The 47,573-nt window shown below is 57.5% G+C and carries 40 protein-coding genes; 23 read left to right on the top strand and 17 right to left on the bottom strand.

Translation table 11 applies throughout. From position 1 onward, the window contains the following. Positions 1-26 precede the first annotated feature (26 nt). The 3 genes from ABIL25_02440 to ABIL25_02430 all read right to left on the bottom strand — a co-directional run bounded on the left by ABIL25_02440 (position 27) and on the right by ABIL25_02430 (position 1,468). Positions 27-662: a deoxynucleoside kinase gene (locus ABIL25_02440; protein ID MEO0081136.1), complete on the bottom strand. Its 636-nt coding sequence runs from the start codon at positions 660-662 to the stop codon at positions 27-29. Continuing rightward, entirely contained in the window at positions 662-1,138 is a 477-nt protein-coding gene (folK, locus tag ABIL25_02435) for a 2-amino-4-hydroxy-6-hydroxymethyldihydropteridine diphosphokinase (protein ID MEO0081135.1), read from the bottom strand. Before folK ends, ABIL25_02440 begins: the two co-directional genes overlap by 1 nt. Before the next feature lie 99 nt (positions 1,139-1,237). Beyond that, positions 1,238-1,468, bottom strand: a complete 231-nt coding sequence (locus tag ABIL25_02430) for a cold shock domain-containing protein (GenBank protein MEO0081134.1) — start codon at positions 1,466-1,468, stop codon at positions 1,238-1,240. Positions 1,469-1,674: 206 nt separating this feature from the next. On the opposite strand from ABIL25_02430, the gene ABIL25_02425 reads away from it, so the two are divergent. Then, positions 1,675-4,209 carry an ATP-dependent Clp protease ATP-binding subunit gene (locus ABIL25_02425; GenBank protein ID MEO0081133.1) on the top strand — a complete coding sequence of 845 codons (2,535 nt, stop codon included), beginning with the start codon at positions 1,675-1,677 and terminating at the stop codon, positions 4,207-4,209. Then, a complete protein-coding gene (gene bamA / locus ABIL25_02420; protein MEO0081132.1) occupies positions 4,206-6,488 on the top strand; it encodes an outer membrane protein assembly factor BamA in 2,283 nt (760 codons plus the stop codon). Before ABIL25_02425 ends, bamA begins: the two co-directional genes overlap by 4 nt. A gap of 13 nt (positions 6,489-6,501) precedes the next feature. Here the strand turns inward: bamA and ABIL25_02415 are convergent, their stop codons facing one another. The 5 genes from ABIL25_02415 to ABIL25_02395 all read right to left on the bottom strand — a co-directional run bounded on the left by ABIL25_02415 (position 6,502) and on the right by ABIL25_02395 (position 11,735). Next, on the bottom strand, positions 6,502-7,101 hold the full coding sequence (locus ABIL25_02415) for a gamma-glutamyl-gamma-aminobutyrate hydrolase family protein (GenBank protein MEO0081131.1): 600 nt from the start codon (positions 7,099-7,101) through the stop codon (positions 6,502-6,504). A gap of 43 nt (positions 7,102-7,144) precedes the next feature. Beyond that, a complete protein-coding gene (gene folE2, locus ABIL25_02410; protein MEO0081130.1) occupies positions 7,145-7,915 on the bottom strand; it encodes a GTP cyclohydrolase FolE2 in 771 nt (256 codons plus the stop codon). A 40-nt stretch (positions 7,916-7,955) separates the two neighbouring features. After that, positions 7,956-8,888 carry a DMT family transporter gene (locus ABIL25_02405; protein MEO0081129.1) on the bottom strand — a complete coding sequence of 311 codons (933 nt, stop codon included), beginning with the start codon at positions 8,886-8,888 and terminating at the stop codon, positions 7,956-7,958. A gap of 251 nt (positions 8,889-9,139) precedes the next feature. After that, complete coding sequence (locus ABIL25_02400) at positions 9,140-9,343, bottom strand: hypothetical protein (GenBank protein MEO0081128.1); 204 nt, start codon at positions 9,341-9,343, stop codon at positions 9,140-9,142. A 91-nt stretch (positions 9,344-9,434) separates the two neighbouring features. Next, positions 9,435-11,735 carry a ComEC/Rec2 family competence protein gene (locus tag ABIL25_02395; GenBank protein MEO0081127.1) on the bottom strand — a complete coding sequence of 767 codons (2,301 nt, stop codon included), beginning with the start codon at positions 11,733-11,735 and terminating at the stop codon, positions 9,435-9,437. An 85-nt stretch (positions 11,736-11,820) separates the two neighbouring features. On the opposite strand from ABIL25_02395, the gene ABIL25_02390 reads away from it, so the two are divergent. The 9 genes from ABIL25_02390 to ABIL25_02350 all read left to right on the top strand — a co-directional run bounded on the left by ABIL25_02390 (position 11,821) and on the right by ABIL25_02350 (position 21,465). Continuing rightward, positions 11,821-13,479 carry a FlgD immunoglobulin-like domain containing protein gene (locus ABIL25_02390; protein ID MEO0081126.1) on the top strand — a complete coding sequence of 553 codons (1,659 nt, stop codon included), beginning with the start codon at positions 11,821-11,823 and terminating at the stop codon, positions 13,477-13,479. Beyond that, positions 13,473-14,780 carry a FlgD immunoglobulin-like domain containing protein gene (locus ABIL25_02385; protein MEO0081125.1) on the top strand — a complete coding sequence of 436 codons (1,308 nt, stop codon included), beginning with the start codon at positions 13,473-13,475 and terminating at the stop codon, positions 14,778-14,780. Before ABIL25_02390 ends, ABIL25_02385 begins: the two co-directional genes overlap by 7 nt. Before the next feature lie 4 nt (positions 14,781-14,784). After that, on the top strand, positions 14,785-17,283 hold the full coding sequence (locus tag ABIL25_02380; protein MEO0081124.1) for a tetratricopeptide repeat protein: 2,499 nt from the start codon (positions 14,785-14,787) through the stop codon (positions 17,281-17,283). Further along, complete coding sequence (locus ABIL25_02375; GenBank protein MEO0081123.1) at positions 17,280-17,990, top strand: MotA/TolQ/ExbB proton channel family protein; 711 nt, start codon at positions 17,280-17,282, stop codon at positions 17,988-17,990. Before ABIL25_02380 ends, ABIL25_02375 begins: the two co-directional genes overlap by 4 nt. Further along, the gene (locus tag ABIL25_02370) at positions 17,990-18,406 is read left to right on the top strand and encodes a biopolymer transporter ExbD (protein MEO0081122.1); all 417 of its coding nucleotides are present in this window, start codon (positions 17,990-17,992) and stop codon (positions 18,404-18,406) included. Before ABIL25_02375 ends, ABIL25_02370 begins: the two co-directional genes overlap by 1 nt. Continuing rightward, a complete protein-coding gene (locus ABIL25_02365; GenBank protein MEO0081121.1) occupies positions 18,403-18,801 on the top strand; it encodes a biopolymer transporter ExbD in 399 nt (132 codons plus the stop codon). The genes ABIL25_02370 and ABIL25_02365 overlap by 4 nt, the downstream gene beginning before the upstream one ends. Beyond that, entirely contained in the window at positions 18,798-19,709 is a 912-nt protein-coding gene (locus ABIL25_02360) for an energy transducer TonB (GenBank protein MEO0081120.1), read from the top strand. Before ABIL25_02365 ends, ABIL25_02360 begins: the two co-directional genes overlap by 4 nt. A 1-nt stretch (position 19,710) precedes the next feature. Then, positions 19,711-20,598, top strand: coding sequence for a FlgD immunoglobulin-like domain containing protein (locus ABIL25_02355; protein ID MEO0081119.1), 888 nt, complete (start codon positions 19,711-19,713; stop codon positions 20,596-20,598). A gap of 126 nt (positions 20,599-20,724) precedes the next feature. Then, a complete protein-coding gene (locus ABIL25_02350) occupies positions 20,725-21,465 on the top strand; it encodes a hypothetical protein (protein ID MEO0081118.1) in 741 nt (246 codons plus the stop codon). Positions 21,466-21,720: 255 nt separating this feature from the next. Here ABIL25_02350 and ABIL25_02345 read toward each other — a convergent pair whose 3' ends face one another. From ABIL25_02345 to ABIL25_02335, 3 genes are all read right to left on the bottom strand, one after another. Continuing rightward, positions 21,721-21,930 carry a hypothetical protein gene (locus tag ABIL25_02345; GenBank protein ID MEO0081117.1) on the bottom strand — a complete coding sequence of 70 codons (210 nt, stop codon included), beginning with the start codon at positions 21,928-21,930 and terminating at the stop codon, positions 21,721-21,723. Beyond that, a complete protein-coding gene (locus ABIL25_02340) occupies positions 21,923-22,114 on the bottom strand; it encodes a hypothetical protein (protein ID MEO0081116.1) in 192 nt (63 codons plus the stop codon). The genes ABIL25_02345 and ABIL25_02340 overlap by 8 nt, the downstream gene beginning before the upstream one ends. 282 nt (positions 22,115-22,396) lie before the next feature. Beyond that, the gene (locus tag ABIL25_02335) at positions 22,397-25,096 is read right to left on the bottom strand and encodes a sigma 54-interacting transcriptional regulator (GenBank protein ID MEO0081115.1); all 2,700 of its coding nucleotides are present in this window, start codon (positions 25,094-25,096) and stop codon (positions 22,397-22,399) included. Positions 25,097-26,026: 930 nt separating this feature from the next. Between ABIL25_02335 and ABIL25_02330 the strand changes: the two genes are divergently transcribed. Further along, complete coding sequence (locus ABIL25_02330; protein MEO0081114.1) at positions 26,027-26,833, top strand: endonuclease/exonuclease/phosphatase family protein; 807 nt, start codon at positions 26,027-26,029, stop codon at positions 26,831-26,833. A 22-nt stretch (positions 26,834-26,855) separates the two neighbouring features. Here the strand turns inward: ABIL25_02330 and ABIL25_02325 are convergent, their stop codons facing one another. The 3 genes from ABIL25_02325 to ABIL25_02315 all read right to left on the bottom strand — a co-directional run bounded on the left by ABIL25_02325 (position 26,856) and on the right by ABIL25_02315 (position 31,534). Next, positions 26,856-28,139, bottom strand: coding sequence for a pitrilysin family protein (locus tag ABIL25_02325; protein ID MEO0081113.1), 1,284 nt, complete (start codon positions 28,137-28,139; stop codon positions 26,856-26,858). 74 nt (positions 28,140-28,213) lie between these two features. After that, complete coding sequence (locus ABIL25_02320; protein ID MEO0081112.1) at positions 28,214-29,524, bottom strand: pitrilysin family protein; 1,311 nt, start codon at positions 29,522-29,524, stop codon at positions 28,214-28,216. Between the two features lie 3 nt (positions 29,525-29,527). Then, positions 29,528-31,534 carry a M14 family zinc carboxypeptidase gene (locus tag ABIL25_02315; protein ID MEO0081111.1) on the bottom strand — a complete coding sequence of 669 codons (2,007 nt, stop codon included), beginning with the start codon at positions 31,532-31,534 and terminating at the stop codon, positions 29,528-29,530. A 223-nt stretch (positions 31,535-31,757) separates the two neighbouring features. Here ABIL25_02315 and ABIL25_02310 point away from each other — a divergent pair, with 223 nt between their 5' ends. The 9 genes from ABIL25_02310 (at position 31,758) to ABIL25_02270 (ending at position 43,859) form a co-directional block, all read left to right on the top strand. Then, positions 31,758-32,372, top strand: coding sequence for a MotA/TolQ/ExbB proton channel family protein (locus ABIL25_02310; protein MEO0081110.1), 615 nt, complete (start codon positions 31,758-31,760; stop codon positions 32,370-32,372). Between the two features lie 12 nt (positions 32,373-32,384). Further along, on the top strand, positions 32,385-32,807 hold the full coding sequence (locus tag ABIL25_02305; GenBank protein ID MEO0081109.1) for a biopolymer transporter ExbD: 423 nt from the start codon (positions 32,385-32,387) through the stop codon (positions 32,805-32,807). Continuing rightward, the gene (locus tag ABIL25_02300) at positions 32,804-33,226 is read left to right on the top strand and encodes a biopolymer transporter ExbD (protein MEO0081108.1); all 423 of its coding nucleotides are present in this window, start codon (positions 32,804-32,806) and stop codon (positions 33,224-33,226) included. Before ABIL25_02305 ends, ABIL25_02300 begins: the two co-directional genes overlap by 4 nt. A gap of 1 nt (position 33,227) precedes the next feature. Next, positions 33,228-33,854 (top strand): energy transducer TonB, encoded by a 627-nt coding sequence (locus ABIL25_02295; GenBank protein ID MEO0081107.1) that lies wholly within the window; start codon positions 33,228-33,230, stop codon positions 33,852-33,854. Positions 33,855-33,940: 86 nt separating this feature from the next. Beyond that, positions 33,941-35,689, top strand: a complete 1,749-nt coding sequence (locus ABIL25_02290; GenBank protein ID MEO0081106.1) for a FlgD immunoglobulin-like domain containing protein — start codon at positions 33,941-33,943, stop codon at positions 35,687-35,689. Between the two features lie 112 nt (positions 35,690-35,801). Continuing rightward, positions 35,802-36,914 carry a hypothetical protein gene (locus tag ABIL25_02285; protein ID MEO0081105.1) on the top strand — a complete coding sequence of 371 codons (1,113 nt, stop codon included), beginning with the start codon at positions 35,802-35,804 and terminating at the stop codon, positions 36,912-36,914. Positions 36,915-36,926: 12 nt separating this feature from the next. Next, positions 36,927-39,740: a TonB-dependent receptor gene (locus ABIL25_02280; protein MEO0081104.1), complete on the top strand. Its 2,814-nt coding sequence runs from the start codon at positions 36,927-36,929 to the stop codon at positions 39,738-39,740. A gap of 12 nt (positions 39,741-39,752) precedes the next feature. Further along, positions 39,753-42,794 (top strand): hypothetical protein, encoded by a 3,042-nt coding sequence (locus tag ABIL25_02275; protein ID MEO0081103.1) that lies wholly within the window; start codon positions 39,753-39,755, stop codon positions 42,792-42,794. A gap of 9 nt (positions 42,795-42,803) precedes the next feature. Further along, complete coding sequence (locus ABIL25_02270) at positions 42,804-43,859, top strand: PorV/PorQ family protein (GenBank protein ID MEO0081102.1); 1,056 nt, start codon at positions 42,804-42,806, stop codon at positions 43,857-43,859. 156 nt (positions 43,860-44,015) lie between these two features. Here ABIL25_02270 and ABIL25_02265 read toward each other — a convergent pair whose 3' ends face one another. The 3 genes from ABIL25_02265 to plsY are packed head-to-tail and all read right to left on the bottom strand — an operon-like array spanning position 44,016 to position 45,975. Next, complete coding sequence (locus ABIL25_02265; GenBank protein MEO0081101.1) at positions 44,016-44,381, bottom strand: MerR family transcriptional regulator; 366 nt, start codon at positions 44,379-44,381, stop codon at positions 44,016-44,018. Next, positions 44,378-45,376: an NAD(P)H-dependent glycerol-3-phosphate dehydrogenase gene (locus ABIL25_02260; protein ID MEO0081100.1), complete on the bottom strand. Its 999-nt coding sequence runs from the start codon at positions 45,374-45,376 to the stop codon at positions 44,378-44,380. The genes ABIL25_02265 and ABIL25_02260 overlap by 4 nt, the downstream gene beginning before the upstream one ends. After that, positions 45,373-45,975: a glycerol-3-phosphate 1-O-acyltransferase PlsY gene (gene plsY / locus ABIL25_02255; GenBank protein MEO0081099.1), complete on the bottom strand. Its 603-nt coding sequence runs from the start codon at positions 45,973-45,975 to the stop codon at positions 45,373-45,375. The genes ABIL25_02260 and plsY overlap by 4 nt, the downstream gene beginning before the upstream one ends. 172 nt (positions 45,976-46,147) lie before the next feature. Here plsY and ABIL25_02250 point away from each other — a divergent pair, with 172 nt between their 5' ends. Both ABIL25_02250 and ABIL25_02245 read left to right on the top strand, forming a co-directional pair. Next, a complete protein-coding gene (locus ABIL25_02250) occupies positions 46,148-46,930 on the top strand; it encodes a hypothetical protein (GenBank protein MEO0081098.1) in 783 nt (260 codons plus the stop codon). Continuing rightward, positions 46,923-47,573 (top strand): hypothetical protein (locus tag ABIL25_02245; GenBank protein MEO0081097.1); only part of this gene is annotated, 651 nt, incomplete at its 3' end. The genes ABIL25_02250 and ABIL25_02245, both read left to right, overlap by 8 nt.

Here is a 47,573-nt window from a genome sequence, read left to right as displayed (position 1 = left end):
GCATCTGATGACTTCCTTCCGAATTCCTACCGATTTTTTCCGCGGGGAGAATAGAACTTGCGGCCCGATGTTGTTGTTTCAATCGCCCGGAACAGGTCGTCAAAGTCTTCGCGGCTCCGTACGAAGTCAAGCTGTTCGGTATTGACAATGAGGAGCGGTGCAGCGTCATAGTGCAGGAAATGGTGGTTATATGCGTCGGCCACTGCCTCGACATATTCAGGGTCAATGCCGGCTTCGTAAGGCCGGTTGCGCTGCCTTATTCGGCTCAGCAGGACTTCGGTCCGTGCCTGAAGATAGACAAGTACATCGGGTCGCACCGCTTCTTGGGCAAGGAGTTTATAGATACGCTCATAGAGCGCTAGCTCATGCTCGGACAAGGTCACGGTGGCGAATACAAAGTCTTTCTCAAATACGTAGTCGCTGACGAGTGTCCCGGCAAAAAGGTCTGGTTCTCTCAGACTCTGCTGCTGCCGGTGCCGTGATAGAAGGAAGAACATCTGGGTCTGGAACGCGTAGGCGCCCATGTCATCATAGAATCGGTCAAGAAAAGGATTTTCGTCAACTTCCTCCAGTACCAGCTTGGCCGAAAGTCGTTCTGCTAGCTTCTCGGCCAGGGCAGTTTTGCCCACACCAATTGGCCCCTCAACCGCAATGTATCTCACTAGTACTCCTGCTTTCTAACGCCGCTTGTGTCCAGGCCATCCAGCAGTTCGCGCATTGTCCGGCCTAGTCGTGGGTGAACAGCGTCCGGTGCGAGGTCGCACAATGGCACAAGAACAAATGCCCGTTCGTGCATTCTGGGATGCGGTACGCACAGCCCGGGTTTGTCAACAATCTGAGTACCGTATAGAAGAATGTCAATGTCGATAGTCCGAGGTCCACTCCGTTCAGCTTGCTTACGACCAAGTTCTTGCTCGACTGCAAGCAATTGGTCCAACAGCACCGTTGGTGGTGTCGTTGTATCCAGTCTGAGTACACCGTTCAGAAAAGAAGCTGCGTCCGGCATCCCGACCGGCTCGGTTTCGTACCAGAAGGAGCGGCGTACCGGACCCAAGTGAGAGATATGCGCCACAGCGAGCTCGAAGTTTCTGAGACGGTTCCCTACGTTGGCTCCAAGCCCGAGAAAGACCTGTGACATTGTCTAAAACTAGGAACGCCGCAGCCGGTTGTCAATCATCGCTAGGCCGACTTCTGTTCCGCTACCCAGTTGCTGCTACTAGTGGCCATCGGGGTTCATCTATCGTCCTGGCGATTCGGTAGCGGACGACTCCCGGCGCACCCGCAAAGCTCTTCGGCCATGCGGAGTCGAGCCGAGCTCAAACTTCACCATTTCGTCCGGCTCAAGCGGCCTGCCTTGGAGCAGCACGTCGCTTGAATGGACAAAGACGTCATCGCCACCGTCCGGCGCTTCGATGAATCCATACCCTTTCTTGGTGTCGAACCACTTCACTCTTCCTACAAACTCCATCGGCGTGCTCCCTTTGCGATTTCGAGCGGTCCGTACCTCTTATCCTCTTGACTGTCTGCCCGGTTTGCCCGGTTCGGGCTGGTAATGTTCATGAACCTAATGTAGAGAAACCACCAGCCATGTCAAGAATTCCTGCCGGCACCCTCAACGGTTCCGTCTGCGTCTAACTAAAGGAGAGAGTACCAGTCGGCTTGACACTCTGGTAAGTGGTATCTAAACTTTGGGCGATCATGCAAGAACGATTCACCGAAAGAGTTAGAAAGGTTATCTCTCTCGCCCGGGAAGAGGCGGTTAGACTTCATCATGATCACATTGGTACGGAGCACCTGCTGCTTGGCCTAGTTAAGGAAGGTGAGGGAGTAGCCGCGGTCGTGCTGACAAATCTGGGTATAAGCATGGAGGACCTGCGCCGTGCGGTCGAGAACGCGGTGTCGACCGGGTCTGAAACTCTGGTTCTGGGTGAAGTGCCGCTGAACCAGGAGGCTCGGTCGAGCCTTAACTACGCAGTAGACGAGGCGCGCCGGATGAACCATACTTACATCGGTACGGAACACCTTCTCCTCGGCCTGTTGCGCGAAGAACGCGGACTTGCCTGTCAGGTGCTTCAGTCGCTGGGGGTGGACATTGACCTGGTGCGCAGTGAAACCCTGAAGCTGCTCGGCGGTTCAAAGACCGGCCAGCCGCAGCGATCACGGTCCAAGACACCCGCACTCGACTACTTCTCCCGTGACCTGACTCAGCTCGCCAAGGAAGATAAGCTTGACCCAATTATTGGCCGAGAGGTTGAGATTGAACGGATCATCCAGATTCTCGCCCGCCGCAAGAAGAATAACCCGGTTCTTATCGGTGAGGCTGGTGTAGGCAAGACAGCAATCGTCGAGGGGCTGGCCCAGCGCATCGTGACTGGACGAGTACCGAGTGTTTTGAAGAATCGGCGTGTTCTTGCGCTGGATATGGCTGCGGTTGTTGCCGGAACCAAGTATCGAGGTCAGTTCGAAGAGCGACTTAAGTCTATCTTGAATGAACTGCAGCAGCATCGTGATTGTATTATCTTTATCGACGAGCTACATACCATCGTGGGCGCGGGCGCGGCCGAGGGTGCAATTGACGCATCCAACATTCTCAAGCCAGCTCTGGCCCGGGGGGAAATGCAGGCGATCGGCGCCACAACACTCGAGGAGTATCGAAAGTACGTTGAACGCCACTCGGCTCTCGAACGCCGCTTCCAGAAGATTCTCGTTGACCCGCCTAACGTCAGTCAGACAATTGATATCCTGAAAGGCCTGAAGGAAAAGTACGAACTGCACCATAATGTCGCCTACACCGATGAGGCGCTCGAGGCTGCAGCCTATCTGGCTGACCGCTACATTTCGGACCGTTTTCTCCCTGACAAGGCAATTGACGTTATGGACGAGGCCGGCTCGCGCGTCAAGCTCTTGCGGCCGGTCATCAATCCGGAGCTGGATGAGATTGAGCGTCGCATCGAGAAGTTGAGCGCGGCCAAGGAGGATGCGGTTAGACGTCAGGAATTCGAGAAGGCGGCCGAATTGCGGGACGAACAGAAGAAGTTGACAGAGTATCTCAAGCGCAAGCGACGCGAGTGGGAAAGGAAAGGCAGTTTCCCGGTCGTTACCGAGGAAGATATTGCCTATGTAGTTTCGTCCTGGACCCAGGTTCCGCTCGCCAAACTCGAAGAAAAAGAGTCCGCGCGCCTGCTCAGGATGGAAGAGGAGATTGGCAAGCGTGTTGTGGGTCAGGACCATGCTATTGCTGCCATCGCCAAAGCAATCCGGCGCTCACGGGCCGGAGTCAAGGACCCACGGCGGCCCATCGGGTCTTTTATCTTCCTTGGTCCGACCGGGGTGGGTAAGACTGAGCTCGCCCGGGTACTGGCCCTTTTCATGTTTGGCGACGAGGATGCGCTCCTGCGTTTCGACATGTCAGAGTACATGGAGAAGTTCAACGTCTCTCGCCTGGTCGGCGCGCCACCCGGGTACGTCGGATACGAAGAAGGCGGGCAGCTTACCGAGAAGGTGCGGCGCAAGCAGTATTCGGTAGTCCTGTTCGACGAAATCGAGAAGGCGCATCCGGATGTTTTCAACATTCTCCTGCAGATTCTTGATGATGGCCAGGTTACGGACTCTCTTGGTCGCAGAGTAAGTTTCAAGAACACGGTCGTGATAATGACTTCGAACATTGCTTCCACCGAAATCCGGGGCGTTGCGGGTTTCGGGTTCAAGGCCGAAGGAGCCCAGGCTAACTATGAGTCAATTCGGGACAAGGTGATGGCCGAGGTGAAGCGTTTCTTCCGACCCGAATTCCTGAACCGGGTGGATGAGGTCATCGTGTTCCGTCCCTTGGACAAAGACCAGATGGAAGCCATTGTTGATATTCAACTCGGCGAGTTGGCCGGACGGCTGCGGGAAAGGAAACTCCAGCTTGAACTTACTCCGGCGGCTAAGGAACTCCTAGTCCAGGAGGGGTTTGATCCACAGTTCGGTGCCCGACCGATAAAGCGCGCCCTGCGCCGACTCCTTGAGGATCCGCTTGCCGAGGAGCTGCTGCGCAACCGTTTCCGGGACCACTCGGTCATCAAGGTGGACCGGGACGGCGACCGGCTGGTGTTCGAGGAGACCAAGGTTGAGGCTAAGGGTCCAGTCAATAGCACCAAGGCTCCGACCGAGCCGGTTTCTGCTGATAAGGAAGATACCCCTACAGGGTCGGCACCGGCTTCCGAGTGAATCTTTTTCTCAGCTGCCTTTTGCTGGCTGGGGTGACAGCGGCCGGCACCAATGATGCACCGGTTCAACCTGAACCGAGGTCTGATGAGAAGGTTGTGGTGCTTGCTGTGTCGGCTTACACCCGTACCGCGGATTCCATGCTCGTTGTCCGAACTGCCGGTATTACACCTGGTGAAGCGTTCACGAACGCCGGTTTTAGAACCGAATTGGCCGATGCAATTCGTCGGCTGTACGGGCTCGGCATATTCTCTCAGGTCATTGCCGAGACCACTCGCATCGCCGACGGCGTTTCGATCCGGTTCGTAACAAGGGAATTTCCCAAGCTTGCCAGGGTTGAGTTCGAGGGGTATCGCCGGGTGCGGCTCCGCGACCTCGAGTCCAGGCTTAAGGTTCAGCCGGGCGAGATCCTGTCCGACCATAAGATTTTCGACTGGCAGCAGGAAATCCTGAAGCTGTACAAAGAACGCGGGTTCCTGTTGGTAAGGGTCGAACATGAGTTGTCCGAACCGGACTCAGCCAACCGTAGGATTCTCAGCTTCCAGATTGACGAGGGAGAGCCGGTTCGGATTCGCAACATCGAGATCATCGGCAACGAGTGTTTCACCGACCCCCAAATCGAAATCCATCTTGTGAACCGGCAGAAGACTTGGTACCGCAAGGCTCGGCTCAGAGAGGACGAGTTCGTGAAGGACCTTGACCGCATCGTTGACTTCTACAAGGAGCGCGGTTTTCTCGACTGCAAGGTTCTCGACTACCAGATGCGGTTCAACGAGGGTTGGGCCGAGATTTCCATCGTGGTCAAAGAAGGAAGCCGCTACTATTTTGGCTCGGTCGAGTTTGAAGGCGACTCAGTGATACCTGAAGACAGGCTCCGGCCGCTTGTCCGCTATCGTAGCGGCAAGGTTTACAACACTAAGCTCGCCCAGGCTACCCTAGCCGATATCTACGCTGCTTACTCTGAGGAAGGCTACATCTACGCCTCGGTTACTCCGACCGAGAAGATGCGGCATGACACGGTGGACATCACTTATAGCATCGTCGAGAACAAACCAGCCCTCGTCCGGCTTGTGGTGATTGAGGGTAATCAGCAGACACTGGATAAGGTCATCCGTCGTCGGGTTACGACGCTACCGGGTTATCGGTTCAAGCGCTCGGATGTAGTCCGTAGCCAGCGAGAGATATTCAACCTCGGCTTTTTTGAGGACGTCAGTCTTGACCACCGGGTTGCTGATACTCTGGGTTCGATTGACCTTATCTATCGGGTGAAGGAGAAGGGGTTCTTTGGCACGATTGGTGCCGGTATTACCTATTCTGGTCCGGAGGGTATCACTGGATACATTGAACTGCAGCAGCCCAACCTTTTCGGTCGGGGCCAGCAGGCAGCGGTGAAGCTGGAGAAGGGGGGAAAGAAGACCAATGTACAGACAAGTTTCACCGAGCCTTGGTTTCTTGACACACCGACCTCGGCTGGGTTCGATGTTGCCTACCTTACCCGCAACTATGCCTACTACGATAAGCAGGAAATCGGCGGTGGCGTGTCTTTTTCCAGGCCGTTGCCCCTCGATTATGCCCGGGCGTACCTCGGTCTGCGGGTCTCAGACGCGTATGTGCCACCTTCTTCGATTACTGCCGGCTACGACCCAGGTGAGAACAACCCTTATGACATCCGCAAGGATACGGTTCACAAGACTGCGTTCAGTCCAAGCCTGACGCTCCACCGCGACTCGCGCGATTACGTGTTCAATGCCGCGTCCGGCTCATCGGTTTCCTACTCACTGACTACGTCGGTTGGGGACATCAGGTTCCACCGCCACATCCTGGACGCGAGTCAGTACTTCCCGCTATTCTGGAAGTTCTCACTTATGGGGCGGACTAGACTTGGGTACATCACCGGGTTCACAGCTCGTGATACAGTACCGCTGTATGAACGCTTCTATGCAGGCGGCACCGGCCCGGACGGGGTTCGCGGCTATCCGGACCAAGGCATTAGCCCGCGTCAGGCCGGGTATTTGGTTGGTGGCAAGGCCTTGGCTTTGTTCTCACTTGAGTACAAGCTGAGGCTCTCGCCCCAGCTTTCGTTCCTGGCATTTGCCGACGCGGGCAACACCTGGAATTCACTGGAGCAGTTCAGTCTATCGGACCTCAAGCGCGGTGCCGGTGTCGGCGTGCGCCTGGAAATCCCGATGCTTGGACAGCTCGGTTTCGATTTCGGGTACGGGTTTGACCGTGAGGGTGGCGGCCGCTGGGAGCCGCACTTCCAAGTCGGTAGGACGTTCTAAGACTAATCAGGAATCAGGCTCGAAGGGATTCTACGACGAGTCTGACAAAGTTGCTCACTAGTGTCGTGCCCTGTTCGGCCGAGCGCTCCGGGTGGAACTGGACTCCAAACCATGGCCTTGTCCGGTGACGGATTGTTTCGACCGGACAGGAAGATGAAGTTGCCAACACCTCGAATCCAGCTGATTCAACCTCGTTCGGCAGTACGTACTCACAGTGACTCTCAAGCATGGGGAACCTATTTCCGAGCCCGGTAAAGATGGGGTGGGGTTTCGAAACCCGTATCGTCTCGATACGCTCGATGCGCTCGCCGCGGTACACTCTCGCACCTGCCAGTCTTGCCAGCAGCTGATGCCCGTAACAGATGCCGAGCACCGGGCGATCAAGACTGAGGACGAACGCGGTCAGTCTTTCAGGCGGGTCAGTTTCGGATAGCATCATCGGCGAGCCGGAGACGACTACGGCCTGGACTGGCGGCAGTCGATAGCCAGCCCGCACTGACCGATAGTCTACTGTCACGGCCACACGACCGGACGCATTGATCGCCCTTATGTAGTGTGGAACCCGATCCTTGTAGTTGTCCGGATAGCAGTCAACGAGCAGAACTTCGATCACGCTAAGCGCGCGTCGGTGGTCACTTCGACGAGCTGGAAACGACTCACTTTCTGTCGCTCCGTACAAAGGCGTACGCATCGTGGTGGTGGATTGACTCGAAACTCTCGACCGCGACTTCGAATCCGGCTATCTCTGGGCATGCGCCGAGCTTCAGCGCCACGTTCCGAACAACGTCCTCGACAAACGCCGGGTTTTCCAGCGCCCGGCTCGTTACGTGCCGTTCATCCTCCTGCTTCAGCAAGGAATACACCTCGCTTGAGCCGCAGTCCTCGACCAGTTCAATCAGGTCCTCAAGCCATAGGAATCCGCGGAGCTCGGCGATGACGGTGATTTCAGCCCGCTGGTTGTGTCCGCTCGTGCCGACCATTTCTTTGGAACACGGACACAGGGTTGCAACCGGAACTGCCGCGCCGATACGCAATCTGAACCGGTCAGCAAGGTCGGCCCGTAAGGTACAGCGGTAGTCCATCAATGCCTGGGCTCCTGACACCGGTGCCTTCTTCTCAATGAAGTAAGGAAACTCCATCTCAAGATGCGCGGACTCGGCACCAAGCCGCTGCTTGACCTCGCGCAGGATTGAGCCGAGCTTGTGGATGTCAATCTCGTCATGGTACTGGTTCAAGATTTCGACGAATCGGCCCATGTGTGTGCCGCGCGAGCTCTGAGGCAGCGAGACGTACATGTTGATTACCGCCACGGTATGCTGCTTACGTCGAGCTTTGTCTAGGAGCACAACCGGATAGCGCAGCCCCTTCACACCGACTCGGTCAATCGGGACCTGCCGGTGGTCCTCCTGGGCACGTACGTCATCCATACTCAAGGCTAGTTCCGTGCGTCTTCGTGTCAAGTTGAAATCACCCATTTGGCACCTTGACCTGTAGTCTGTGCCGGCTGACGATGGCTAGGTAGACGGCAGCGAGGATGATTGCACCGCCGGTGAGTTCGAACCAGGCCGGTGTTTCGCGGAGCAACAGCCACGCGAGTATCGTAGCGCCGACCGGTTCACCGAGAATGGCCATTCCAACCGCCGGAGCGTTCAGGTACCGGAGTGCCCAGTTGAAGGTGGTGTGCCCGATGAGCTGGGGCCCCAACCCCAGAAGCACGATCCACAAGTAGACAGTACCTGGGTAACCGGTGAACCGCTGCCTGGCTGCCAGAGTTCCTGCAAGCAGAAGAACCCCGGCCACGCTGTATAAAATATAGATGTAGGGAAGCAGGTCCATTTCCGGCCGGACCCTGCGACCGACCAAAAGATATCCGGCCGCGCACGCCGCGCCTCCCAGGGCGAGAAGATTCCCCCTTGTCACCAGGCCAGACCAAAGGCCGGGACCGGCGATTACCATCATACCCACCACGCCCAGGCCGACCGCAGTCGCAAGCCGGCCAGACACTCGTTCGTGCAGAATCAGTGGCGATGCGACTGCCACAAATATCGGGTCAGTTGCCACAAGTACGACCGAACTTGCAACTGTGGTGTGTCGGAGCGACTCCACCCAAAGGGCGAAGTGAGCAGCCAGCAGGAGTCCGGCCAGGACTACAAGGGACCACTTTTCCCGGCCAAGTTGGGACCGTAGCTTGGGAAACCGGATCCAAAAAAACGGAGCAAGCACGAGTGAAGCTACGAGCAACCGTCCGGCCGCGATTACAAGGCTCGGAGCCTCGGCTTTCTTGATGAGTATGGAGGCGGACGACAGAACGGCTACCCCAAATCCGAGTGCAAGACCGACTCGAAGCCGCCCGGGCGTACCCGCACTAGCCGGCACCAGAACTGCTACCCCTTCCTGCACCACCGCCTCCGCCTGAGAACCTGCCACCGTGTGATGACGAGGTTGAGAACGAACTCATCATGCTCGTGACGTTGGCAGCGGATGACTGGAATCCGGTAACTGCGCCGGCGAGCGATGCTAAATCGGCGTAGTGCTGTTTCTGGATGAAAAGAGGTCTCATCGGCGTCGACTCGCTTGCTGATGAATCCACCAAGAGCTGACGGAATGCTGTGCGCCACCTGCTAGCCTGCTGGTGTCCACTCTGCCTTGTGTCAAGGGCCGTTGTCCTTTGAGCCCTGCTTTGCCTGCTCCACCAATGTCCATCTAAGCGAGTTGTAGAAGCAGGAAGTCTTGTTCTGGACAATGCGCATGTCGCCGTTTGGTTTGAGTGCCAAGCCCGCGTTTCGATGTTTGGACACCGACAGTACTTCTGAGCAATAGCGTCGCACTAGCACCACAGGTGTCCGGTATTTCATACCGGAATACTAGGCCGGTCCGCCTACCGGTCAAGCACGCCTGGCGCAAATTCGGCTTCAATTGCATCATAGACCGATGGGAAACAGAGGGCTAGTTGCCAGTCGCATGCACAAGGTAATGGGTGGAAGGTCTGCCATCTCTGAACACGAGTTCCCACGCACCGCGCTGCCTTGTGTTCACATACCGCTCGCCCAACCAAGCAAGTCTTGTTTCAAGCTCGGCCGGCGTGGGATACCTGCCCATGACAACGACGTAGTCCGGTCGCACTTTGTCGTACAGCGACGGCGGATTCCCTTTGATGCTTCCGTGATGTGGAGACTTCAGTAGTGCAGCATGAATATCCTGGTCAGCAATCAGGTCTGGTTTCTCAAAGTCTCCGGTCAGCAGCATGCGGAATCCAGCGTGTTCATACCTGCACACAAGCGATACGTCGTTGCTCGGCAAGAGGTTGTCCCGGTAGAGGGTCTGAGCCTGCGGCTCGGGCCATATGAATTCCAAGTTGAAGCCCAGCCCGCGGACCTTCGTGCCTTTGCCGGCAACCACTAGCTCGGTACCGCGGGCCGCAAACCGTGCCAGCAGACGTTGATATTCCTCGCCGCCGGACAATGTGGGTACCACGAGACGGTGTATCCGACATCGGTCGTCAATATCCAATAGCCCGCCGTAGTGGTCATTGTCCGGATGCGTGACTACCGCGAGGTCAATTCGATGGATGCCGCGGTACCGTAGGTAATCACGTAGCACCCCTGTCTTGCTCACACCAGCATCAATGAGCACGAGCCGGCCGAGCGTGTCTTCGAGCATTAAACAGTCGCCTCTCACCGGCTCAAGGAATGTCGCCCTAGTCTGGGGATTGACGAAAGCCCCGCGCCACATAAGCAGGTTCAGACCTAATGCTATTCCGACTCGCAGCCCGGTTCTTGCCCAGTTCTGGCGCCAGTTCACTGCCAGGAGCATGAGGCCATATACCAAAGAGACAGCAAGCCAAGGGACCGGCCCTGGTTCGAGAATCGTCCATTGCTGGGTGCCAAAGAAGGAAACGAGCTTCAGAACCGCACTTAGCACCAAGTGAAGGGTCTCGGCGAAAAAACCGGCCAGCACATTGCTCAACGGGAAGAGCGTCAGCACAAGCATTCCGAGCGGGATGGCAACAGATACGGGGAGGATAATGACCGGACTGAACAGCGCGGACAGTAGTTGCACCCGGTGGAAATGCAAGAGCAAGAGCGGGCCGGTGCCCAGCGATGCAGCAAGACTTACGACAAACGGCCAGAATACCAGGTTGCGAATAAGTCCGGACTGGATTCGACTCGCCACTGGGTCAAACGCTGAGTGCGTAAGGACGATGCTTGCTGCGGCCGCAAAGGAAAGCTGGAATCCGATGTCGGACAGGCTCGAAGGGGCAAGAAGCAAGATGATAATGCCCGCCACCGCGAGACTTGAGAGCGGGTCAATCTTCCGCTGGGTCGGGAAGGACAGCAGCACCGCAAGGCTCATTATCCCGGCCCGCATTGCCGAGGCACGTGCGCCGGTCAGGAGTACGTACGCCGCGATAAGTACTGCGGTTAGACCGAACCTCCACCATCCGCGGATTCGTGCTACCGAGAGTAACAGCCAGATTGCATAGACCACGATCCCGACGTGAAGACCAGATACGGCCAGAACATGCATCGTACCAGAATCGGCAAACGCTGACCGGGTTGGCAGCGGTATTCCCTGGCGTTCGCCCAAGAGCAGTCCAACAAGCAGGCCAGCTTCCTGGTTGGGCAAGAGATGGCGTGCCGCGGTGAGGACATACCTGCGCATTGGCTCCACAAGACACCGTACCACCGGGCAACCCCGGCCGTGACTGAGTATGGTCACATTCCTGGCCTCAGCGGACAGCTCACCGACAATGCCTTTTGACCGCATGTAGCTGTCGAGGTCGAACACACCCGGATTGCGCGGATGGTCAAACTTCCGGGCCTGTCCGCGGACGAGGACAAGGTCGCCGTACCTTATCGGAGAGTGACCGTTGAGCCAGAGTACGACCTTGCAGGACACAGGATGTTCAATCTGTATTACTGCTCGGCTAACTGAATCATCGGGCGGTTCCTGGATAACCACCCCTCGGAAACTGTGACACTCGTACACTTTTGTGTCAGGCACGGGATTGCCACGAGAGGAGGAATAGGCAAACGTCGCACCGGCAAGGCAAGCATACAAAGACCATCCCCTTGTTGGCCAGGCTGCGGCCAGACCCAGTGCGACCAAAATTAGACCCCCCCACCATGGTACAAGTCCGAAACTTGATACTGCGATACCTGTGGCCGCCGAGACGAAAGCCCGCAGCGCGGCAAAGCGCATGCCCCAGACCCTGACTGCGCCAGTGGAGAAGGTCGGCGGTGGCACGAAGTGAGACTATGTGGACCGCCCCGCCCGGTCAAGTCCTCCTCATTGTGTTTTTTTTGTTGACATCGTGTGGAAGGGGTATAGAATGTCGCACATTTCGATGAGCACAGCTTTGGCCCTGTTGCTCGTGGCCCAGCTGAACTCGTTCGAGTTCAGTACCATTGATACGACCGTGCTCGCCGGCGATTCTATCGAGATAACGGTAGTCGCCAAGGACCCGTACGGCGGCATCTACCCGCTAAACGCAACGGCCATACTTTCGACCACCAAGGACGGTTTGTACACTTACGTGTATCCCAATTACGCTGAGTTCACGCAAGGCATCTGTCGCAAGAAGGTAATGGTGACGCTTGCCGACAGCCTTGCGCTCCGTTGCACAAAGATTGATTCTCTTGGTACGATAGTGGGGCAGAGCAACAAGTTCGAGGTGCTTACCGGCCCACCGGACAAGTTCCTGGTTGTCTTGGCCGGAGAGCAGTGGGCACCTGGCACACCGACCGGCCGGATGCCAACGCCGCCGAACTCTCAGGATGCTGGGGTGGCCTTCGACTTTGACGTTTACCTGACCGACCGCTGGCACAATGTTGTCCGGTTCCGAAGCGACAGCGTCTATTTCGATGCTACAGACAGTTTTGCCCAACTGCCGGCTGGTGGGAAGCTAATTGACGGCCGAGGGACTTTTCAGGCTACTCTGCGCCAGGCGGGTCAACACCGGATAACCGCCCTGCCTGGCGGCGGCTCGCCTGGCAAACCGGGCGCTTCGACCGAGTTTATCGTACGCCCAGGGGTATTCAGCCAATTGCTACTGCTCCTTCCGGGTGAAACACCCCTGCCTGGAGACCCGACGACAAACCCATGGGATACGCCAGGTAAGGCTGGCCAGCCCCTGACCCAGTACGCACGGACCGATTTCAAGACAACGGTCTATGCCTGCGACGCGTGCTGGAACCGAGTGAGTGCACCTGGTGATTCGGTTGAGCTTGGCTCCAGCTTTGCCTTTCAATACAGTCCAGAAAAGGCTGAGTTGGGGGATGGCGTGGAGTTCTCGACCCAGTTCATCATTGCGAAACCGAACCAGAACATCTGGGCCAGAACGATTGACGGTCGGTACACAACGTATCCGAGTTGGCTCGACATCCGGGCGCGTGTTGCGAGCATCGAAATTGTGGCGCCGGATACGGTACGCGCTGGCGACACCACTGACATACACGTGACGCTGAAGGACGCTAACCTCCTGCCGGTTACTTCCGCTCCGTGTCGCTTCGCAGTGGTAAGGGGCAGTGGTATGATGCTTGATACCGCGCTGCTTTCAGATACCCTGGGCAGGGTCAGAGCCCGGTTCCTCTGCACTGCGGACCACGGCGCTGAGCACGATACAATTAAGGTCAGCGCGGACATTGACGCATATAAAGGTATTTACGTTGACCGGCCTGATGCTTCTGAAATCGGCGCATTCCCCAACCCCTTCGGCTTCAACCTCGAATCGGCCACCATCTTTTACTTCCTACGAACTGCAGCCGAGACTTGGGTCACAATCTATGACCCCTTTGGCAATGAAGTCAGGTCATGGCATTTCCCAGGCGGCCAGCGGGGCGCCATGAGTGGCATCAACCGGCTCCAGTGGGACGGCAGGAATGCCCAGGGTCGCCGGGTGGCAAATGGCATCTATGTTGTCCAAGTTCTGAGCGAGGAGCACACCGGGACCACGTACCGGCGTGCACATCGCCTCGGAGTAGTATGGTAGCACGGTTCCTTCTTCTTGTGTCGCTTGCCAGTCTGGTGTTGTGGCTTTCTACGGCGAACGCTGAGGGTGGTCTTCCGGGTGCGATGCTGAACTACGCGCCGGCACCAAGGGCGCTGGCGCTTGGCAAAGCATTTACTGGTGTATCTGATGATGCTCAGGCAGTCTATTTCAACCCCGGCGGACTCTTCCAGCTCAACTCCCACGAAGTCATGCTGGCCCATTCTCAATTGTACGGCGCTCGCCTGGAGTACATTGCCTACGCGCTACCGACCAAGGAATGGGGCACTTTCGGTCTGAATCTCTTGAACTACGGGGCTGAAGGTCTTGAGTCGCGTACTCCGGACAATCAGCATTGGGACAACTACGTGTTCTTTGAGAACGCCTACATGATGTCGTACTGCTACAGCCCGGTCCGTTTCCTGGGCTTCGGCGCGACACTGAAGGTGGTGACGAAGAACATCGCTCAGTATTCAGATATCGGCATCGGCGCTGACCTCGGTGTATTGGTGACCCGGCCCGAACCATTGAGCTTCGGACTGTTTGCACAGAACCTCATCGCGCCGACCCTGCAGCTGCGCAACATGACGGAGAAGTTTCCGCGCAGTCTGAGGGCAGGTGCTGCGGTGCGGCTGCTCGACGGTCGGGCCACGGTTACAGCCGACGTTTCGACTCCGCTGCTTCTGGGCCGAGACTCTATCGGTAACCCGACTACACGTTTCACTCTAGGCCTGATACCGCGCGGCGGTGCTGAGTTTGCGCTGGTACCTGGTATCTTCTACCAACGGGTCGGAATGGACCCGAACGAGATCAGCCTCGGACTGGGCGTGCATAAGGCCTGGGGCAAGATGGCGATTGGTATTGACTACGCTTTCCTGCTCCACTATCAGTCTAACTATCGGCTAGCGCCAACGCACAAGGCTGGCGTGTTCTTGGACTTCTCCGGGTTCCGGGTCTGGATTGACGCCACGCCACCGGTATTCACGCCGACACTCGAACAGGAGCAGAACGTTCTGTGGATGGACGTGCGTCTGATGAGCCGCGCTCCGATCAAGCGCTGGCAGGTTCTGATAAAGAATGCGTTTGGCGAAATCGTCCGCACATTCAGCGGCTGGGAGAAACCGCCTCTTAGGATGAGCTGGGACGGTTTGGATGACGCTGGTCGTCTGGTTGCCGATGGCCGCTATCAGTACGAGATCGTCGTCGTTGACATCCACGACTCGCCGCTTGAGTTCTCCGGGTTCCTTACAGAGATCAAAACCAAGGGACCTCGCGGCAAGGTCGAAATCCGACCGGGCGAGTAGAGCCATGCTCGTTTCACTCCTGACTTTTCTTGTGACCGCTTCGCTTCCACCGGAGCAGTTGCGTGTGCTTGTGGACCGATACAATGCGGTGCAGGCTGCGATCAACGAACAGGACTATACCCGGGCCGCAGCCGGACTCTCCGCACTCGTGCGGGACTACGGTTCGAGCGAGTTTGGTGACGAACTGCGGTATGCATTGGCCGAGACCTACTTCAATCTTGGTCAGTACAACCGGTCGCTGAATCTTTTCCGCGAGATTGCACTGCGTCCCCGTGAGTCCTACATCAGGCCCGAAGCCCTATACGGTCTTGCGCTTTCATCGGTGATGCTGGGTGACTACCGGCAGGCCCGAGCCACGCTCGACAGTCTGGCCAAGACGCACGGCTATGAGAATGAGCCCCGCACCAACTTTGCGCAGGGTGTGCTTTACTATTTCGAGAAAGACTACGTCCAGGCGATAAACAAGCTTACTGGCCTGACAATGCCTGAGGCGAAGTTCTATCTGGGCAAGTGCTACGCCGCGACCGGCAAGCCATTGCCAGCGCTCCTGAACTTCAAGGAAATAACAACTGAGGTTCCAAATACAACGCTTGCGACAATGGCGCACTTCGCAGCCGGTGAGGCGTTGTTCATGAATCACGACTACGACGGCGCCCGGGCGAAGTTCCAGTTTTTCATCGAGAACTTCCCTTACTCACCATTGATTGACTATGCTCACTATTTCCTCGGCTGCGCACTAATTGCCCAGCGGGAGTACCCCGCGGCAATCGGACGGCTCACACCGCTTACCCGTCACAGCAACAACTTTCTGGCGGCCCACGCCAACTATTTCATTGGCTATGCGTACACAGCAATGAAAAAGTCCGCAGAGGCAGTTGAGCGCTTCCAGAAGGTCCGTGCCAACTACCCCAATACGAAGATCGCCGGATTTGCCAACCTACAGCTCACCCAAGCAATGCTTGGCACCGGTGATACCACCCAGACCTTGCTCGCAACAAGCCAGCTGGCGACAATGTTCAAGACCGGGGAGATTTCTGGGGTGGGTAACTATCTTTCTGGCGTCATTTACTACCAGTTGGGTAAGTTTGACAAGGCTGAGAAGCAGTTCGAGCTGGTCCTGAGCGAGTATGCCCAGACTTCGCTGCGCGAGCCTGCGTGCGCGATGCTGCTCCTTACGCTCAATACTGCCGGACGTTTTGAGAAGTGTATTGCGGTTGGAGCCAAGTACACGACCGATTACCCAAACGACCGAAGCGAGTGGCGGGCCAAAACTCTCTACTCGTTAGCCGAGGGGTTTTACTACTACCAGAAGTACGCCGAAGCTGACGCTTTCTACCAGCAAGCCTACAATCTCCAGGCCAGTTCTGACATTACTCCGTACGCCCGACTTGGCCGATGCTACTGCCTCTTCCACCTTGACCGTTTGATCGAGGCGGTTGGTGGTTTCAAGAGCCTGCTGACCGCCCGGACTGACGATACACTGTTTACCATCTGCGCCTATCTGGGCTATGGTTACAGTCTCTTTAATCAGAAGGAATACCTGAAAGCACTGGACGTTTTCGAGGCGCTGACTAACACATTTCCAGACCAACCACTTGCGGCGGTCCCAGGCTACTTCTACGCCGGCTACTGCTACTATCAGTTGGGCTACTATGGACAGGCGGTAGATGCTTGGACGACGCTGATGAACAGATTCCCGGAGGGAAACGTCAAGGTTGCCGAAGCTGCCTTCCGGGCGGGCGACACCTATTTCAAGGCTCTGGAGTATGAAAAAGCGGTCGCCGCATTCCGGTTTGTCGTTGAGCGTCATCCGGGCAGCCCGTATGCGCCGCCGTCACAGGCGCTTATTGCCCAGTCGTTCTATAACCGCCGGCAGTTCCTGGATGCGGTTCGGGAGTATCAGAAATTTCTCGACCTCTACCCGTCCGACCCTCAGGGGCCGAGTGTTCGCAAGAGTCTTGAGAGCAGCTACTATCTCGCCGGTCAAGAAGATTCACTGGTCATGGAGGAGTTCCTCCGTCGTTTCCCGCAGTCCGAGATGGCAGCCGAGGGGCAGTACCGCAAGGGCCTGGCGCTTTTTGAAGCGAAGAACTACGCGCAGGCCGCGCTTGAGCTTCAGAAGGCTGTTGTTAGCTTTCCTGGTTCAAGCGTAGCCGGTGATGCTCAGCTCTTGACAGCAGAATGTTATGCGCAGCTCAAGCAGTGGGAGGACGCGGCGCGTGCCTACCAGAAGCACCTGGACTATTTCCCCGAGCATCCTCAGCGCGACGGCGCATACTTCAACCTAGCGATTGCTCGCTTCAACCTTGGGGACTACCAGCATAGCCTTGAGGCGTTCCAGATAGTCGTCGATTCCTTCCCCAACTCGGAGTACGCTCAGAGCGCGAAGGATAATATCGCTGCGTGCAAGAAACGTTTGGGAGCGGGTTCAACTGAATCCGGGACCCAGGCGCCGACACCCGAGGAACAACTTCGTACCAAAGAAGGAGGAAAACTGCGATGATAATGGGTCAGACCCTGGTTCAGATATTTAGGAGCAGCATCATTATGGTCCTGCTGCTCGTCGCCTCGATCGCCGCGCTGGCGTTGATCATCGAGCGATTCTGGTATTTCATGCGCAACCGGTTCGACCCGGGCAAAGGCTTGCGCGAGCTGCGCCGTTTGCTTGAGTCTGGTGGACAGTCCGAGGCCCTGACATGGGCCCGGAGCCAAAAAAACCCGCTGGGTCGCCTCTTCACGCTCGCGCTGCTGAATTTCACCTTGCCGGCCGACGAACTGACCGACCTGCTCTACAGTCTCATTCTTGAGGAACGCATTCGTTTTGAGCGACTGCTGGGTGGAATGGGTACGCTTGCTAACGCCGCAACCCTCCTCGGGCTGCTGGGAACCGTTACTGGTTTGATCCGTGCCTTCCACAACATTGCCGTAACCGGCTCAGGTGGCCCAGCCGTTGTCTCGGCCGGTATTGCTGAGGCACTACTTACTACCGCCTTCGGCCTGATGATCGGTATCCCGACGCTTTTCTTCTACAACTACTATTCGAAGAAAGCTGCTGACCTGACATTGATACTTGAGGGCACTGCGGACCGGCTGGTTGTGACTCTGGAACGGCATCGCCGGAACGAACCTGCTAAGGTTGCCCCGGCTGAACCCGCTTCCCGGTCTAAGCCGCAGGCTTCGCCGGCTAAGGACACAAGCTGGGAATTCTGATGCCTAGGCATCGCCACGAGAGACCGCCGCGCACCGAGCTGATTCTAACCTCTCTTGTGGACATAGCCCTTTCGTTGGTCATCGGTTTCATCGTCTCATTGCCGCTTTTCTTCGAGACCGGTATCTTTGTATCCGCACCGGGTGTTACGCGGGCCGGGGCCTCGGAACCGGGCTCGGACATCAAGGCCAACATCTTTGTCGCGAACGACGGCCGGATTCTTCTGAACGAAGCGGAGGTCTCGTATGAGAACCTGGCCGACCTCTTGCCCAAGCTCCTTGAACGGAGTGTTGAGCGAAAAGTAGTGGTTGCAGCGGATGACCAGGTGAAGTATAATAGAGTGATGAAAGTTCTCGACATTGCAAAGCAGGCGGGCGCGGCCGACCTTGCTTTGCTGAGAAAGCGGAGGGTTCCATGAAACCACCTTCCAACATTGACATTCTGCCGATGGCGGCGGTCGGTCTGATACTCGTGTTGATCATGATGATCCTCTCGCCGATGGTCATGGCCCACAACGCTGCTCCGATTGCGGTACCGCAGACCCATACTTCTGAACGGAAGACAGAAGAGGATGTTACGATTGGCTTCACGAAAGAAGGCCAGCTTCTTTTGAATGACCAGCCGGTCGCCAACCTCAGCGAGCTCGAAGCCCTGCTTGAGATGGCAATGATGAAGGACCCGTACGTGCTGGTGGTAGTACGGGCCGACAAGGACGCACTTCACTCCGACGTGCTCGACATTCTTGCTGCAGCCCGTCGAGCCGGAGCGCTCCGGATTGCCTGCGCGACCAAGAAGGCCGCGGAGGGGGAATGATGCCGGAACAGAAGAAGTCTCATGCAATTGAGGTTGCGGTTGTTGTCTCTATAGTCTTGCACATCGGCTTCGTATTCATGTTCTCACGCGCCACCCCACCTCGAAGTTCCTACTGTGACCTTCAGGAAGTTACATTTATGGACGTGACCTACCGACCCGAGGTAGCTCAGGTTCTGTCCAAGATTACGCCGGGCGGTGGTGGCTCGGCCGACGCCTCGGAGGCGCCGACCTATGCTTCCGGAATCGCATCGGAAGAAGTTGCAGCCCTGGACCTGAGCGCCACTCTGGAGCGCAGCCAGAGTCAGGCGAAGATTGACCTAGACCGATACGAGCTCGACCGGAGCGGTTCAATGGATATTATTCGGCTTGGAGGCGAAGGGTCGAACAAGTCCACTGAGGAAATACTAGCTCAGCCCAAGGTTGCACTTGCCCGGGGACCGGCGCGCGGCGGAGCTGGCGGACCGCCCGGCCTTACCGGATACCCTGGAGTCCGTGCGCCGGAAGCGCAACTGACGATAGAACACCGGCCCCTGGCAAAAGCACCGGCCAGAGAACTGCCCGAGATGTCCACTGAGAATCTGCCAACGGTCTCCGGGCCGGTAACATCCGGTACTCAATTCATGGTGGCCGGTCCAATCTCGCAGCGTAAGATAACGAACAAGGTTGTACCCCGTTACCCGGCATGGGCTCTGCAGCGGCGTATATCAGGGAGCGTCGTGGTTCGGCTGTGGGTCATGCCCAACGGCAAGGTCAAGGGCGTTCCGACAGTCGAATCCAGCTCAGGCTACCCTGATTTGGACCAGGTCGTCGTCAACGCGCTCAAGGCATGGGAGTTCGCACCGCTTGAGCCGGGCGTAAAGGCCGAAGACCAGTGGGGTCTGATAACGTTCCGGTTTACCCTTTCCTGACGTGTTCGAACTGCTTTTCACACTACTCGTTGCTCAGACTCCTTCAGTCCAGCCCGAAGCAGCTACTGCCAAGGCACCGGCCGAGCATGGCTTGGGCGAGGAGGTTATCACTGGCAAGGCTGAGGTAAAGATAACAGATACGAAGATTTTCTTTAGTCCACGTATTGACCCGTTTTCCCCGGTCAACGAGCTCTTGGTGCCGGAGAGTTACGTGTTTGACGACGCGCTCTATAATACGATTGACTCCCTGACTATTCCGCATCATTTCATCCATTCTTCTTTCCTGCGGGTGCCGGTTGAACGGGACCTGGTTTACGGTGACATCGTCGTGTTCCTGCCCAGTTTTACCAGCCAGGTTGCAAAGTGGGAACTGGTCGTTGCTAACTCACTTGGTGAGACGGTTCGACGGGCTGAGCATAAGGGACAGCCACCGGCAGTCATTACTTGGGATGGCCGGACCGACAACGGTGAGATGATTACGACCGGTGAGGTTTACAGCTTCACGTTCAATGCCTATGATGCCCATGGCAACCTCACCCGCACGCCAGTAGCGCCGCAGCGGGTCAACGGTCTCGTCTATCGGCAGGACGACGAGTGGATTGTTTCGATTGCCGCCGACCTCATCTTTGCCGAAGGCAGCGCCCAGTTGCGCGAGGACGCAGGCCGGCGCCTTGACGAGGCCGCAAACATCATCAAGCGTGAGTTCCGGAAAGAGGTCGGCGTGTACGTGTATTCCGAGCTGGAACAGCTTTCGTCTGCACGTTGCGGAGTGGTACTGAATGAACTCAGGGCCCGTGTTGTGTTGCCGCCCGAGGCACTCAAGGTGGCACCACGCTTCATACCAGGACTGAAACCAAAGTTCTCGAAGATAGAGATTCACATCCGCTAGCCACGGATTGACTTCCACAGCCACCCTGGTATAATTTTACTGTCGGTCTAACCCTGCCGAGCCCGGTTTTCTTCCCCACAACAAACCGCGAATAAGCGTAGCTACGCTGTAACTAGGAGGGAAGGAATGAGTCTGAAGCGAATCAGACCGCTGCTGCTGGTGGCATCGCTCGTGGCCTTGCTTGCCGGCTGTAGCCAACCAAGAAACCACAATCCGGTCATCAGCTCCCTTACCGCCACGCCCGACGGTACGGTCCGGCCTGGCACGGCAGTCGCTATCTCAGTCAGTGCCGCCGACGAGGACGGTGACGTCCTCGAGTTCACCTGGAGTGCAACTACCGGCACGCTGTCGGCGACCAGAGGCGAAACCGTTACGTGGACAGCACCGAACGGAGCGGCCAGCGGCACGGTCACCGTGGTGTGCCGAGACGGTCGGGGCGGTGAAGATGTGGCGACGAGAAACGTCAGCTCTCGGGCCTGGTACTCTTTCAACATGGACGGCTACACTCCGGAATCAACGTACCTCGCAAACCCGGGAACTTCCGAGACCACCTTTGAGTTCGAGCTGGACGGCGACCCGTTTCCGAGCGGTGCCATCGTTGATTCTGCGTTCGTCACCACCGACTTCGAGCCGCTGGATGAGCTGGAACTTGAACAGTTCAACGTATGGGTTGTAACTCCGACCGGTACCCGGGTGCTTATCTACGACGGATTCAACCTGACGAACCTTGCAGTTGACGAAATGGCTTTGCCCGGCATCGCTGGTGAGTCAGCCGAAGGTCCCTGGCGGCTTCGTGTTACGCGTGAGGCCAAGGGTATCGAAGGTTATGCCGATGAGTGCTGTCTCACCGTCTTCTACCACTACTAACGCGTTCCTATCCGAAGCCGGCGGCGGGGGAGGGAAAGCGAGACTTTCCTGCCGCCGGTTGGCCACATTCGCCTGGTAGCAGTCTGTTCGTCTTCCTGTGTGACGCAGCTAATCGGTTGCGGACGAACTTTCATCGGAATAGGAGAGTTGACTCGCGAAGCTCGGCAGGGCCACTTGGAGTGGCCCTGCCTTTGCTTTTCCCCTATACCCCGCCTCGGGCTGGGCCTGATTGGCCCCGGCTCCAACCCCGCAGTCTTACTGTCCGTCTGGGTCGAGTTCGCCAGAACTCAGCAACGTTTCGGTGGCTTCCATTCTGGCGTGGTATATTTTGCCGGCCGTTACTGGGTCAATGCCGGACCCGAATGCGGCTGCTGTCCGATTGACTCGAATCAGTAGGATTCCGCTGACTATCAGGCCGACACCCAACAGGAACTGAATGAAAAGATCAAGCCTCGTGCTACGCATCAGGCACCTCCTCCTTTTCCACTGCCTTCTTTCTCCGATTCAGTCCGCCAACTGATGGCGTCCGTAGCTCACCTGAACCGACAAGTCCATCAAGCCGGCCAGCTTCAGCACTGCGCCGGCCTTGCGTCAAGCATGCATCGAATCCGAAGAATCGTTCCTGAACCTCAAGTTCTATCCTGCGCACTGGTCCTCCGTTCTATGCTTGGTAGCATGGTTAGTAAGCACGCATCAGCAGAAAGCACATGACGTGCCGGCCAGAGCGTATTCTGTAACCCAAGCAATTCGATGTGGTTATGGAATCACAGAAGTTTGCGAGAATGCTGAGTGTCTCAGTCTATGAGACGCCTACAGTATCGTAGAACTGGGGTTTGGAAGGTCTAAGTGTTGAGCAAGCAGTAGGTTAGGCTGATTCTACTGTAAGGAGACAGGTAACTCTGAACTGATACGGGGATAGGCCTGATACTGGTCAGTTGGTTCTCAGATTGTGCTTGCGCAGCAGTCGGTAGAACTGCGCCCGTGAATACCCAGCCAGCTTGGCCGCCTCAGTAGCGTTGCCTTTGGCCTTTTCGAGGCATTGCACAAGCGTGGTGCGCTCCAAGTCGTCAGCCGCGGCTTTCTGAGCCGCACGCCGGGCAGTACGCAGGTCACTTTCCTGACAGGGTCCGTCAGTTGTGCTGGCTGCAAAGATTTCGGCTGGAAGGTCAGTAGTAGTCAGAACCGGTGCTCTGCTGAGCACTACGGCTCGCTCGATGACGTGGCGCAGCTGTCGTATGTTTCCAGGCCAGTTGAATGCGATGAGACAGGCCATCGCCGCTTCGTCCACGCCGAGGACATTGCGGTGGAATTCCTGGTTACTGCTCGTGACAAAGTAGCGCACGAACGCCGGTATATCCTCTTTACGGTCACGCAACGCAGGAACCTCCAGCTCAACCGCGTTCAGCCGGTAGTACAAGTCTTGCCGGAATGTTCCACGGCGCATAAGCTCCTCCAAGTTCTTGTTGGTGGCCGCGACGACTCTCACATCGGTATCAATCGGCCTAGTTCCACCCAGACGTTCGACTACCTTGTCCTGAAGTACCCTGAGTAGACGGGCCTGGAGCGCCGGACTCATGTCGCCAATTTCGTCCAAGAATATCGTTCCTCCGTGCGCAAGTTCAAACTTGCCCCGGCGCTGCGCAATGCCGGTCGCCGCGCCTTTTTCGACTCCAAAGAACTCTGCCTCAAGCAGTGTCTCCGGTACTGCGGCGCAGTTTACCGCGACAAAAGGTTTTCCACTTCTGACGCTGGAGTCGTGCAGCGCACGGGCAATCAGTTCCTTGCCGGTGCCGCTCTCACCCTTGACCAGCACTGGGACCGACGCACTGGCGACCTGAGCTACGATCCGGAGATTCTCAATCATCTTCGGGTTGCGGCCGACCACCCCGCGGTAATGCAGGTTGGGAATTCGAACGACCGGCTCAGGACGTAGGGGGAGCTCAGCTAGCCGCCGCATCGGCTCAGCGCAACGCCGAATCAGCTCGACCAGGAAGCCGGGACTGGGCCGACGGGACGCAGGCTCAGTCCGTTCTAGATATATCCCGGCCGGTGGTGTACAGTCGGTCATCACCGGAATCCATACGTACCGTTCGGTCGCAACCGGTGCGACCCGGCCGCTGAACCGATCGGCAGTGTCTAAGTCTGGCCGGCCATACAACAGGACTGCCGAGTCACCCAGGACGATGGCCGCATGGTCGAACTCCAGTCCCTCGCAGATGATGCGTAGTGCGCGCTCGAACAACGATACCGGCTCCAGTCCAATCCGTGTCAGGCCGACAACAGCGCCAAGTACTGCGTTTTCGGCATCAGACGGCATTTCGAGTCGAAATAGCAACCGGTTCACTTCTTCGGCATCAGCGACAACTGAAAGCAGCCGGAACGTCCGTGCCGCCTGCTCCAGAAGTGGTCGGGCCTGTTCCGGTTGACCAGACCGGGCAAGACATCGGCCGTACTGGAATCTTACTCTGGCGAGTTCGTAGCTGTCCGGAGCATCGGCCAGTTTCCCGGCTGCCTGTTCGAAACTTGAGGCGGCACCAGTGGCGTCACCGCGCTCCTGGGCGATGAGTCCTCTTATTCGCAGCACCTCAGCACTTTCCCGGGCCAGACTCAGCCGGTCGCAGAGCTCCTGAGCCTGGCTCAGCATTTCTTCAGCCCGTTCAAGGTTTCCGCGTGCGAAGAGAAGTTCGGCAAACCGGACGAGCAGAATCGCCCGCTCGCGCTGGTCACCGGACTCAGTGCACATCTCAAGCGCCTCGGCATATGTGTTCTCGGCTGCGGCCAGTTCTCCGGCCCTGAAGTGCGCCAAGCCCAGATTGGCAAGTGCATCCCGCAGCAGCGCTCGATAGCCGGGCTGGTCCCGTTCCTTCTGTACGACCGCCCCGAACATGTCTTTTGCCCGGGCGAGGTTGTCCCGTTTCAAGAAAAGCTCGCCGAGCACATTCATCGCGTCGAGCATCAAGTCCCGGAACCCGTGCTGCTCACTGATAGCTACTGTCCGGTACAGGCTTTCGGCTGCTTCCTCCCAGCGGCCGAGCTGCTCTAGTGTCCAGCCGATGTTGTAGCGATGCAGGGCAATGCAGTAGCTGTCGCCGAGCTCATCGTCGATCTTGAGGCACTCAAGGTAGCAGTCCAGTGCCCGCTGGGGCTGGCCGCGCAAACCGTACAGGCCACCCAGCTCGTTGAGCGCAGCCTGCACGCCTTCTAGGAAACCTGCCTGTTCAGACAGTCTTCGGCATTGTTCGAAACATTCCGCGGCCTGGTCATACTCGCCCCGCATCTCAAACAGTTTCCCCTTGAGATTGACGGCACCCGCTTCCTTCTTTGCGTTGCCTGCAGCCCGGGCTGCAGCAAGCGCCCTATCTGCGTGCTGCTCGCTTTCGGCCAGTTCACCGGCTCGGCGTGATATTTCGGCCAACATGTTCTCGGCACTCGACAGGTAGCCTTGTTCGTCGGCTGATTCTGCTTCCGCCACTGCCCGGTGCAGGTAGCGTCGTGCTTCACTTGGCAGAGCAAGCCAAGTCTCCCTTGCAAGGTCAAGGAGAATCTGGAGTCGCTCAGCCGGCAAGGTCGTCGCGGGCAACCTTTCCTCGAGTTCCTTCACCTTCTGTTCTGTGTCCCTAGGCAGCTTCATGCTTACTGCGAGCATACCCCACCGGTTCCACCTGTCAAGTTCATGCCAGATGAACCGGGGCTGTTCCCACAGGAAAAGCTGAGCTATTGGATGGCTCCGGAATCGGCGGTTGAGCTGAACGTAGTAGCTACATACCCTTTGTAAAGCTATTGAGCGTGGGCAGGCAAGTGCTAGTTTCTAGGACAGGCGAGAAACAGGTCTTGGCGAGGTCGCATAGCGAAATGGCTATGTTGCAGCGCTGGGCAGCAACGTCCGGCGTCTATTTGCGACAGACTGAGAATGCCGCAGAACTGCGGCAGTTGCATAAGTCGCAGATTGACGATATGATGCGCAGCAGGGCGCGCTGGCAGGCATGTGGATGAGGACATAGCCAGGGGGTTACCTAGTGACCCCGGGAGTGACTCCCCATCTGAGTCTGATTCTCAGACCCAGGCTCAACTGTCTTCTCAGCCGGCAGCTTAGTTCCAGACTGAGACAGCATGTGAGAAAGTATTTCAAGTGCCCTATGAGCTGGGACTTGAGATGACCTGTCACGGTCTGTCTGAGCGGATACGTGAGAAGGTGCGTCGGTGCGGGGCTGATCTGTAGGCTTAGTTGCGGTCTTAGTATCCATGTCAGATAGGCTGTCAGGTGCCGGCTTACTTCAGGGCTCAGCCGCGGTTTGAACGTCGCAGTTAGACCAGAACTCATAGTTGGCGTCGTGCGGAGGAGCCAGACTCAATTCTGGGTTTCAGCTCTGGTCGCTCGTTCTGCAGGGGGCTGCGGCGGAGTCAAGACACTTATGGCAAGAAGAGGAGCAAGAATACCGTGCCTTGCAATCTTTGGACGTCGAGTTACCAACTTGGAATGTGGCAGGGCCATAGTTGGAGTTGACATGTCCCATGTCAGCTGTTATAAGATTGCGCTGACTTAGTGAAAGGGGATGACGTCATGACAAAGGTCTTCAGTTTGGCATCATGGAACGTCGAGCACTTCAAGGGTGAGCCGGAGCGGGTAGGTCGAGTGGTGGAGTTCATTGGCGAGCAGGACCCGGATGTGTTCGGTCTGTTCGAGGTCGCTGGTAAGGAAGTTTACAAGATGATGGTCGAGCGGATGCCAGGGTATCAGTTCCACATTACCGAGGGTACCCAGACCCAGGAAACTCTGGTCGGCGTGCGTGGCGGCATTACTGCATTCTTCACACAGCGTACCGAGTTCAAGAGCGGCAATACGTTTCTGCGACCCGGGCTACTGGTTTCACTTTTGATCGGGAGCAAGAACTATTCGTTATTGTTTCTGCATACCAAGAGCAGTAGCAAGCCGATTGGGCTTGGTATCCGCGACGACCAGTTCGAGCGTGCGTTCAAGTTCAGTTCAACCCTTGCCAAGGCGGCCGAAGCCGAGCGGCCGAACTTCATCTTTCTTGGTGACCTGAACACAATGGGCATGGAGTATCCGTTCGATCATGCGATTTCGTGGGAGACCGAGTTGCGTAAGCTGCAGGCCGACGCCGATGGGTTCGGCATGAGGGTACTTTCCAAGAGCCAGCCGTTTACTTGGTGGAACGGGAAAAATAAACCTGGACCGTCGAATCTTGACCAGGTCGTGGCGGCAGGGCATCTTCGCTTCAAGACGTTCGGCGATGCTGAGGTTGACGTACGCGGCTGGCCACAGGCTGTGAATAGGGCCGAGCAGCGTAAGTGGATAGAGTCATACTCTGACCACGCGTTGTTGTATCTTGAGATTTTGGCGGTGTAAGGTCCGTGACTTCGGACCGCGGCTACTCAATCCATTGGACGTTGTCGAGTCCCAAGTCTTCTTTGGTTACCGGGCCAAGAACGACCATCCAGTAGTTGCCAGGACGGAGATGGTCGCGGGCAGCCTGGTTGATCTGTTCGAGGGTTACGGCACGAACGTCGTCCGGGAAGCGTTCAAGCCAGTCGAGCCCGAAGCGGTAGAGCTCAAGCGCCTCGACCTGAGTGAGCTTGCCGCGGTTTGAGCTATAGCTCAAAGGGAAGGAGCCGGTGTAGTAGTTGTGCGCTTTCAGAAGCTCGGCCGCGGTCGCGCCCGAATCATGCATCTGCTTGATGTCGCGGAACATCAGTTCGATTGCCTGTCTGGGCTGCGCGGTCTGGACCGTGGCGTGGAAGGCGCCTTTGAGCTTTGTCCGGTCGAACCAACATCGGACATCGTAGGCAAGTCCGGCTTGTTCTCTCACCGAGATGCCCAGGCGCGAGGAGAGTGCACCGCCACCGAGGATGTAGGACATCAGCCGCGTGGACAGCATGTCAGAATCGAGCATCGAGATGCCCGGATGGCCGAACTCGATGTAGGTCTGGTTCATGTCCGGCCGAGAGATGAGTTTCACATTGATGCCTTCAGGTTCAGGCAAGGGCGGGACAACAAGTTCGGGCACGGTTCCTGGTCGCCAGTTCCCGAACTTTGCTTTGACGGCGTCAAGCAGTGTTGTCGGGTACAGGTCGCCGACCGCTACCAGGAAGCAGTTGTTCGGCAGGTAGTGAGTCTGGTGGAACCGGATAAGGTCAGTGCGGGTGATTGACCGGAGGGTCATCGTGTCGCCAGTGATTGGCCAGGCGTAGGGATGGGAGCCGTACGCGAGTTGGTCAAACGCATCGGATACGACCGTGTGCGGCCGGTCGGTGCGCTGACGGGCAGCAGCGACGTACTGGTCAAGGGCGAGTCTTAACTCTTTGGGGTCGAAGCTCGGGTTGAGCGCACTACCGGCGAGAAGGTCAAGTCCTTGGTCGAGGTCTTTGGACAGGATACGCAGGGATAGGGCTGATCGGTCGAAGTTGACGTCGGCATCAAACCGGGCACCGAGGAATTCAACAAGTGCGGCGACTGAGTCCGCCGAGATGCCGGGCATTCCCCTGGTGAGTAGGTCTGTGGTCAGGCTGGCAACTCCGGCCTTGCCCAAAGGGTCGTACGCTGCTCCGGAGCGGCATATGAGGGCCAGGTCGGCTATCGGCAGTCGGTGGTCTTCGTAGATGAGGACGATGAGGCCGTTAGGAAGAGAATCGCGGGTTAGGGGAAGGGCGAACATAGGTTGCAGAAGGCAGATTGCAGAAAGCAGGATGCAGAGCCGGAACATGGAGTGGGAAGCTTGAGCTTCAGAGTTCACCGCGTACCTTTCGTCTCGGGAAGCAGTAGCCCGACCGTGCGTTTTTCTGGAGTCAGATAGGTTCGGCTAAAGTCGCGGACCTGTTCGCGCGTCACAGCCATGACCCGTTTGCGTTCACGCAGAAACTCGCGCCAGTGGCCTCGTGTTATGTGGTAAGTGGCAAGGAAGTAGGCTACGTCGGAGACGTCGTCCCGGTCGAACATCTCGCTTGCGAGTTCCTGGTTGCGTACGCGTTCGAGCTCACGCTCGGTGGCGAGTTCTGAGCCAAGCCGGGCAAGTTCCTGTTCGATGATCCGTTCAATCCTAGGGATGTCTGATTCACGCACCGGCTGGAATCCGATGTAGAGTGCGCCCGGGTCCTGTTCCACTGAGTTCCAGGCCCAGACACTGGTACAGAGTCGGTTCTTGACAACCAGCTGGCGGTACAGACGCGAGGAGCGGCCTCGACCAATGATGCCGGCTACGACGTCGCCGACAAGGTGGAACGAATCGCGTACACCAGGTGTGTGAAACGCGAGTACGACCTGAGGCTGGGAAACGCGACGCCGGACTACAAACCGACGTTCTCCGTGTTGCGGCGGTTCGATTGCGTAGGCGTCGAAATCAGGAGCCGGTCTGCCGGCCAGTGCGCCGAAGTACTTTTCGGCCCGGGTTCGGACGTCTGCAGTGTCAACCATGCCGGCAACAACAAGCACCGCATTTGCCGGATTGTAGTACCGGTTGTACCAGTTGCGGATGTCCTCAACCCGGTACCGGGCGACGTCGTCGGCCCAGCCGATGGTCGGGTTTCGCTGAGGGTTGGCAAGAAACACAGTGGCATCGAGGTATTCCCAGAAGATTGACACTGGCCGATTCTCATGCAGCCGGCGTTCTTCCCAGACGACCTGGTGTTCGCTTTCGAACTCCGAGTCCGGGAATACGCAGCGGCCCATGCGCGCGGCTTCGAGCACGAGTCCCAAGTCCCAGCGGTCCTGCGCGAAGTCCTCGTAGTACCCGGTGTAGAAAGTTGAGGTAAAGCCGTTGTTCTGGGCGCCAACTGAGTCAAGGATGCGGTCGAAGTCACCTGGCCTGTAGATGTCGGTGCGCTTGAAGGACATATGCTCAAGCATGTGGGACAGACCGGTTTTGCCGGGTGGTTCGTAATAGGAACCGACTTTGTAGTAAACGTTGACCGACACGACCGGTGCCGATGAGTCAACGTAAACAATGCCATGCAGTCCGTTGGCAAGGTCGAATTCATGCACCCGGGCCGCAAAATCATCGGTCGGACCTAAACAAAGAAGCAGCAGGACGAATAGCCCGGGCACTTGCTACTTCACCAGTACGAACCGGGTCTGTTGTTGCGAACCTGCCAGACTGCAGAAATACACGCCGCCAGAAACCGCACGCGCGTCCCAGGTCAGGGGGCCGGAAACCGGGAGCGTGGTGACAAGTCTGCCGGCCGCATTGCGGATTGTCAGCCGGGCATCAGTGTCTGGGCTTTGGTTCACCAGGAAGCGCACAAGCCCGCGGGCCGGACTTTGCACTTTCACTGTTGCGATCGGGAAGCCGCAAGTCGGATTCTCGTGTTCGGCGAACGCGGTATAGTTTACGCCTTCGACAGCATCGAGGTAGAAAGTACCGGTTGCGGTCAACCGGACGTAGCGCACGCTGTCAAGGCCAACCGAGCCCAAGTCGAAGCTTGTCTGAGCCGAGTTTGCAGTACCGATTGTGGTCCACGGCCCGGCCCACGAATTCGAGCCTTGGACCGAAGCAGTACCAGTGCCGGATGAGCGATAGACGGTCATGTCAGGACCACTCTGGTTTCTTATCGGCCGATACATGTCTAGACAGACATACTTGCCGTTGTCGAGTTGATAGGCAACGCCGTCGTGCGGGCCAAGGGCGCGGACCGGATGGGTGTGGTTTGATGTTTCGTTGACATAAGCGGAGTAGATGAAGCGGAAGGCGAAAAGTGGCGCGGTCTGGTTTGATGTCATTTTGACGTTGAGAGTAACCGACGAGTCCCCAGAGCTGGGTACAACGACGTTGGCAATGGTAGTGTCCTGATAGCCTGGAGCTCGGAAGGTAACCGAATAAGTGCCCGGCAGATAGAATCGGTGAAAGTCACCGAGCGCAGTATCGTTGTAGCTCGGCCAGTTGGCGCCGCTCACGAGTATCTGGGCATGGACCGGCCGGCCGGTCGCGGCATCAGTTACAGTGCCATGAATGCCCTGACCGGCCCGGTGAAAGAATTCAAGCATCGCGGGTCGGTTTTTGGCAAAGGTCGGGTCAATTTCTGAGGCGGGTGGGGTCTTGGTCATGTGGATTTCGATTGACCAGCCCATCATGCCGCAGGCACCGAAGTCGAAATCCTTGGTTGAGCCGTTGATCGGGTACATTCCGACGTAGCCCTGACCTACTTCATACCCGGTAGGAGCGTTGTAGCGTTGAGACAGAAACAGGAGCAGCCGGTTTTCGGGCGCAGGAACAGAGTCGGGCGAATAGCTCCATGGATATGAGATGAACAGGGTGCCGGCGTGGAAGGATACGAACATGACGAACGGATGGCGCATGATGTGCGCGAGCGTTGCCTGATTCTCGGGTTCAGAAAAAGGCGAAGCGCCCATGTTGCTCTCGTTGCCCCACATCCAGCCCCAGTTGCGGTTCAGGTCAACAGAATGGCCGTTGTAACGGGAGCCGGCATTGTATCCGTCTGGGTTATACATCGGGTTCAGCCAGATTTCGCGGGTGTTGACGAGCCGGGTGACAAGCGTATCAGTGCCGTACCGGGTAACAAGGTACTTGAGCATCTCAAAGGCAACGGCCCAGCCGATTTTCTCGTCGCCGTGGATGTCGCCTTCGAAGTGTATCGCGGGTTCGTTCTCGTGAACCTGAGGATTGTCCGATACCTTCATGATCAACAGTTGCCGGCCGCCATAGGATGTGCCCAGGGTTTCGAGCTTGCAGATTGACGGGTTGTTCTGGGCAATGGTCCTCATGGTATCAATGAACTGCTGGTAGGTAAGATACTGACCAAGGTCACGTCCTTCTTGGAAGTTTCTCTCGTACACGCCGGTAATGTCAGGCGTGATAATCTCGATACGGTGCCCAAGGGACTTGAGCAGGGTCTGTTCGGTAGCTGTTGCTTCAGCAACTATGCCCTGGCGGTCAACGTAGTTGACAAGTGCTCCAGTCCTTTCCATATCCCGGACATCGCCGCGTCCGGCAGCGACGATGCGGACAAGGTCGCGCTTCTCGACAGGCTGGGCCTGGGCTGTCACGGCGGCAAGGAGGCATTTCAGTGCGATGAGCAGCAGGAATGTGTTTCGCGACACAGGTTTCTCCTTTCATTCATGCGCCTGGCAGAGGGGCTAACGCAGGTCCATTGACTAGGGAGTAACTGCATTAGCCAGCAGTCCGGCTCAAGTTAGATATTAGACCCTGAGCCGGCCGTGTCAACATGCGGGTGCGTGGCTGTGTTATTTGCTTGACATCGGAGTTGATTTGGTTAGATTGTCATCACACGACTGCTCTATCGAAGAACCATAGGAGGACTCGATGATAGAGGAATTCAGAGCCGGCGGAGGAATCATGTGGTTCCTGCTGGCTTGTGCTGTAATCGGCATCGCGCTGGTACTGGAACGTCTGTTCACAGTGTTTATCAGGTTGCGGGTGAATGTCCGCAAATTCACGGCGCAGCTTATTGAGACGGTTGGGTCTCAGGGCATAAAGGCGGGGATCGAGCTGTGTAACAAGACACCGAGCCCGGCAGCCAAGGTTCTACGGGCTGCGCTTGAAAAAGCGGCTGAGGGCAAGACTGCGATGGAAGATGCAGTTGTACAGGCTGGTACCTCTGAGCTCGCATTTCTTGACCGCGGTATGTCACTTCTTGCTGGTATCACCACGGTTGCGCCGTTTTTTGGGTTCCTCGGAACTGTGACCGGGATGATTGGTGCGTTCAAGGCGGTGGCCGCAGTCGGTGAGGTGGAACCAACGGTTGTTGCCAGCGGAATCTCTGAAGCGCTGATTACTACCAAGTGGGGACTTATCATCGCAGCTCCGCTTTCCATTGTACACATTCTCCTTGCCAGCCGGGTGAATGGGTACCTGAGAGAGATGGAGACCGCGTCGGCCGAGCTGCTCGACGCACTGGTCAAGACCCAGTGCGGGTAGCAGGAGGCTTTGATGAGATTGAGGAAGGGTCAGGGTGCAGCTGGGAGACCGTATATCCCGACCGCCTCGATGGGCGACATCGCCTTCCTTATCATTATCTTCTTCATGACGACCAGCATCTTCAGCCGCGAGAAGGGGTTGAAGATAGTCCTGCCTGAGAAGGGTGAGGAAGTCAAGATAAAGAGCGAGAACATTCTAACGGTTTCGGTGAATCCGACCGGTCAGGTGCTGATTGGTGACCAGATTGTCACAATTCCTGAGGTCAGGGACATTGTTGTCAGACGGCTAGGGGAAAATCCGGACCTTGCGATTGGCCTGCGGGTGAGCCGAAGTGCGCCCTATCGGACGATGATTGATGTGTTCGACCAGTTAAAGATGGCCAAGGCGCAACGCATCAGCCTGATGCCGGTTATCGAGGAAGGAGCAGGACCGTGAGAAGAATCGCCCACCGGCGTTCAAGCCAGCCGGAAATACCGACTGCTTCAACTGCCGACGTTGCCTTCCTGCTGATTATCTTTTTCATGGTCTCGACGGTATTCCGTCAGTCGCGCGGGCTCAAGATTACCTTGCCCGAGGCTGAGGCAACAGAGCGAATCCTCAAGCGGCGTAACGTAGCCAGCGTCTGGGTTGACCGGACTGGTAAGATGACAGTAGATGACAACCTGGTGACGCCGGCAATTGTTACGTCGGTGATGGCCGAAAAGGTGATTGACAACCCGGACCTGGTCGTCACGGTCCAGGCCGACCGGGACGTCAGCTATGGCTACGTAACCGATATTCTTGAGGCACTCAAGGATGCGCGTGCCCTAAAGGTGACGTTCGCCACTGAGTATCGGATGGGACGTGGAGGATAGTATGCGGAGTGTCGCTCGGATTGAGATGCTTGAGTGGGAAAGTCGGTACTATGCAGTAGCCATCAGAGTAGCGGCCGCGGCGGCACTGTTGATTGTCCTGGCGGCTTTTCTTGTGCTGCCTAGGGAGTTTGTGGTGAAGCCGTATCAGCTCCGGGGTAGCGTGGAGATGGTGATGGAGGCCTTGCCGCCGGAATTGGAAAAGGTCGCAGAGCCGCCCAAGGTGGAGAAGCCTTCGATGCCGGTTGCAGCGCAGTCCGAGGAAGAAGTCGAGGCAAAGACGATTGAGACCACGACCTTCTCGGAAATAGTGAGACGGCCTGAAGAGACCGAGATTCCCATTGTTCCGTTCTGGAAGGTTGAGGTGAAGCCTCAGCCTTTGAAGGTACCTACGCCAAACTATCCGGAGATGGCTCGCAACGCGGGGATTGAAGGTCAGGTAGTGGTCAAGGCGCTTGTTGACGTGACCGGCGACGTAATCGAGGCCGAGGTTCTCAAGAGCTCAGGTAACCAGACCCTGGATGCGGCTGCGGTTGAGGCCGCGTATCAGGCCAAGTTCAGCCCGGCAAAGCAGCGGGATCAGCCGGTGCGGGTGTACGTCTCGATACCTTACCGATTCACGCTTCAGTAGCGATTTGCCATGAGTTTACACCACAGAAAAGTGGTCTGGATGACGGGCCACGAAGAACAGGAGTCCAAACAAAAAGGAGGAGTCTGATGAGAAACGTCCTAGTACTCAGCCTGCTGGTGCCGATGCTGGTGCTGGCAGGTGCCAGCCTGACGCCGGTAAAGGTGGTCGCCGATGATGGCGTCCAGAAAGGCCAGCCGGCTGCGCAGGTTGTCACCAAAGAAGGGCCGGGATTTGTCTCGCTGGTCGGTACGGTGGACACTATTGGTGGCACCACCTACGACTGGCAGGCCAATGGGCCGGCCTATCGGTTTGTGGTCAATTCGGTTGATGCCGGACTCCACGCATTGTGGATGTTCTCGGCTGACCAGAGCGGCAGCTTCCCGGACCGGAACATGCGCTACAATTTCTACGACTATGGCGCTGGTTCCTGGAACTGGATTGACCCTGATTTCATGCAGTCTGGCGTGAACGCCTATACGGCGAGGTGTGGATTCGGCAATCTGAGCGCTGACCCCGTCAGCGGAGTGGCGTACGTTTCTTCGCACGGCGGTTCGCCGATCAAGGTTACTGCGGCCCGGGACATGGCACCGGGTGCCGGTATCTTTGAATACTGCGCCGGACCTGATGCCTACTTGTGGGGCTACATTGCGGCTGGGCACACCTCGAAGTTCCAGTGCCACATGATTGATGATGCGAGCCGCGACATGGTGTACTACAGCGGAGTTGATCCGTGGTGCACCTGGTCAACGCCAATGGCGGTGGCTGCGCCGCAGCCAGACCCGGAGTTCCCAGACCAGAACATCGCCTGCTCCAACGTTAGCGACAAGGTCTGTCTCACCTGGGTGGCTTCAGGCACTGACCCTGAGCCGGGATTCTACCGCATCTCTGAGGATGGCGGCCTGACCTGGGGCGCTCCGACAGACCTGCCTTGGCCTCCAGCCTACAGCGCTGATACCGCACCTTCCTTCTACATTACGTCGCTATTCCCGTTCTATGACGCTAACGACAGACTCCACATTGTTACTGACCTGTGTCCAGTTGTCGGCGGAACCGGCTACGTTATTCCGGCGCAGATCTGGCACTGGTGCCCGGACAACACACCAAACTGGTCCCATATCGCGACTGCGAGCTGCGCTCCGGAGAATCTCGGAGCACCGGTCGGTAACAACGCACTGTACGCGTGCCGGCCGAGCATCGGCCAGGACGCGGCTGGCAATCTCTATGTTGCCTGGGAGCAGTTCGACTCTTCGAACGTTGAGCCCGGACCGCCCGACCGGCTGCGCGCTGACATCTTCGTTGCTGGCTCTAGGGATAACGGGCAGACATGGGGACAGCCGGTGAAGATTACGCAGGCCGGCACGACAAGCTGCCGGTATCCGTCAATGGTTGATCTAGCGTACAACGACGGAACCGAAGATAAGCTTGCGGTGTTGTACATGATCGACCAGATTGCCGGTTCCTTTGTGCAGCAGGAGAACGTTGCTTCAAACAACCCGATTGTCTGCCATTGGATTCCGACTTCTGCCATCGGCATCGCTGAGCCTGGTGTGAAGCGGCCGGTTCGATATGAGGTGCACGCTACGCCGAACCCGTTCGGCTCGCGGACGGTTATCTCCTACGCATTGCCAAGGGCGGGCAACGTGTCGGTCATGGTGTATGATGAGGCCGGCAGGCCGGTCCGTGCGCTTGAACAGGGCCAGCGCGAGCCTGGTCAGTACTCGGTTGCTTGGGATGGCCGTTCGGACAGCGGCGAGCCAGTTGCAGCCGGGGTTTACTTCTACAAACTGAGCACCGGTGGCGCTTCTCTGTCCGGTAAGCTCACGGTAGTTCGCTAACCATCGTGGCGGCGGGGCGGTTTCCCGCCCCGCCGCTTCATTACCGTGGGCGCCGCTGAGCTGGCCGGTGCCGGATCAGTCGCAGTCGAAGTTTCACCAAGGAGGTATGAAGATGAGAATGACTAGTGACCAGCGTTTGATGAGCAAGCCCGGCACCAGACAATGGCCAGCAATCAGGAGTTGCTGGCTGTTTACCACTGGCTGTTTCTTGCTTCTTGTGGTCTTCGTTGCCGGATGTGGAACCGAACCGCCACCCCGCTGGCCATGGTGGACCGCCCAGGACTCAGCTGCGGTCCGACTAGAGCTCGGCCGCTGGAAGGACGTGTTCAGCGCTAATCACGCGATGCGCGGCGGGTTGGAATATGTTTGGCGCAGTAGGCTGAGCTCCAAGGATAGCACCTCGACGACTGGCGACACACTATACAAGTTCGCTCGGCTCTTGTCCTTTAGCCTGGAACCAACCGACAGCGGCCATGCCGATGTGTATCAGTTTGGTGTCACAGTGGACACTCTCGCGCTCAAGGATACTTTTTGTGAGGTTACGTACTACGATTCAATGGCTGCGTGCCGGGCAGTTTTCGGCTACGACAGCCTGTGGGTTGTCGGGTTCAGGCCAGACACTCAAATCTCCGGTACACCGCCCGAAACCACGATCATATTCCGGCCGAGCTACACCGAGCTGCGTGGGTTTGAGCAACCGGTGATTGCGACCAAGGGCTTTGCCTGGAAGGCGATGCGTAAGCTTTTCTTGGCGCGGGACACGATGCCGGATACGCTCTACTACGAACTGAGGAAGGCTACGGGTTTCGCGGTTTACGCCCCGAGCGCAACCGACGCACCTAGTATTTCAAGAGTCATCTTTTCTCGGCCCGGCCGGGTGGACACGGTGTTCTATTCTCCGCGGCTTGATGGCCGAGGATTGTACAATCTCAAGTCGCTCAACTCGCTGTACACGGTCCGGCCCGGCGAAGAGGTGACGGTAAGTGTAGTAACGACTACACCGCCTGACACGACGACTGAGAAGAACCGGTTTCTGCTCTACACTGCCGGCAAGGTTGCGGACATCACGGCCAGCGCCCGGAACGGTCAGGGCGTGTTCTCATTCGCCGACACTGGCTATCATCACGTGTACATCAAAGTGGTGCCGCTGTCGAACCTGCTCTACCCGGAGGCCGACTACGTTGAGACGGTATGGGCGATTCCGGTCCGGGTGGCAAATCCCTAGAAGGAGGCGACCATGAGAAGAATGACCATTGACCAAAGTCCAAAGACCAGCGTGAGCCGGTGGTTGGTGCTTGTACTTGCCACTGCTTCAGTCGTCCTGGCCCAGACTGGTCGTATCCGGGGCCGGGTTACCGATGCTGAGACCGGCGAGGCATTGGTTGGTGCCAACGTCGTGATTCAAGGGACGCTGCTTGGCTCGGCAACCGATGCGGATGGCGAGTATCTCATCAGCAACGTGCCGGTAGGAAAGCAGACGATCGAGGTTTCCTACATCGGCTATCAGACGTTCGTTCGCAAGGATGTGCTCGTGATACTAGACCAGACAATCACTGAGGACTTCAAGCTGAAGCCCGGCGCGGCCCTGCGTGTCGAGGAAGTGGTCGTGGCCGGGACCCGGGCAAAGATCGTTCGGACTGACCCGACGACCAGCCGGTATATGACGACTGAGGAGTTTGACAAGATGCCGGTGCAGAGTCTTGCCGACATTGTCAGGCTTCAGGCTGGTGTAGTCACAAGCCCCGCATATGGTCAGCACCTGCGCGGCGGCAGGCCGGACGAGGTCGCCTATTTCGTAGACGGCGTGGCGAGCCGGGACCCGCTCTTTGGATACCAAGCTGCCCAGGTCAATCCTGAGGCGACAGCCGAGGTTGTGGTGATTTCCGGCGGTTTTGACGCCGAGTACGGCGAAGCAATGTCCGGTGTTATCCAGGTGGTGACCAAGGAAGGTAAGGGCACGATGCAGGGCCGGGCAAAGTTCGTCACCGACGAGGTTTTCCCCAAGACGCTGAACTTTGGTGACAACCGCTATGAAATTTCGGTCGGTGGTCCGGTGCCATCGCTTAACCGCCTGCGCTACTTTGTATCCGGCGAGCTGTACTTCACCGACGACTACGCGCCGAGTCGGTACAAGCTGCCGCATCAGAGACGCCAGGACTATAACGCCTCGGGCAAGTTGACTTACTCCGTGCCACTAAACCAGGGTCTAAAGTTCACGGCGAGCGGGCTTGCCTCACGGGCCCAGTATGAGATGTATCCCTATGACCGGGAGAGCGAGAATCATCTTGGGTTCAAGTACAACCTGGACCACTTCTTGTCCCGGCGCGAGCGGGTGAAGATGGCTGATCTATCAGCTAACCACATGCTCACCGAGAAAACGTTCTACACGGTAAGATTCGGCTACTTCCATAACCAGCGGACCATCGCAGTCCGTGACCTCGAGCGTGAGGCCAAGGAGCGTGATTTCTCAAAGCGTTTCTGGGAGGACTACATCTTCAAGGCTGAGGATACTGTTCTCGCGGATTCTTCGGCACTGTTCCGACCCCTGCCCGGTTACGTGACCCAGACGAACGCCAACTCAAACAATCCGTGGGGTGTGTTTGGGCTGTTCTACGGATATGGCGACTATCGGTACTTCCAGGTGCACTGGGCTGATGTTTGGAACGTGAAGGCCGATTTGACCCACAATGTCGGCCGAGTGCACGAGATCAAGACTGGACTGGAGTTCAAGCAGAACTACCTGCACCGGCGTTACAACTCGCTGCCCACCGACCCGAATCCGTTTGTGGACTACTATGACTACGACCCAGTGAACGTGGCTGCGTTCGTGCAGGACCGCATGGACTTTGAGGACCTGGTAGTCCGGGCCGGGCTGCGACTTGATTACCTTGACCCGAACTCCTACAAGCGGGCCAACCCCACCAATGTTGGCGACACGACGATGATTCCGGCCATGGTCAAGTACAAACTTTCGCCTCGGCTTGGCGTGTCTTTCCCAATTACGACCCGAACCAAGTTTCGGTTCAGCTACGGCCACTTTTTCCAGACTCCGGCGTACCGATATCTGTATGACAACACCTCCTCAACGGCCTATGCCCGGGGTAATCAGATTATCGGCAACCCGGACCTTGCAGCCCAGCAGACGATTGCCTATGAGCTGGGTTTGGAGCAGCAGCTGTCTGATGTTACACTAGTTGACTTCACCGCCTACTATAAGGACATCTTCGACCTAATGGGCACGCGGTTCCAGCCGGCGGTGCCATTAGGCTACTATCCGCTGGTGAACGAGGAGTACGGTAGTGTGCGTGGATTCGAAATCGGATTCGTAAAGTCGCTTGCAGACTACTGGAATGCCCGAGTCTCCTATGGCCTTTCGATGGCCCGAGGCACGGCATCCTACACCTACGAATGGTACTACGAACGATACCGCTACGGAGTTGACCCGGTAACCGGACAGGAAATGGAGCCGCCGCGCAAGGATTACGCGCTCGATTTCGACGAAACCCATAATGCCAAGCTAAGCATAGGCTGCGACTTCCCGAACGACTTTGCGCTCGTGCCATTACGTCAGTTCACCGCATCGGCCTTGGCAAACTTTGGGTCCGGCCTGCCATATACCCCGCGTGAGGTGCGCAAGCTTAACGCAGGCCGTCGCATCGCGGAGCGGAACTCGGCCCGGATGCCGGCACGGTTCACCACCGACCTGAATGCGGCGAAGTACTTTAGCCTCGGCCGGCTCAAGCTCGGGCTGACCTGCGTCGTAACCAATCTGTTCAATGCCCAGGTTGTGCAGTGGGTTTATGGGGCAACCGGCAAGCCCAATGACGACGGCTATATCTGGACCTATTCACCGGCCAACTGGGCAAACTCACTGGATGCGACACTGCTATCCGGCACGTACAACCCGGCTCGGGACCGCAATCACGACGGCTACATTACCGACGAGGAAGAGTACATCGCCTACCGGGTGGCGTATCTTGACTTCGTCAACAACCCGATGAACTACGGCGCACCCCGGCAGGTCAAGGTCGGCATCAACCTCGAGTTCTAGAAGGAGGCAACTATGAGAAAAATGACCCATGACCAACGCCCGCCAGCTAGCTGGTTGTTGCTATTGTCGGTCTTAGCGGCTGTTGCACCGGTCTGGGCGAAGACTGCGGGCAAACCCTGGAAACCTTCGCGCGTCTTTGACTTCCGGTGGTATCAGAAAAACCAGTGGCGGCTGCCGGTTACAAACTACGCTACCTTCGGTTACGGCATCGGCCGGCCAGGCGGAGAATGGCCGGCTGGCTCGGGCGATATGTACATCTACGGTGCCGGTATCTGGATCGGCTGCTTGAGAAAAAGTTCAAGCGGTAAGGACACCCTGGTCTCCTGCGGCTACAACCCGAATTCGGGCAAGTCCGAGATGACGCCCGGAGCCTACGACAACGCAACCGGTGGCTATTCTGAGCGCGGGTTCGAACGGGTCTATATCTATCCTGGGGACTGGCCGCCTAACGAGCTTGATTTCCCAGCTTCGATGTCGGGCGGCAGGGAAACGCCGTTGCGCATCCGAGGCGACACTGCCTTCCGCGACACATTCTTCTATGTACCGCGCAAGCCGACCTCACTGGGAGACGCCTGGGCGGTATTCAATGACCGGGATCCGGAGCAGCACGTTGCCGGGCCCAGGGGCAAGGCGGACCGGCCGATTGGCGTCGAGGTATACCAGGAGACATATTCCTGGACTTTGCCTTGGAACAAGGACATTGTGTTCTTCAAACTGACAGTGCGCAACCGGACCCAGGATACGCTCCGGGACATGTATCTCGGAATGGCGTGTGACGCCGATGTCGGGAATGCGACTGATGACTGGTGCGGACTGGCGCTGGCCAAGTACATCTACAGCCCGTCAGGTAATGATTCGGTGTGGGTGGATAACATGGGCTACGTGTGGAGTGACGATGCCTCACCTTCCGGTTTTGTTGGGTTCGATTTTCTGCAGAGTCCCTTCTGGAAGGACGCAGACGGCAAGATGCGTGAGGTTGCGCCGGCACCGGGACACGATTCCATCTATCCGAACGGTTTCGATGACAACGGTAATGGCCTTGTGGACGAACCGGCTGAGGGCCGTCAGCTCGGCATGACCTCCTTCAAGATATTCACCTTGACCGACGCGGACCCGAAGGACGATGCCGAGCAGTTTCTGGCAATGGCCGGGTATGACTACTGGGACCCGTTGCATCCGTACAACCCGTACGACTCTTCCGACCAGGCACCAGCGGACAAACGGTTCCTGCAGTCCACAGGGCCGTTTGCACTCGCCCCGGATGAGATGGCCACCGTTACCATCGGACTGATTGCTGCAAAACGTTCCTTGGGCGGGCCGCCTGGCACAATGGTCTATGACCTGGCGATTGCTTCTCGCGCTGCGCAGGCGGCGTACGACAATAACTGGATAATGCCTGAGCCACCGCCTTCGCCTGATGTTACGACGATTCCAGGTGACGGCCGGGTGACAATCGTCTGGGACGACCTGCCTGAGAAAGCGAAAGACCGGTTCTTCCCGGTTGCACCCGCCCTCCTGAACCCGTTCTATGTCGAGCAAGATTTTCAGGGGTACAAAATATACCGAAGTCGGTCCGGCCAGCCTGGTGACTGGCAACTGCTGACGCAGTACGACAAGATTGATGGCATTTTGTTTGCAGACACGGCTGTGGTCGAGTCGCTGCGCACAAGGGCCACTGATGCCGGGCTCGCGTACTGCTACGTTGATTCATCGAATCTCAGGCTCGGATTCCCATACTACTACGCGGTTACCTCTTACGACATCAACTACCTCGGCGATACGACCGGCGGCCGGGCGCTTGACACAATGTCTTTGGAATCGGGCATCACCGCGGTCCGCGCCGTACCACGCACCCAGCCGTCAAACTACACTGCGCCCCAGAGCGAGTGGCGGCAGGTGGCCGGCAATCCGGCACTGCGGATGTCGGTGCGGCCTTTTGCGGTCAGTCCGCATGCAGTCAAAGATGAGACCTACCGCATCCAGTTCCGGACACCGGTGTACGACCCAGTCGCGCGCGCACCGGTTTACGGTTTTGCCGTGACTGATAAGGCCGGAGATACGGTCGTGCCGCTCGTGACCTTCGTTGCGACCATTGACCGGAAGACTGACACATTTCAGCTTGTGCCGACCGTATTCGACTCGGTGATTACAAGAATTGCACGGATCGCAAAGCCAGGCGGCGACTCGGTGATTGATACGTCTAGGGCATGGTTGCCAGTTGTAGAGATGACCTTGCGACTGCAGCTGGATTCGATTCCGCTTCAGCCCTTCCAGCGGGTTGTAGTCGTGAGTGGCAGCTACCCACAGGATTCGCTGTCACTGCCGATTGCAACCCAGAACAAGGCGCTCTGGGCATTTCGCGGCTCCAACTACCGCATTGTCTGGAAGAGCCATCCATCTGGTAAGCTGACCTGCGATGTGTTCGACATCGAGAATCAGATTGCGGTGCCGTACCGCTACTACAGCCCGAGGGCCGCAAGTCCGGACTCAGCTGATGGCTGGTGCTTCCGCGATATCCGGGACGCAGCCGATACGTTCTCGCTGGGCAAGACTTGGTTTATGTACCTGTGCGGTAGCACGTTCGGATTCAACCCGTCGGGGCCGGCCAAGTTCGAGCCAGCTCCAGGCGACACCTGGATTGTCTACTCCCAGACACTTTCGCCGACACCATACAATGCGGCCTACGATGTTGAGTTCAAGGCGGCACAGTTTGCCAAGTCGGATACCGCGAAACTTAACGTCAAGGTCGTGCCGAACCCGTATCTTGTGCGTAATGAGTGGGAGCGGCATCCTGATTTCCGCAAGCTCAAGTTCATCAATCTGCCTTCGAAGTGTACGATTCGCATCTATAACCTTGCCGGTGACCTGGTACGGACGCTTACGCATGATGAGACCAAGCCGGAGGCGGGCGGCCTGCCCAACCAGTACGGCGGGGACGAGGACTGGGACCTGTTGAACGAGAACAGTCAGAAACCGGCTCCCGGTCTGTACATCTTCCACGTTGACGCCAATGAGCTCGGTACTCAGGTCGGCAAGTTTGTGCTGGTGTACTAGGAGGCGAACATGACAAACAACAGAGATACAGCGATACGGAGAAGTCCAAGGGTTATTCTAGTCACGGTACTCTTGGCGTTCCTGGTGATTCCTGCTTACGGCCTCTTCACCAAGATCGGCATGGCCGGGATGTCGTTCCTCAAGATTGGAGTTGGACGGAGCACCGGCATGGGTGATGCCTTTGTTGCGGTTGCTGACGACGCCACCGCGGCGTACTGGAACCCGGCCGGGCTTGCCCTTGTGCCCGGACGCCAGGCGCTCGTCAACCACATTGATTGGATTGCCGACATCAACCACGAGTTCGTCTCGGTTGTGCTGCCGACTACCTCGGGCAGTTTCGGGTTCAATGTGACTGCGCTGACCATGGGTGAGATGGAGGAGACGACAATCGAGGACTACCAGGGTACGGGGTTCATGTTCACCGGTACGGACCTCGCGTTCGGAGCCTCCTACGCCCGGATGATAACGGAGAAGCTGGCCTTCGGTCTGTCGGCGAAGGTGCTCTCTGAGAAAATCTGGGACGTGAGTGCCACGGGTGCAGCCTTTGACCTAGGCATACACTACAATACCGGCTGGCGCAACCTCAGACTCGCTATGGCGATCGCAAACTTCGGACCGGACATGGCATTCCACGGCAGCCAGTTGAATTTCACCCACGATCCGGGCTGGGAGTGGCCCTGGACCCGTGAGCCGATCCCTGGTACATACCTGACAGAAAACTTCTCCCTGCCCGTCGTGTTCCGATTCGGGGTCGCCTATGACTTCCTCGATGACGGCAACTCCCGACTGACTGCGGCCGCAGACCTGAACCACTTCAACGACGTCAACGAGAAGGTGAATCTAGGCCTTGAGTATAACTACCGTGTGCTGACGGCCCGGGCCGGTTACATCGTGAACACCGACATGAGCTACGGCGAGGACATCGGGTTTCGGACCGGTTTGTCAGCAGGTATCGGACTCAAACTCCGGCCAGCCGAAACATTCGGACTCGGATTTGACTACAGCTACCGCGACTTGGCCCGGCTCGGCGGCTCGCATCGGCTGACGCTTGCGGTGGACTTCTAAGAAAGCGGCAAGTCTGCTGGCCCGGGCGCCATGGCCCGGGCCAGCATTTTCCAGGCAAAGACGAAGTTACTGCGCTACGGAGCCGGCAGGGTGGAGGTGAGCAAGTTCGTCGCCGCAAGTGCTATGTGCCATCTGTGCGCGGGGATCGTGGTGGGATTACTTGCTGCTGAGCAGCGCTCTTATCGAGATGAGTTCTTTCTTGAGCCAGGGGAGGAGACTGCGCAGGTCGGTTGAGCGCAGGTCCGGGTTGCGGTCCATTTTTGCTAGTCGAGCCTTTGCACCCCGGACGGTCAGCCGCTCACGCCGGAGGAGGTGTTTTATTGTCTGCAGCCGCTCGAGCTGGTCGGCTGAGAACACCCGTCGGCCAGCTGAGTTACGTTTGACCCTGATTTCGAACTCTTCTTCCCAGTACCGCAGAACATGGGGCTGGACTCCCAGTTGGCGGCAGACCTGCGTGACAGTGTAGAACTTCGTCTGGGGCCGGTCCTCAGATACTGGCTGTTCGTTCTGTTTTGGCGTCAATTCTCCTCCTTTTTCGGAGTCCGGCGGAGGAGCCGCTTCAGGCCGTGTTCTGGGCTGGAACTTTCGTACAGGATGCGACAGACTTCTTCGGTTATCGGCATCTCGACGTGAAAGCGCCGAGATAGGGCAAGGGCAGTCCGGCATGTTGCTGCGCCTTCGGCGACACCGGACAGCGTTGTGCGCGCCTGCTCCAAGGTTCGGCCCTGGCCGATTAGCCGGCCGAGTGCGTGGTTACGCGAACGCTCAGAAAAAGCAGTGACGACCAGGTCACCCATTCCAGCAAGCCCGGCAAAGGTAAGTGGGTTCGCGTTGAGAGCGATGCCGAGTCGAGTCATTTCGGCTAAGCCACGGGTCAGCAGCGCGGCCTTGGCGTTGATGCCAAGGCCGAGACCATCGCTGATGCCGGCAGCCAGCGCGATGACATTTTTGAGCGCAGCACCGAGTTCGACGCCGACAACATCACTTGAGGAGTAAACCCGCAGGTTGCCGGCGGTAAGGAAGTCGCGTACTGTCTGGGCTGCAGACTCGTGCTCGGACGCAGCAACAAGTGAAGTTGGGTCTCCGAGTGCGAAGTCGTACGGTATTGCCGGACCAGCGAGGACTACGACTGGCCTTGCTGGTAGGATTTCTGCAAGTATGGTTGAAAGCCGCTGATGGGTTCCTGGGTCGATGCCCTTGGTAACGGTGATAATGACCTCGGCAGTGGCGGGAACTCCGTGTGCGCAGGTCCTGGCAACAGCTGCAAGGGATTCAGACGGAACCGCAAAAATAACGAACCGTGCACCGGTCAGAACCTGATCAAGATCGCCGGACACGAGCAGGTGGTTCGGGATGACAGCAGTATCTGGCAGGTCGGGATGGCGTCTTGTTGCAAGCAGACGGTGCAGGTGTGGTTCGACCGGCTCCCAGAGTGCAGTCTCGGTTCCCTGCTCGTCAAGTCTGAGCGCGAGTGCAAGGGCCCACCGGCCAGCGCCGACAAATGCGACCTTGTTCACTTCTGCTTCTTGAACAGTTTTAGCCAAAGCCCAAACTTGGGTTCGGTCCCCCGGAGGAGCCGTCTGATATTGCCGATGTGGCGCACGAGCATAACTAAGGCAACGACGATGGTGAAAGCGAGAAGCGACGGATTGTGTTGATACAGAAACGCGGTTAGGACTGGGAGCGCAACTGCAAAAACGAGCGACGAAGCCGATACGAACCCAGAGGCGAGAAGTACAACCGCGTAGAGCACAAGTCCGGCTAGAAGACTGCGGGGACAGAGTAATGCACTGACCCCAATTGTGGTTGCCACACCCTTGCCGCCACGCAGGCCGAGCCAGGGGCAAAACACGTGGCCAAGCACTGCACCAGCACCGACCAGGCCTGGCACGAACCTGATTGTAGGGGCGAGCGCAACCGGTACCATGCCCTTACCAACATCAAGCAGAAGAACCGGGATTGCCCAGCCAAGTCCGAAGACGCGGTAGACGTTCGTGAATCCGATGTTGCCCGAACCACGGGTACGGACATCAGTTCTTCTCAGCCGACCGAAAAGATAGCCGAACGGTATTGACCCGAAGAGTAGGCCGAAGAGGAGCGAGCCGACGGCATTCATTCCGATTCCAATGTGGCAGGGCTCGTCGGTGCCATCTGGTTCTGAATGCCGACTGGCAATTTCGAAGCGGCAGTGCTCCGCATGGCTGCAAGATAGCGCACGCCATGCGGTTGTCAAGGCACAGAATGCTATTGACAATGTTGTCCGAGTGGCTAGCCTAGTTTACTAAGCAATGACTGAAGAGAAGCAGACATGCGGCACCGGGTCGAAGCCTGAACTGCCGAGGCTGGTTTTCAGGCCCGACCAGAAGAGGATGACCATAGTGACCGTGTTCCGACGTGGGGTGCTCTGGTTCACAATTATAGTGCTGGGCGTTGCTATTGTTCTTCTTGTTCGGTATAGGCCTGGTCTGTTGTGGGGACCGCAGCAGACCAGGCTACCGCCAGTTATCCGCACGGCGACACCGGTTTCGGTCGAGCCAACAACTGCGGGCAGTGACGACTCTGATAGTCAGCTGCAGGCCGAGGTGCGTCAGGAGGTGGAACGCATCAAGGTTGGGACTGCCCAGGTAGCAAGGCTCTTGCTACGGGCCAGATCGGTGCTGGGTACAGAGGAAATAACCGTGGATAACGCGGCGGCCGTGCTTTATCTAACAAACTCTGCATTTGGTCTCCTTGACAGCTCAAGTGCCGAGTTAGCTCAGGCGCGGCACGCAAACCAGGGGCTTCTCGGGCTGTCTCACCGTCTTGCGGCCGATGCGGCCTATGCCCTAAGTTCTTTCTGTACCAAAGCGGAACGGTACTTGGAAGCGCTTGAGGAGGAGAATGAGGATCAGATTGCCCTTTTTGAGTCGCTTATCGCTGCGTGCCGGGCGGCAACGGATGGTAATCAGGCAGAGGCCTCGATCAAGCAGAATGTGGCCGTGAGTCTCCGCCGCAGGTCTGAGGCCAGAGAAAGAGCACTGGCTAGACGCAAAGCCGAATTTGAAGAGGCTGCGAGGAAGTATCTTGACTAGGCCAGTTCAAATAGGCCTTGGGTTGCCGCTAGGCCTTGCAGCGATGATGCTTGTGCTGGTCGGCTGCCGGCATCCGACCAAGGTCATCGGGGCGGTGAAGCCCGTGCTCGGCGAATCGGGTGACGTACGGGGGAGTACTATTAGACTGTATCCCAAACAGGACCTTTCCGAACCGGCGTGCTACGAGGTGTGTGCGGACATGGCCGGGTACTCCCATTGGGCCCGGTTCGAGTTCGACGGGGTGTTACCCGGCATCTACTACGTTGTCGCCTGGCTGGACCTTGACCGGGATGGCCGGATTGGTGACGGCGACTTTGTGGGGGTGCGTGACGGTACCTACCAGCCAAGGTATGGTGGCAATCCGATCCGTGTCATATCCGGGAAGACGACTGATGCTGGTGAGATACAGATGATGGTTCTCCGCGAGCCGATAAGATCTGCTTCGGGCCAGAGGGTCGCTGGTGGAACGACCACTGAATTCAGCTATGTGTGTTGCCATAGCCTGACGTTGACTTCAGCTCTAGCCCAGGTACATGGTGACCCCCTGAGGGCGGCCGCAAAGTCGGCTGGCATTCCGCCAAGAGACTGGCTTGCGTTGCGAGGAAGCGTGAAAACGTTGCTGCACGAGACGAAACTGAAAGAA

The organism is candidate division WOR-3 bacterium, assembly GCA_039801365.1.
Taxonomy (GTDB): domain Bacteria; phylum Hydrothermota; class Tepidihabitantia; order Tepidihabitantales; family Tepidihabitantaceae; genus JBDRUN01.
This window is presented reverse-complemented; position numbering and strand designations above follow the sequence as displayed.

Excerpts from the sequence above, each read along its gene's own strand:
- folK (MEO0081135.1), bottom strand. The coding sequence starts at position 1,138 with ATGTCACAGGTCTTTCTCGGGCTTGGAGCCAACGTAGGGAACCGTCTC.
- ABIL25_02430 (MEO0081134.1), bottom strand. The coding sequence starts at position 1,468 with ATGGAGTTTGTAGGAAGAGTGAAGTGGTTCGACACCAAGAAAGGGTAT.
- folE2 (MEO0081130.1), bottom strand. The coding sequence starts at position 7,915 with ATGGATGACGTACGTGCCCAGGAGGACCACCGGCAGGTCCCGATTGAC.
- ABIL25_02400 (MEO0081128.1), bottom strand. The coding sequence starts at position 9,343 with ATGAAATACCGGACACCTGTGGTGCTAGTGCGACGCTATTGCTCAGAA.
- ABIL25_02390 (MEO0081126.1), top strand. The coding sequence starts at position 11,821 with ATGTCGCACATTTCGATGAGCACAGCTTTGGCCCTGTTGCTCGTGGCC.
- ABIL25_02385 (MEO0081125.1), top strand. The coding sequence starts at position 13,473 with ATGGTAGCACGGTTCCTTCTTCTTGTGTCGCTTGCCAGTCTGGTGTTG.
- ABIL25_02380 (MEO0081124.1), top strand. The coding sequence starts at position 14,785 with ATGCTCGTTTCACTCCTGACTTTTCTTGTGACCGCTTCGCTTCCACCG.
- ABIL25_02375 (MEO0081123.1), top strand. The coding sequence starts at position 17,280 with ATGATAATGGGTCAGACCCTGGTTCAGATATTTAGGAGCAGCATCATT.
- ABIL25_02370 (MEO0081122.1), top strand. The coding sequence starts at position 17,990 with ATGCCTAGGCATCGCCACGAGAGACCGCCGCGCACCGAGCTGATTCTA.
- ABIL25_02365 (MEO0081121.1), top strand. The coding sequence starts at position 18,403 with ATGAAACCACCTTCCAACATTGACATTCTGCCGATGGCGGCGGTCGGT.
- ABIL25_02360 (MEO0081120.1), top strand. The coding sequence starts at position 18,798 with ATGATGCCGGAACAGAAGAAGTCTCATGCAATTGAGGTTGCGGTTGTT.
- ABIL25_02350 (MEO0081118.1), top strand. The coding sequence starts at position 20,725 with ATGAGTCTGAAGCGAATCAGACCGCTGCTGCTGGTGGCATCGCTCGTG.
- ABIL25_02345 (MEO0081117.1), bottom strand. The coding sequence starts at position 21,930 with ATGCGTAGCACGAGGCTTGATCTTTTCATTCAGTTCCTGTTGGGTGTC.
- ABIL25_02335 (MEO0081115.1), bottom strand. The coding sequence starts at position 25,096 with ATGAAGCTGCCTAGGGACACAGAACAGAAGGTGAAGGAACTCGAGGAA.
- ABIL25_02330 (MEO0081114.1), top strand. The coding sequence starts at position 26,027 with ATGACAAAGGTCTTCAGTTTGGCATCATGGAACGTCGAGCACTTCAAG.
- ABIL25_02325 (MEO0081113.1), bottom strand. The coding sequence starts at position 28,139 with ATGTTCGCCCTTCCCCTAACCCGCGATTCTCTTCCTAACGGCCTCATC.
- ABIL25_02310 (MEO0081110.1), top strand. The coding sequence starts at position 31,758 with ATGATAGAGGAATTCAGAGCCGGCGGAGGAATCATGTGGTTCCTGCTG.
- ABIL25_02305 (MEO0081109.1), top strand. The coding sequence starts at position 32,385 with ATGAGATTGAGGAAGGGTCAGGGTGCAGCTGGGAGACCGTATATCCCG.
- ABIL25_02295 (MEO0081107.1), top strand. The coding sequence starts at position 33,228 with ATGCGGAGTGTCGCTCGGATTGAGATGCTTGAGTGGGAAAGTCGGTAC.
- ABIL25_02290 (MEO0081106.1), top strand. The coding sequence starts at position 33,941 with ATGAGAAACGTCCTAGTACTCAGCCTGCTGGTGCCGATGCTGGTGCTG.
- ABIL25_02285 (MEO0081105.1), top strand. The coding sequence starts at position 35,802 with ATGAGAATGACTAGTGACCAGCGTTTGATGAGCAAGCCCGGCACCAGA.
- ABIL25_02280 (MEO0081104.1), top strand. The coding sequence starts at position 36,927 with ATGAGAAGAATGACCATTGACCAAAGTCCAAAGACCAGCGTGAGCCGG.
- ABIL25_02275 (MEO0081103.1), top strand. The coding sequence starts at position 39,753 with ATGAGAAAAATGACCCATGACCAACGCCCGCCAGCTAGCTGGTTGTTG.
- ABIL25_02270 (MEO0081102.1), top strand. The coding sequence starts at position 42,804 with ATGACAAACAACAGAGATACAGCGATACGGAGAAGTCCAAGGGTTATT.
- plsY (MEO0081099.1), bottom strand. The coding sequence starts at position 45,975 with ATGAATGCCGTCGGCTCGCTCCTCTTCGGCCTACTCTTCGGGTCAATA.
- ABIL25_02250 (MEO0081098.1), top strand. The coding sequence starts at position 46,148 with ATGACTGAAGAGAAGCAGACATGCGGCACCGGGTCGAAGCCTGAACTG.